The 56,312-nt window shown below is 57.5% G+C and carries 52 protein-coding genes, 1 tRNA gene and 3 pseudogenes (1 of these 56 running past the window's edge); 30 read left to right on the top strand and 26 right to left on the bottom strand.

Features of this window, described 5'->3' with window-relative positions; all coding sequences use genetic code 11:
• Positions 1–21 carry the end of a Uma2 family endonuclease gene (locus tag IQ265_RS05050; protein ID WP_194051239.1) on the top strand. Its footprint begins 609 nt before the window's first position, so the window shows 21 of its 630 coding nt (coding positions 610–630); its start codon lies off the left edge, out of view; it ends in the stop codon at positions 19–21.
• Between the two features lie 75 nt (positions 22–96).
• Here IQ265_RS05050 and IQ265_RS05045 read toward each other — a convergent pair whose 3' ends face one another.
• Both IQ265_RS05045 and IQ265_RS05040 read right to left on the bottom strand, forming a co-directional pair.
• Positions 97–1,590, bottom strand: coding sequence for a hypothetical protein (locus IQ265_RS05045; RefSeq protein WP_194051237.1), 1,494 nt, complete (start codon positions 1,588–1,590; stop codon positions 97–99).
• A 103-nt stretch (positions 1,591–1,693) separates the two neighbouring features.
• Positions 1,694–2,125 carry a DUF1622 domain-containing protein gene (locus IQ265_RS05040; RefSeq protein WP_194051235.1) on the bottom strand — a complete coding sequence of 144 codons (432 nt, stop codon included), beginning with the start codon at positions 2,123–2,125 and terminating at the stop codon, positions 1,694–1,696.
• Positions 2,126–2,250: 125 nt separating this feature from the next.
• Here IQ265_RS05040 and IQ265_RS05035 point away from each other — a divergent pair.
• Positions 2,251–3,684, top strand: a pseudogene (locus IQ265_RS05035) (cobyrinate a,c-diamide synthase).
• Between the two features lie 97 nt (positions 3,685–3,781).
• On the opposite strand, the gene IQ265_RS05030 reads toward IQ265_RS05035, so the two are convergent.
• Together IQ265_RS05030 and IQ265_RS05025 are read right to left on the bottom strand one after the other, a co-directional pair.
• Complete coding sequence (locus IQ265_RS05030) at positions 3,782–3,955, bottom strand: hypothetical protein (RefSeq protein WP_194051233.1); 174 nt, start codon at positions 3,953–3,955, stop codon at positions 3,782–3,784.
• 234 nt (positions 3,956–4,189) lie between these two features.
• On the bottom strand, positions 4,190–4,849 hold the full coding sequence (locus tag IQ265_RS05025; protein WP_194051231.1) for a hypothetical protein: 660 nt from the start codon (positions 4,847–4,849) through the stop codon (positions 4,190–4,192).
• Between the two features lie 764 nt (positions 4,850–5,613).
• Between IQ265_RS05025 and petG the strand changes: the two genes are divergently transcribed.
• Positions 5,614–5,727, top strand: a complete 114-nt coding sequence (petG, locus tag IQ265_RS05020) for a cytochrome b6-f complex subunit V (protein WP_071527173.1) — start codon at positions 5,614–5,616, stop codon at positions 5,725–5,727.
• Positions 5,728–5,779: 52 nt separating this feature from the next.
• Here the strand turns inward: petG and IQ265_RS05015 are convergent, their stop codons facing one another.
• From IQ265_RS05015 to IQ265_RS05005, 3 genes are all read right to left on the bottom strand, one after another.
• A complete protein-coding gene (locus IQ265_RS05015; protein ID WP_194051229.1) occupies positions 5,780–7,030 on the bottom strand; it encodes an FGGY-family carbohydrate kinase in 1,251 nt (416 codons plus the stop codon).
• A gap of 57 nt (positions 7,031–7,087) precedes the next feature.
• Complete coding sequence (gene apcB, locus IQ265_RS05010) at positions 7,088–7,597, bottom strand: allophycocyanin subunit beta (RefSeq protein ID WP_194051228.1); 510 nt, start codon at positions 7,595–7,597, stop codon at positions 7,088–7,090.
• A gap of 265 nt (positions 7,598–7,862) precedes the next feature.
• A complete protein-coding gene (locus IQ265_RS05005; protein ID WP_194051226.1) occupies positions 7,863–8,075 on the bottom strand; it encodes a hypothetical protein in 213 nt (70 codons plus the stop codon).
• Between IQ265_RS05005 and glnA the strand changes: the two genes are divergently transcribed.
• Positions 8,074–9,492: a type I glutamate--ammonia ligase gene (glnA, locus tag IQ265_RS05000; RefSeq protein WP_194051224.1), complete on the top strand. Its 1,419-nt coding sequence runs from the start codon at positions 8,074–8,076 to the stop codon at positions 9,490–9,492. The two genes, IQ265_RS05005 and glnA, sit on opposite strands and share 2 nt — an antisense overlap.
• Before the next feature lie 102 nt (positions 9,493–9,594).
• Positions 9,595–10,446 carry an arginase family protein gene (locus tag IQ265_RS04995; RefSeq protein WP_194051222.1) on the top strand — a complete coding sequence of 284 codons (852 nt, stop codon included), beginning with the start codon at positions 9,595–9,597 and terminating at the stop codon, positions 10,444–10,446.
• Positions 10,447–10,670: 224 nt separating this feature from the next.
• On the opposite strand, the gene IQ265_RS04990 is transcribed toward IQ265_RS04995, so the two are convergent.
• The 4 genes from IQ265_RS04990 to hetZ all read right to left on the bottom strand — a co-directional run bounded on the left by IQ265_RS04990 (position 10,671) and on the right by hetZ (position 16,653).
• Positions 10,671–11,867 carry an aspartate aminotransferase family protein gene (locus tag IQ265_RS04990; RefSeq protein WP_228037602.1) on the bottom strand — a complete coding sequence of 399 codons (1,197 nt, stop codon included), beginning with the start codon at positions 11,865–11,867 and terminating at the stop codon, positions 10,671–10,673.
• Between the two features lie 260 nt (positions 11,868–12,127).
• Positions 12,128–14,416, bottom strand: coding sequence for a DUF3488 and DUF4129 domain-containing transglutaminase family protein (locus tag IQ265_RS04985; protein ID WP_228037601.1), 2,289 nt, complete (start codon positions 14,414–14,416; stop codon positions 12,128–12,130).
• A gap of 67 nt (positions 14,417–14,483) precedes the next feature.
• Entirely contained in the window at positions 14,484–15,464 is a 981-nt protein-coding gene (locus IQ265_RS04980) for a hypothetical protein (RefSeq protein ID WP_194051218.1), read from the bottom strand.
• A gap of 40 nt (positions 15,465–15,504) precedes the next feature.
• Entirely contained in the window at positions 15,505–16,653 is a 1,149-nt protein-coding gene (hetZ, locus tag IQ265_RS04975; RefSeq protein WP_194051216.1) for a heterocyst differentiation protein HetZ, read from the bottom strand.
• Positions 16,654–16,981: 328 nt separating this feature from the next.
• Here hetZ and IQ265_RS04970 point away from each other — a divergent pair, with 328 nt between their 5' ends.
• Together IQ265_RS04970 and IQ265_RS04965 are read left to right on the top strand one after the other, a co-directional pair.
• Positions 16,982–17,455 carry a hypothetical protein gene (locus tag IQ265_RS04970; RefSeq protein WP_194051214.1) on the top strand — a complete coding sequence of 158 codons (474 nt, stop codon included), beginning with the start codon at positions 16,982–16,984 and terminating at the stop codon, positions 17,453–17,455.
• A gap of 56 nt (positions 17,456–17,511) precedes the next feature.
• Positions 17,512–17,583 (top strand) — tRNA-Val (locus IQ265_RS04965).
• 446 nt (positions 17,584–18,029) lie between these two features.
• Here IQ265_RS04965 and IQ265_RS04960 read toward each other — a convergent pair.
• The 3 genes from IQ265_RS04960 to IQ265_RS04950 form a co-directional block, all read right to left on the bottom strand.
• On the bottom strand, positions 18,030–19,247 hold the full coding sequence (locus tag IQ265_RS04960) for an FAD-binding oxidoreductase (protein ID WP_228037598.1): 1,218 nt from the start codon (positions 19,245–19,247) through the stop codon (positions 18,030–18,032).
• A gap of 278 nt (positions 19,248–19,525) precedes the next feature.
• Positions 19,526–20,005 carry a PsbP-related protein gene (locus IQ265_RS04955; RefSeq protein WP_194051210.1) on the bottom strand — a complete coding sequence of 160 codons (480 nt, stop codon included), beginning with the start codon at positions 20,003–20,005 and terminating at the stop codon, positions 19,526–19,528.
• A gap of 414 nt (positions 20,006–20,419) precedes the next feature.
• Positions 20,420–20,965, bottom strand: a complete 546-nt coding sequence (locus tag IQ265_RS04950; RefSeq protein WP_194051208.1) for a pyridoxamine 5'-phosphate oxidase family protein — start codon at positions 20,963–20,965, stop codon at positions 20,420–20,422.
• Between the two features lie 336 nt (positions 20,966–21,301).
• Here IQ265_RS04950 and IQ265_RS04945 point away from each other — a divergent pair, with 336 nt between their 5' ends.
• The 4 genes from IQ265_RS04945 (at position 21,302) to fni (ending at position 24,592) form a co-directional block, all read left to right on the top strand.
• A complete protein-coding gene (locus tag IQ265_RS04945; protein WP_194051206.1) occupies positions 21,302–21,727 on the top strand; it encodes a tellurite resistance TerB family protein in 426 nt (141 codons plus the stop codon).
• 307 nt (positions 21,728–22,034) lie between these two features.
• On the top strand, positions 22,035–22,538 hold the full coding sequence (gene infC, locus IQ265_RS04940; protein WP_347404924.1) for a translation initiation factor IF-3: 504 nt from the start codon (positions 22,035–22,037) through the stop codon (positions 22,536–22,538).
• A gap of 382 nt (positions 22,539–22,920) precedes the next feature.
• The gene (gene pyrR, locus IQ265_RS04935; protein WP_194051204.1) at positions 22,921–23,463 is read left to right on the top strand and encodes a bifunctional pyr operon transcriptional regulator/uracil phosphoribosyltransferase PyrR; all 543 of its coding nucleotides are present in this window, start codon (positions 22,921–22,923) and stop codon (positions 23,461–23,463) included.
• A gap of 73 nt (positions 23,464–23,536) precedes the next feature.
• The gene (gene fni / locus IQ265_RS04930; protein WP_194051944.1) at positions 23,537–24,592 is read left to right on the top strand and encodes a type 2 isopentenyl-diphosphate Delta-isomerase; all 1,056 of its coding nucleotides are present in this window, start codon (positions 23,537–23,539) and stop codon (positions 24,590–24,592) included.
• Positions 24,593–24,639: 47 nt separating this feature from the next.
• Here the strand turns inward: fni and IQ265_RS04925 are convergent, their stop codons facing one another.
• Positions 24,640–25,266: a glutathione S-transferase family protein gene (locus tag IQ265_RS04925; protein WP_194051201.1), complete on the bottom strand. Its 627-nt coding sequence runs from the start codon at positions 25,264–25,266 to the stop codon at positions 24,640–24,642.
• Positions 25,267–25,538: 272 nt separating this feature from the next.
• Here IQ265_RS04925 and IQ265_RS04920 point away from each other — a divergent pair, with 272 nt between their 5' ends.
• The gene (locus IQ265_RS04920) at positions 25,539–26,189 is read left to right on the top strand and encodes a hypothetical protein (protein ID WP_194051199.1); all 651 of its coding nucleotides are present in this window, start codon (positions 25,539–25,541) and stop codon (positions 26,187–26,189) included.
• A gap of 490 nt (positions 26,190–26,679) precedes the next feature.
• Here the strand turns inward: IQ265_RS04920 and IQ265_RS04915 are convergent, their stop codons facing one another.
• Positions 26,680–28,230: a GTP-binding protein gene (locus tag IQ265_RS04915; RefSeq protein WP_228037596.1), complete on the bottom strand. Its 1,551-nt coding sequence runs from the start codon at positions 28,228–28,230 to the stop codon at positions 26,680–26,682.
• A 273-nt stretch (positions 28,231–28,503) separates the two neighbouring features.
• Positions 28,504–29,193: a GAP family protein gene (locus IQ265_RS04910; RefSeq protein WP_194051196.1), complete on the bottom strand. Its 690-nt coding sequence runs from the start codon at positions 29,191–29,193 to the stop codon at positions 28,504–28,506.
• Positions 29,194–29,361: 168 nt separating this feature from the next.
• On the opposite strand from IQ265_RS04910, the gene IQ265_RS04905 reads away from it, so the two are divergent.
• Together IQ265_RS04905 and IQ265_RS04900 are read left to right on the top strand one after the other, a co-directional pair.
• Positions 29,362–29,793: a hypothetical protein gene (locus IQ265_RS04905; RefSeq protein WP_194051194.1), complete on the top strand. Its 432-nt coding sequence runs from the start codon at positions 29,362–29,364 to the stop codon at positions 29,791–29,793.
• A gap of 202 nt (positions 29,794–29,995) precedes the next feature.
• Positions 29,996–31,789, top strand: coding sequence for a mechanosensitive ion channel family protein (locus tag IQ265_RS04900; RefSeq protein ID WP_194051193.1), 1,794 nt, complete (start codon positions 29,996–29,998; stop codon positions 31,787–31,789).
• A gap of 124 nt (positions 31,790–31,913) precedes the next feature.
• Here IQ265_RS04900 and IQ265_RS29820 read toward each other — a convergent pair.
• Together IQ265_RS29820 and IQ265_RS04890 are read right to left on the bottom strand one after the other, a co-directional pair.
• Positions 31,914–32,877: pseudogene (locus tag IQ265_RS29820) on the bottom strand (3'(2'),5'-bisphosphate nucleotidase).
• 383 nt (positions 32,878–33,260) lie between these two features.
• Positions 33,261–34,142, bottom strand: a pseudogene (locus IQ265_RS04890) (PfkB family carbohydrate kinase).
• A 119-nt stretch (positions 34,143–34,261) separates the two neighbouring features.
• On the opposite strand from IQ265_RS04890, the gene IQ265_RS04885 reads away from it, so the two are divergent.
• Positions 34,262–34,510: a hypothetical protein gene (locus IQ265_RS04885; protein WP_228037594.1), complete on the top strand. Its 249-nt coding sequence runs from the start codon at positions 34,262–34,264 to the stop codon at positions 34,508–34,510.
• Complete coding sequence (locus tag IQ265_RS04880) at positions 34,510–35,754, top strand: MFS transporter (protein ID WP_194051938.1); 1,245 nt, start codon at positions 34,510–34,512, stop codon at positions 35,752–35,754. Before IQ265_RS04885 ends, IQ265_RS04880 begins: the two co-directional genes overlap by 1 nt.
• A gap of 275 nt (positions 35,755–36,029) precedes the next feature.
• Here the strand turns inward: IQ265_RS04880 and IQ265_RS04875 are convergent, their stop codons facing one another.
• Positions 36,030–36,476 carry a hypothetical protein gene (locus IQ265_RS04875; protein WP_194051191.1) on the bottom strand — a complete coding sequence of 149 codons (447 nt, stop codon included), beginning with the start codon at positions 36,474–36,476 and terminating at the stop codon, positions 36,030–36,032.
• Positions 36,477–37,546: 1,070 nt separating this feature from the next.
• Between IQ265_RS04875 and IQ265_RS04870 the strand changes: the two genes are divergently transcribed.
• The 3 genes from IQ265_RS04870 to IQ265_RS04860 all read left to right on the top strand — a co-directional run bounded on the left by IQ265_RS04870 (position 37,547) and on the right by IQ265_RS04860 (position 40,502).
• Positions 37,547–38,377 carry a hypothetical protein gene (locus IQ265_RS04870; RefSeq protein WP_194051189.1) on the top strand — a complete coding sequence of 277 codons (831 nt, stop codon included), beginning with the start codon at positions 37,547–37,549 and terminating at the stop codon, positions 38,375–38,377.
• A gap of 130 nt (positions 38,378–38,507) precedes the next feature.
• Entirely contained in the window at positions 38,508–39,248 is a 741-nt protein-coding gene (locus IQ265_RS04865; protein ID WP_194051187.1) for a general stress protein, read from the top strand.
• A 513-nt stretch (positions 39,249–39,761) separates the two neighbouring features.
• Complete coding sequence (locus tag IQ265_RS04860; protein ID WP_194051186.1) at positions 39,762–40,502, top strand: hypothetical protein; 741 nt, start codon at positions 39,762–39,764, stop codon at positions 40,500–40,502.
• A 170-nt stretch (positions 40,503–40,672) separates the two neighbouring features.
• Here the strand turns inward: IQ265_RS04860 and IQ265_RS04855 are convergent, their stop codons facing one another.
• From IQ265_RS04855 to IQ265_RS04840, 4 genes are all read right to left on the bottom strand, one after another.
• On the bottom strand, positions 40,673–42,553 hold the full coding sequence (locus IQ265_RS04855; RefSeq protein WP_347404915.1) for an acetate--CoA ligase family protein: 1,881 nt from the start codon (positions 42,551–42,553) through the stop codon (positions 40,673–40,675).
• Between the two features lie 118 nt (positions 42,554–42,671).
• Positions 42,672–44,126 (bottom strand): AAA family ATPase, encoded by a 1,455-nt coding sequence (locus IQ265_RS04850; RefSeq protein ID WP_194051182.1) that lies wholly within the window; start codon positions 44,124–44,126, stop codon positions 42,672–42,674.
• Entirely contained in the window at positions 44,113–44,547 is a 435-nt protein-coding gene (locus IQ265_RS04845) for a VOC family protein (protein ID WP_194051180.1), read from the bottom strand. Before IQ265_RS04845 ends, IQ265_RS04850 begins: the two co-directional genes overlap by 14 nt.
• Before the next feature lie 16 nt (positions 44,548–44,563).
• Entirely contained in the window at positions 44,564–45,076 is a 513-nt protein-coding gene (locus tag IQ265_RS04840) for a TIGR02652 family protein (protein WP_194051178.1), read from the bottom strand.
• 168 nt (positions 45,077–45,244) lie between these two features.
• Here IQ265_RS04840 and IQ265_RS04835 point away from each other — a divergent pair, with 168 nt between their 5' ends.
• The 8 genes from IQ265_RS04835 to IQ265_RS04800 all read left to right on the top strand — a co-directional run bounded on the left by IQ265_RS04835 (position 45,245) and on the right by IQ265_RS04800 (position 49,637).
• Positions 45,245–45,772, top strand: a complete 528-nt coding sequence (locus tag IQ265_RS04835) for a gamma carbonic anhydrase family protein (RefSeq protein WP_194051176.1) — start codon at positions 45,245–45,247, stop codon at positions 45,770–45,772.
• 76 nt (positions 45,773–45,848) lie between these two features.
• Entirely contained in the window at positions 45,849–46,151 is a 303-nt protein-coding gene (locus tag IQ265_RS04830) for a type II toxin-antitoxin system HigB family toxin (RefSeq protein ID WP_194051174.1), read from the top strand.
• A gap of 84 nt (positions 46,152–46,235) precedes the next feature.
• Entirely contained in the window at positions 46,236–46,643 is a 408-nt protein-coding gene (locus IQ265_RS04825) for a transcriptional regulator (RefSeq protein WP_194051172.1), read from the top strand.
• The gene (locus IQ265_RS04820) at positions 46,643–47,455 is read left to right on the top strand and encodes a tetratricopeptide repeat protein (protein ID WP_194051170.1); all 813 of its coding nucleotides are present in this window, start codon (positions 46,643–46,645) and stop codon (positions 47,453–47,455) included. Before IQ265_RS04825 ends, IQ265_RS04820 begins: the two co-directional genes overlap by 1 nt.
• 19 nt (positions 47,456–47,474) lie before the next feature.
• Positions 47,475–48,011, top strand: a complete 537-nt coding sequence (locus IQ265_RS04815; protein ID WP_228037590.1) for a type I restriction endonuclease subunit R — start codon at positions 47,475–47,477, stop codon at positions 48,009–48,011.
• A gap of 212 nt (positions 48,012–48,223) precedes the next feature.
• Positions 48,224–48,808: a TetR/AcrR family transcriptional regulator gene (locus tag IQ265_RS04810; protein ID WP_194051168.1), complete on the top strand. Its 585-nt coding sequence runs from the start codon at positions 48,224–48,226 to the stop codon at positions 48,806–48,808.
• Positions 48,805–49,005 carry a hypothetical protein gene (locus IQ265_RS04805; protein WP_194051166.1) on the top strand — a complete coding sequence of 67 codons (201 nt, stop codon included), beginning with the start codon at positions 48,805–48,807 and terminating at the stop codon, positions 49,003–49,005. Before IQ265_RS04810 ends, IQ265_RS04805 begins: the two co-directional genes overlap by 4 nt.
• Before the next feature lie 5 nt (positions 49,006–49,010).
• Positions 49,011–49,637: a GNAT family N-acetyltransferase gene (locus tag IQ265_RS04800; RefSeq protein ID WP_194051164.1), complete on the top strand. Its 627-nt coding sequence runs from the start codon at positions 49,011–49,013 to the stop codon at positions 49,635–49,637.
• Between the two features lie 93 nt (positions 49,638–49,730).
• Here IQ265_RS04800 and IQ265_RS04795 read toward each other — a convergent pair whose 3' ends face one another.
• Entirely contained in the window at positions 49,731–52,442 is a 2,712-nt protein-coding gene (locus IQ265_RS04795) for an HAD-IC family P-type ATPase (protein ID WP_194051936.1), read from the bottom strand.
• 263 nt (positions 52,443–52,705) lie between these two features.
• On the opposite strand from IQ265_RS04795, the gene mgtE reads away from it, so the two are divergent.
• The 3 genes from mgtE (at position 52,706) to IQ265_RS04780 (ending at position 55,903) form a co-directional block, all read left to right on the top strand.
• Positions 52,706–54,049 (top strand): magnesium transporter, encoded by a 1,344-nt coding sequence (mgtE, locus tag IQ265_RS04790; RefSeq protein WP_194051162.1) that lies wholly within the window; start codon positions 52,706–52,708, stop codon positions 54,047–54,049.
• A gap of 98 nt (positions 54,050–54,147) precedes the next feature.
• Positions 54,148–54,834 (top strand): 7-cyano-7-deazaguanine synthase QueC, encoded by a 687-nt coding sequence (queC, locus tag IQ265_RS04785; RefSeq protein ID WP_194051160.1) that lies wholly within the window; start codon positions 54,148–54,150, stop codon positions 54,832–54,834.
• Positions 54,835–55,030: 196 nt separating this feature from the next.
• Positions 55,031–55,903, top strand: a complete 873-nt coding sequence (locus IQ265_RS04780; RefSeq protein ID WP_194051159.1) for a phosphatidate cytidylyltransferase — start codon at positions 55,031–55,033, stop codon at positions 55,901–55,903.
• Here IQ265_RS04780 and IQ265_RS29270 read toward each other — a convergent pair.
• Entirely contained in the window at positions 55,900–56,031 is a 132-nt protein-coding gene (locus IQ265_RS29270; protein WP_255523480.1) for a hypothetical protein, read from the bottom strand. The genes IQ265_RS04780 and IQ265_RS29270 overlap by 4 nt on opposite strands.
• Between the last annotated feature and the right edge of the window lie 281 nt (positions 56,032–56,312).

Raw genomic sequence — 56,312 nt, 5'->3', positions numbered from 1 at the left:
TTTGAGCAAGCTTTGCCATAGCGCCAGACCCCAGGGTTCTTTTGAGGATAGCCGATGAACCCTGTCAATCTCAAAGGAGAACCTTGGGGTCTACGACTAAGGCAGCCACTGTCGCCTCAGGGCCACAAAGACGTCGCGGTGCTGGCGAAAAAGGGTGTAGCCGTAGACAGCGACGATCGCAAGCAGGCAGAGGTGAGCGATCGCGCTGTAGGTACCGATGATGTCCCCTGGCGTCCAACCGTGGACGTTGATCAGCTGATTCATGTCGCCGTGGTCGGCCTCACCCCACAGGCTACCAAAGGGAATCGAGGCTTTGCCCCTCGGCACCTGTTGCCACAGCCACACCTGGCCCCAAAAGCAAAAGGCCGCCCCCAGCACCACCGGAAAACGGTAGAAATCCCATCGAAAATACTGCGGTAGAGGGAAGTAGAAACCGACGATGAGTAGGGCCGACAGGTAGATTTCGCCGCCCACGCCCCCAAAAGAAAGCAGCATGTCAAAGGCATCGGCGGAGATCAGCCAGGTCATAAAAAACTGCACGATCGCCAGCACAACCGCCAAGACAACCGGCCAGCGCTTTTCTTCTCGTCGCCCGGCCTGGTAGAGCAGCACGAGCAGCAGCAGAATGCCGCAGTAGACAAACAGCGATCGCCTCGGGTCTACGCTCGTCCAGCCAATCGGTAGTGGAATGGCGCGTCGCCCCGCTAGCCAGGCTACGGTAGCGTGACCAAACTCATGGATCCAAATCTTGATTCCCCACAGCAAAATATTGACGATGGGTATGGCATTCATCAACATGCCCAGCAGCAGCAGTACTGGAAAAATCAGGCCGTTGCTGTAGCGGTTGTCAAAGTCCAGAATGTCGGTATCGTCTGGAATATAGGGTTGAGCGGGTCGGGGTTGGCCAGCTGCTATCGATCGCTGAGCCAAACCAACCCTTGAGACGGCAGCTGGCTCCTGCGCCGCCAGACCAGGGGCTGCTTCAACACTCGCCTGCTGTTCTAAATGGGTTTTGAGGGTGGTGAAGGCCCACTTGAGCGGCTCTAGGGCGGCGCGACCACCCTGGCGCAGCAGCGCTGCCCGGCGCTTAAAGTACGCTGCTTCTACCTGGGAGAGAGATGCGCCCACCTCTAGCCCCAGCTCCTGGTAAGCGCGGGCGATCGCTGCTGGCGGTACGTCATCTGGCGGTACGTTACCCAAGACCAGGGGCTCAAATACCGGAGGCTGCGACTCCGCATCGCATGGCGGCTGGCTGAAGTCTGACTCCGCCAAAACGTCGCCAGAGTCGTCTAGCGGTGCCGAAAGCAGGGCAACTTCCTCCGTCCACACCGGCTGCGCCCCCTGCGTTTGTTCGCCATAGACCTGCAAAATGCCAATGGCAGAGACCTGCAGCTTTTCTAGGGCGCGGCGGGCGTAGGCAACAGTTGCCGCCTGAGGCGGTGCCGGGTCGCCTGTGAACCAGAGCTGAAGGCAGTAGCTCTGGCGATCGCCCCGCACGGTAATGCCCTTGGGTTTCAAGGCGCTGGTAAGCAGGGCCGCGATCGCCGCCGCATCGCCATCCTGAGCCTGCTCCAGTAACGAAGGTGACATGATCAGCATCCTGGGCGTAACCTGCTCACCCAGGGTACCCAGACCAGACCCCAATGGTCGAGCGCTCGTCAGAGTGAACGGGTGACAATGAATTAGACGAAGTTCAAGAATTTGCGATCGCGGCTTCAGGGGCGGCTTCTTTGCCATTGGCGTCGATATCCAGTGGCCCATCAGCGATCGCCTGACTGGTGCGAATCGCCCGCTCCAGCAGCAGGTTCAGCGCGGTGCGCACGGCAATAATAATCACCAACCGGGCAATGTCTTCCCACTGGCTCGACAGCATGGTTTTTAGAATGCTGGCCCCGACTAGAAAACTCAGCCCCAACGAGAAGGAGTAGCCCATCGCCAGGCGGCTGCGCTGAAAGGCTGCGGTGGTTTGGGGTTTAAAGAGTGAAGAACGCAAGAAAATCAGCAGACCGCGAATAACGCCTACTGAAATTACAAAAATTGCCAACAGTTGGCAGGTGCTAATTAAAATTGCGCTTAAGGCCCGCACCAGGTCGGCCAGATGGGTGCTCAGTAGTTGAATATCCATAGCGCTAATTTTAAGGGCAATCTTTTCGGGAATTTACACCAGCGCCGAGCAATGCCCTGCTGGGGCCAGGATAAAATTGGTCTAGATCTATGAGCCTAATTTATCCACGCTTAGAAGGATTCCGGTTGAGTACAACTACTTTCCCCGGCGGCCTGGTGATCGCAGGCGAGCGCAGCGGCGTGGGCAAAACCACCGTCACCCTGGCCCTGCTAGCCGCCCTGGCGCAAAACTCCTCTCGCGTGCAGTCGTTTAAGGTGGGGCCAGACTACATCGACCCCATGTTTCACCGCCAGGCCACGGGGCGGCCCTGCTACAATCTCGACCCCATTCTCACCTCAGAAACCTATGTGCAGCAGTGCTTTGCCCACCGCTGTCAGAATGCTGAGTTCGCCCTGGTAGAGGGCGTCATGGGCCTGTTTGACGGTGCTTCGGGGCTTTCAGATGTGGCCAGCACTGCCCACGTTGCCCGCCTGCTCAACCTGCCCGTGCTGCTAGTGGTAGATTGTGGGCGACTGTCGCGATCGGTGCTGGCTATCATTCACGGCTACCGCACGCTAGATCCTTGTGTGCGACTGGCGGGGGTAGTGCTCAACCGGGTGGGCAGCGATCGCCACCTCGACCTGCTCAAAGAGGCGCTATCGAGTATTGACATCCCAATCCTGGGGGTACTGCGGCGGCAGGATGCGATCGCTCTCCCCGATCGCCACCTCGGCCTCGTTCCCACCGCCGAACTCCCCCAGCTCCCCAAAGTTCTGGATCGTCTCGCCACAATCGGCCACACCAGCTTCAACTGGGATGCTCTCATTCCCCTACTTACTGCTAACGCCACCCTCCAACCCCCCAACCCTTCCTACCCWYTYYCAMKCNMSMASMCKSCMWMCSWCMYMCTNMKMYSWCTCSTKSRCNCSSARAKSYSYRYAWTNMGANWSGCCCAGGATGCCGCGTTCAGCTTCTACTACCCCGACAACCTGGACATTCTCACGGCCCTGGGAGCCGACCTAATTCCGTGGAGCCCGCTTCGGGATGCCTGCCCGCCCGCCGATATCGATGGCATGTACTTCGGCGGTGGGTTCCCTGAAATGTTTGCAGCCGAACTGGCGGTCCAAGCAACCCTGCGAACCAGGCTAAAAATGCTCTTGCAGGAAGGACTACCGGCCTATGCTGAATGCGGCGGACTGATGTACTTGGCCACTACTTTGATCGACCTGGATGCCCAACTCTGGCCTATGGTGGGGCTGTTGCCGACCACCGTGCGCATGGAACCCCGGTTAACGCTGGGCTATCGTCAGGCAGCGGTTCAGCAGCCCAGCTTTCTACTGGCGCGGGGGCAAACGGTGTGGGGGCACGAGTTTCATCGCTCTCAACCTGCCACGGGGCCTGAGCATCCCGTTTATCAGCTCAAGCGCTACGGGGCTGAGCAGCCCCACGCCGCCGAAGGCTGGAGTTTGCACCAGGTACAGGCGTCGTACCTGCACCTGCACTGGGGCGGCTGCCCTGAGGTGGCCCAGGCTCTAGTAGCCGCCTGCATCCGCTACCGCCAGCGGGCTGTTGCCCAATAAAAAATTAGCCTCTTTCCCGCCCTGGGAAAGAGGCCGCTGGTTCGCATTTACCGATCGCCGCTCAGCGATCGCCATTGACTGTGCTCTAGCTGAAGACCTACAGATAGGCCCGGCTCAGCATGGCAGAAGCTTGAATGTGGCGCTGGGCTGTCCAGCGATCGCCGCTAACAGACTTGGTCGTTTGCGTACCGGGCATGTAGCCGCCGCTCAGGGCACGGCTCATCTGCACAAGCTGTTCGGAGTTCCAGGTGTTATTGGCTTGGTTTTTCATGATGCCTCCTTTTGAATACACATGCATAGTAACAAAACTGTATTTTCAAATACCAAACACAGCATTTATGCACAGCATGAGCAGGTCTAATAAATAGTCCTTCTTCAGGATGAGGCGGTCAATAGGTATTGACTCGATCGCGTCAACTCTTAGATCAAACAGCCCTCTTGGCCCTGGAGAAAGCGTCTGGATCGTTGCAGCCCGGCTTTCGCTTAGTTAGCCAGTAGAGCCGGCCTAATCGCCAAAGCCAGAAATCACGGTTTTGGCCGCTTCGATCGCCTCAGAGAGTAGGGTGGCGTGCTCGGTAAGAGCCGCACTACCTGCGGCCGGGTCGGCGGAGTCGAGGGTAGCGGTATCTCTTGAAAGCAGCGCGATCGCCCCTGAAACGTCTTCAAACGCCTTTTGCAGCTCATCAAATTTGGTGCCCAGCTGGGTATCAATGGCCTCTTTGAGCTGGGCAGGGGCGGCCTCCAGGGTGGACTTAAAGGTAGTCGTATCGGCAATCAGGGTGTCAAACGATGTGGAGGCCGTATCTAGCGCCGCTTTTGAGCTTTCAATTTTGGGATCGAGGGTGGTTGTGCCGACCGAGGTGGGGGCTGCAGCAGCTTTGCTGAGCTGCTTGGTCAAGTCTTTGGTAACTGACTTTAGCGGCTTGACTGCTTCAGAAAACGAGTCGTCTAGGGCATCTGAATAGTCGTCTAATACCGACTCCACAAACTCCTGGGCGGCTTCGGTCATTTTGAGATTCATGGTTTCGCTCAACGTGCCCTTGGGTGTCGCCAGGGCTTGAGACATTGTGCCAGGACCGCCCAAGAATACTAACGTTACAACCAAAACCCCAGCCGCCACAGCTTTAAATCCTCGGCTAGTGAGTTGATGCAGAAAAGTCAGCATGAAACTATTCCTAAATTCTAAAGAACCACGAAACTGAATGGCCTATTGCGTAACCCACTGAATCGCTCATTGAGTGGGCAAAGGCACTTGTTTGAACCGTAAAGTGACTGAAACGACCTCAAAGCAGTACGTCAATGTCGCCAATGGACCATTGACTCGGCTAATTGTCGCAGCCGTAACACAAAATTTGCCGGAGGGTAATGCCGCCTCCTCTTGTTAAGGAAGCGCGAGCGCTATCACTGTATACAATCCAGAAGCACTGTACACAATTGCCCCACCTTTTTCAATCGCTGCTGCAGAAATGAAAGACTCTCTAAAGGGTTTTGCGCCCCTCTGTTCGTAGGTTATCAACGGCGGCAGTGGCCTTAAAGCTTTTCAGGACAACCTTTTTGGTTCGCCACTCAAAGCTTAAAAAAGTTGAGCGATTGGCGCTTAGGGTATTGTTGCTCCTACCCTACAGAGCCGTGTTGTGATGCGATTAAGCTGACCACCAGGCCCTGATGCTTACGATCAACAAACTCCGTTTGAGGGAGATGGTGGCGATCGCGATCGCCTCTAAACACCAGAGTTCAACAGCAAAGTTGAATCTGCAAAAATATCGTCATTTCCTAACATTTAGTAGTCGAGGTGGAGCTTAGCTCTACCCTTCGCCCCGACAAGTCCCCTCTACCCCTGGAGCAACCTTGGGCTAAAAGCCCTGTGTCACACCCTGATTAGTGCTATGGTTAGAGCTATGTATTTTGTTGAAATCTAGGAGTCTCACTGTGGTTGAGCCGTTACTGAGTGGCATTGTTCTAGGGTTTATTCCTGTTACTCTGGCTGGCCTTTTTGTCGCCGCTTACATGCAGTACCGCCGGGGCAACGAACTGGGTCTGTAGGCCAGTTAGCCTAGAGCTCTGTAGGCCAGTTAGCCTAGGGCTCTGTAGCCAATTAGCCTAGGGCTAAATAAGCACTTCCTACCGCCGCCTCAACTGAGGCGGCGTTTTTAATGGGCACCGGCATCAGCCCTGCTCTCAGCTGTCGCCAGGTTTCATTCGCGGCCCCGCCTCCGGCGGTATAGATTTGCCGCAGTGGTGAGGCTCCTAGCTCAGCCAGCAGGGTGTAGCCTCGCTGCTCGATACGGGCCATACCCAGGAGCAGCCCGTGTAAAAATTCTGCATCGTTCTCTGGTTGGGGGCTAAGGCGAGGGGCTAACCCCGGATCGTTGATAGGAAACCGTTCCCCCGGTTGGACCAGGGGGTAATAGTCTAGGTCGGTGGGAGCCGCAGGGTCGATCCGCTGGCTCAGGGTAGCTAGGGCATCTCGATCAAAGAATTTTTCGAGCACGGCACCGCCGGTATTGGAAGCGCCACCCACCAGCCACAGCTGGCCCAAACGGTGGCTGTAAATGCCGTAGTCTGCCGCATCGATGCGGCGATCGCTGAGTAGCTTAATCACCAGGGTTGAGCCCAGCGAGGTAACGCCATCGCCGGGGGATTTGGCTCCACTGGCAAGAAATGCCGCAATGCTGTCGGTAGTGCCTGCAACCACCTGGCACTGGAGCGATAGGCCAAACCGCTGGGCGATCGCTGCTGTCACCGGCCCTACCACCTCCCCTGGGGCCAGCACCCGAGGCAGCAGGGCACTCCAGGGCTGCTCCAGCATCGCCAGCGGATAGCTTAGACTACCGACGTCGTAGCCCAGCTTGAGGCTGTTGTGGTAGTCGCTTAGCCCCCACTGGCCGTAGAGCTGAGCACCGAGCCAATCGGCCTGGTGCAGCAGGTAAACAGCCTGCTGCCAGGTGCCGGAGGGCAGGCTCTGGTGCCACCACACCAGCTTGGCCAGGCTAGAGGTGGCGCTGGCGGCAGGGCTGTGGGCGGGGGCCAGCGCTTTGACAGCCGCTAAAGATTCTTTGCAAGGGTGGTTATATAGAAGCGGGGAGGTGAGGGGTTCGCCAGCGCTGTCGCACAAAACCACGGTGCCTGAAGTGCCGTCGATGGCGATCTTACCGATCTGTGGGGCGATCGCCCCTGGCAGCGCCCCTAACAGCCCCCAGAGGGCCTGCCGCCAACCCTCTGGGGCGGGCAGGTCAGGGTAAGGCTGCCGGTGCTGCCAACAAAGATGCCGCTGCGGATTGACCACAGCGGCACGCACCCCCGAGGTGCCAAAGTCTAGGCCCAGCGCCAGGGGAAGATGGGTCACGCAGCAACCATGGCTAGGAGCAATCCTCGCGACCGAACCACGTTTCCCACAGCCCCGCTAGATGCTAATTTCGCTCAGGGAGCGGGTCATGTAGTCGAAGGGATAATCGACGACGGACGGGTTGGTAACGCCAGCCTCCTGGGCCTTGGCTTTGACAATATCCTTCATGATATTGATGCCAACTACCGTGGGGGCAATGGGTACACCCAGGGAATTGTAGGTTTCGCGCAGCCCCGTCAGCACGCGCTCGTCGAGCACGTCAGGGTTACCCGCCACCAGGGCGTAGCTGCCGTAGCGCAGGTAATAGTCCATATCGCGCAGGCAGGCGGCGTAGCGGCGAGTGGTGTAGGCGTTGCCGCCGGGGCGAATCAGCTCGGGTACTTGGGCAAACAGCGTTACCCCGGCCTCTTTGACAATGCCAGCGGCGTTAGCGCTGATCACTGCCGCTGCCTTGATGCGATCGAGGCCGCTGTCAAAGTAAGACTTGATAGAGTCGAGGGCGTTGCTATCGAGATAGCGCCCGGTGTTGTCGTAGGTCCTGATCAGCGTGGTGACAGCGTCCCGCATAGGTGGTTTCTCCCAACTCTCACTTGGCAAACAGCATTTTAATAAACGGTTGCAGGCGCGGTGCGCCCACCCCTAGCTAGAGGCTCTAACCTCTACAATGGCCAGGTTTTATTCTCGAAAGAGTTTACCACGGGGGCTTGGCCCCTGATGGAGAAGCGCTGCTAGAGCCTCGGCTTTATGAGTGAATTGTTACAAAACATCATGGTCTGTCATGGGGCTTTTGTTGGCTTTCCCTGACAAAAAGTATTAGCCGATACAAAATAGGCTAACCCCTCTCCCTAGGATGATTCAGATGAGCTGATGCCTGTGATACCAGCTGAGCCCATGTGCCCGGATCGATAAAGCGGTGCTGGTAATGGTCTATTGGCAAAATCTTGCCCGTAGCGGTGAGGTCGGTCAGGGCCAGGGCGTCATCCACGACGAGGTAAATCGGTTTTCCCGAAGTTTGAACGCTAAACGAGGCTAAGGAGTAGTTCATGGCAACCCCAGCAGACATCCTGAAATGGATTGAGGATGACGGCATTGAGTTAATTGACCTGAAATTTATTGACATGCCGGGCATCTGGCAGCACCTCACCGTGCACAAGAGCCAAATTGACGAGAGCAGCTTCAGCGATGGGGTCGCCTTCGACGGTTCCAGCATTCGGGGCTGGAAGGCCATCAACGAGTCAGACATGATGATGGTGCCCGATCCCAACACCGCCTGGATCGACCCCTTCATGTCTCACCCCACCCTGAGCATGATCTGCACCATTAAAGAGCCGCGCACGGGCGAGCTGTACTCCCGCTGCCCCCGTGCGATCGCCACCAAAGCGGTCGAGTACCTCAAGTCCACCGGCATTGGCGACACCGCCTTCTTTGGCCCCGAGGCTGAGTTCTTCATCTTCGATGACGTGCGCTTCGACCAAAACGAGCACTCGGCCTATTACTACGTCGATAGCGTCGAGGGCCGCTGGAACACGGGCCGCGAAGAAGTCGGCGGCAACCTGGGCTACAAGCCCCGCTACAAAGAGGGCTACTTCCCCGTCGCCCCCACCGACACCTCCCAGGACATGCGCAGCGAAATGCTGCTCGAAATGGCCAAACTGGGCGTACCTATCGAGAAGCACCACCACGAAGTCGCCACTGGCGGTCAGTGTGAGCTAGGCATTCGCTTTGGTCGGCTCATCGAAGCTGCCGACTGGCTGATGATCTACAAGTACTGCATTAAGAACGTCGCCAAGCGGTGGGGCAAGACCGTCACCTTCATGCCCAAGCCTCTGTTTAACGACAACGGCTCTGGTATGCACACCCACCAGTCGATCTGGAACAACGGTGAGCCTCTGTTTGCGGGCGATCGCTACGCCGGGCTGAGCCAAATGGCCCTGTGGTACATCGGCGGCATTCTCAAGCACGCCCCCGCCCTGCTGGCGCTGACCAACCCCACCACCAACTCCTACAAGCGTCTGGTGCCCGGCTTCGAAGCGCCCGTAAACCTGGCCTACTCCCAGGGCAACCGCTCCGCCTCGGTGCGCATTCCCCTCTCCGGCGACAACCCCAAGGCCAAGCGCCTGGAGTTCCGCTGCCCCGATGCCACCTCGAACCCCTACCTGGCCTTTGCGGCTATGCTCTGTGCCGGTATCGACGGCATCAAAAACCAGATCGACCCCGGTGACCCGCTGGATGTCGACATCTACGACCTCAGCCCCGAAGAGCTGGCGAAGATTCCCTCGACCCCCGGCTCGCTGCTCGATGCCCTCAAGGCCCTGGAAGCCGACCACAGCTTCCTGACCAGCACTGGCGTCTTCACCGAAGACTTCATCAGCAACTGGATTGAGTACAAGCTCGACAACGAAGTCAACCCCATGCGTCTACGCCCCCACCCCTACGAGTTAGCTCTCTACTACGATTGCTAGAGTGGATGACCTAGTCCGTCGTTTTTAAGGGCATGAACAAAAGAGGTCAGGGCTTAAGGCCCTGGCCTCTTTTGCTTAATTCAATGTTGGAGTGAGTTATTGATGCCAAAATCCTCAAACAAAACCCTCAACCTTTTTTTCCCGCAGTGGCAGGGCTCAGCAAGACTCGAACTTTATGAAGGGGCTAAGCTGCTTTACGATGTTCTACATCATAAAATCCCTTTTGAGCAAGTTCCTGTTTCTCTAACGTATTCACTCACCTCGGACGAAAATATTCTTGGGTACAACCAAATTTCTTCTCAGCTCTTAGATGCTTGTAGGGTCATTCAAGCCCATAGTCCAGAGCGTATTTTAACCATTGGAGGAGACTGCGGCGTTGAAATTGCTCCAATTTCTTTTCTCAACGCAAGGCATGACCAATCTCTAAGTGTTATTTGGTTAGATGCTCACAGCGACTTAAATACACCTAGTTCATCGCCTAGCGCTCATTTTCATGGAATGCCCTTACGTGTTTTGCTGGGTCATGGCGACACCAGGATTGTAAATTGCGCGTTCTCAACCTTACGGCCAGAGCAAGTATTCTTGGTTGGAACGAGGGAGTTTGACCTGGCCGAAAAAGATTTGATTCAACAAGAAAAATTAACTATTTTTTCTGCCGAAGACATAAACCTTGAGAACTTTAGCAATGTGTTTTCAGCCCTGAGTAAGTCAGACTCTGGCAAAATTTACATTCATCTTGATTTAGATGTGATTGATCCTAAAGAATTTCCCCATGTCGCCTGTTCAACACCGGACGGAATACACATAGATAAGCTTAAAAATTTTTTGGTGTTCTTAAGGCAAAACTTCAATGTTGTGGGTTGTAGTGTGCTGGAATTTTTGCCCACTTGTTCCAAGCAATCAGCAGCTTTAGAGATTGCTCACCTGCTCGAAAGTGCTGAGTTGACCTTCTGAAAACCCTTCATTCAGCTAAATTACACGGGCTTTCCGGGATTATGTTATTGCCTAATTAGAATTCTGAAAGCTGAATCAAAATAAGTATGCCGTAGGGGCAAACGGCTATTTGACCTTGTCGATCGATAGTCGGCGGCTGAACAGAGGCGCAGCCACCGGCTATTTCAGAGTTAGATCGCGTTAAGTAGGGTGTCTCAAAGACCTACCGATAGACTCACACGTTATTAAGCATTCTCCCGCTTAACCAGCATCGCCACAGCCTTTTCTACCGCCATAAGTGCCTGATGCACTTCATCGGCACTGACGTTCAGCGGTGGCACAAAGCGCACTACCTGCGGCCCGGCGGGCACCAGCAGCAAGCCTTCATCCATCGCCGCTTTGACAATATCTATCGACGTAATGGTGGAGTCAGCCTGTAGCACTAGACCGTTAATCAAGCCCCAGCCGCGCACCTGATCAAGCAGGGTCGGGTACTGCTGAACGAGGCGTTGCAGGCCAAAACGCAGCTGTTCGCCGCGCAGCTTGACGTTGCCCAGCAGGTTCTCAGACTCCAGGGTCTCGCACACCGTAAGGCCCACTTTGCAGGCAAAAGGATTGCCCCCAAAGGTACTGGCGTGATCGCCCGGCTCAAACACCGCACAGAAGGCCTTACACAGTAGTGCTCCGATCGGAATACCTCCGCCCAGCCCCTTGGCGGAGGTGAAGATATCGGGCTCAATACCCAGGTTTTCGAACCCCCAGAGGGTGCCGGTACGCCCCATGCCTACCTGCACCTCGTCAAGAATCAGCAGAATGCCCTTTTCGTCGCAGAGCTGGCGAATGCGCTGGAAGTAGGCGGCTTCGCCAGGGCACACCCCCCCCTCCCCTTGCAGGGCTTCGAGCATAATAGCGGCCACCTGAGGGGTTTCGGCATCGAGTTCTGCGACTAGCGACTCTAGGGCCGCGATGTCGTTGTAGGGTACGTAGGCAAACCCCGGCATCAGCGGGTCGAAGTTCTTTTGGTACTTAGGCTGGCCCGTGGCGGTGATGGTAGCTAGGGTACGCCCGTGGAAGCTGGCTTTGGCCGTGATAATCAAAGGATTGTTGATGCCTCGCTGGGTGTGGGCGTACTTGCGGGCCAGCTTGATCGCCCCCTCGTTGGCCTCGGCCCCAGAGTTGCAGAAAAAGGCGCGATCGCAGCAGGAATGCTCAACCAGCCAGTGGGCCAGCGCCCCCTGTTCTGGAATGTAGTAGAGGTTAGAAACGTGGTGCAGGGTTTGAATTTGCTTACTCACGGCCTCAACCATCGCCGGGTGGGCGTGGCCCAGGGTGCAGGTGGCAATACCTGCCACAAAGTCGAGGTAGCGACGGCCCTGATCATCCCAAACAAAGCTGCCTCGCCCCTTGGTCAGCGCGATCGGGAAGCGCCCGTAGGTGGTCATCACGTCGGTGTCAAACTGGGCCGGCGTGAAGGCGGCATCGCTGGTCGAGGTGCTGAACGACTTGANNGMRTWKYGGANNARSSTYWKGARRATCAMGGNYKGSSSWGWGNSGWKKRWSGRCGAGTKRRCNAGYKGGYGGGNANYCRGMYRMKYTGCCGNRTANYMWYCWATNTKKYWACNCTAWSTNANCTCACTTACTCCATAGCAATGGATCGAGCATAGCGGAAACCTCAGGAAAATCAAGGATTGCCCTGAGCCGATTAACGACGAGTTAACAGCTGGCGGGACCGGCTGCTCTGCCGAATAGTCTTCAATTTTTTACCTAAGTAATCGAGGTTTTGGGGTTCGCCACCGTAGCGCCAGCGCACGTAGGCGTGGGTGATTTCGTTGGCGGCCTGGGCGCTCTGGGTCTTGGTCTGCTGATAGAGGCGCTGACCGTACTCGATGGGGGTTTCGGCGGGGGTTTTGCCGAGGCCCTGGTGGGCAAACCAGGTCAGCATTTGTTGATATAGCCGCTCGGTGGGAGGAAGCTGGCGCAGTTGTCGGTAGCGCCAGCCTCGGCGCAGGCCCAAAAACACCAGCCAGGCCACAAACCCCAGGGCAGTGGCCAGGGCAATGCCCAGCATAATGCCAATCCAGCCTAGATTTAACAGCGCGTTGAAGCTGCGCACCAGGGAGGCGATGCCGTCGCTAAGCAGCGTAATTAGGCCGTCGACCAGGCCGACCAGCGGCGAGGGCAGCCAGCCCGCTAGCCAATTCCAGAATCGTCGCACCAGGCTAAAGGCCTCGTTCTCTTTCAGGCTGGGCGGAATCAGCTCATGGCCAGGGATTGGGTCGAAGCCAAACCAGCCGTGCTGGGGAAAGTACACTTCGGTAATGGCGTAGGCGTCGGTGTTGCGCACCACGTAGAACCCGGTGAAGGGGTTGAAGTCGCCTTCGCCAAACCCCGCGACCAGCCGGGCCGGAATGTCGATCGATCGCAGCATGATGGTCAGCACCGTAGAGAAGTGGTCGGGGTAACCGCCTTCGGTGCCAAACAAGAAGCTTTCTACTAGGTCCTGGTCGGGGTTAAAAAAGGGCAGCTCGGGCTGAATGGTGTAGCGCTGCTTGAGGGCCTGGGTCAGATAGAGGGCCTTTTCGTAGTTGTCGGTGAGGGGGGTAGGGGAGGTAGCCAGCAGTTCTTCAGTTTTGGCCCGCACCGGCTCTAAAATTTCCTCCGGCACCTGCAAATAATGGGATCGAATGCCGGGGGGATACTTGGTACCGGCGGCACGCAGCTGGGTGCGATCGCGGTAGGGCACCCGCGACACCGCCGAGTAGGTCATGCCCTCCTGCAAAATAACTGGCGACCTGAGACTGCCCTCGGCATCAATGGCCACCTCGCGGGTGGGAAAGTACAGCTCTTTGGCCTGATACATAACCGGAATCAGGTTGGGCAGCTCGCTGACCAGGGTGTAGGTCTGCACGACCTCCCGATGGCGAGCCAGGGTGGGATCGATGGGCAAAAAGGTCTGGGCCGAGAACCGCGATCGCTGCAATGTCTGAGTATCGTCATTGCGGGAAATATCCCAGCCCTGGCCAGTGTAGGTGTCGAAGGCCAGTACGCGCCAAAAGCCCGGAGCCTGCGACCTGACCCGCATGACCACCTGGGGCGTCATGGTGCCGCGCAGGTTCTGGTTCATGCGCTGGTTAAAGCCGTAGTAAGAAACGGTATCGACCACGCCGGGGCCAGTGGCCTTGCCCTGGCTCTGAATAGTGCCTGCCCCCTCGCCAAACCCCTCGCCGTCGTCGCCCTGATTGTTGCGGTAGGCCGAGTTGAGAATGTCTTCTCCAGAAAAGTCCCCCGGCGTGTCGATCACCGAGCTAACCGGAAAACTCTGAATCTGGTATCCCGGCAGGCGGGGCAAAAACAGGAAAATGAGCAGCCCCAGGCCCACCACCAGTGCCAATAGCGCCGCCAGTCGCCCCAGGGTAGGCCGCAACTTCCCCCCGGCCCAGGTCGTCGACCCCAGCCCCAGCCGCGACTGATAGTCGAGCCCCAGCACCGGAATCGCCACCGCCAGAAACAGCACCAGCAGCGGCGCAAAGGCCAGAGTTTGGCTGATAGTGGCGGCGACCCCAAGCAAAATCAGGCCAATCATCATTGAGTAGCCCAGGTCTTTGCGGCGGGGCAAGTCAAAGCTGTGCAGCACCTGCAGCTGCACCAAAAGCTCCGCCAGCACAATGCGCGTATCGCCTGGCTCTTCAACCAGGCGGGCAAAGAAAGCGGCCAGGGCCATCAGCATGCCAATGGCGATGAAAAACTTGATTGCAATGTTGCGATCGCGGCGACGCTGCCAGCTAAAGACAGCCCCCACCGCACTGAGAGGGATAGCCAGCAGGTTCCACCACGAGGCGGCCGTTACCCCTGCGGCGGCCACCACCACCGAGCAAATGCCCAGCGTGACTAGCCCCTGCACCAGCCCCCGCAGCAGCCGCGAGTCTTCAATTTCGTCAGGGGGAATGGGCCTGGCTAAAGGAGAAGAGGCCAGCCAGCGCGAAGCGACCATAGACATAACCGCAGTAGAGTCGCCTCCATGCTAACCGCTGGGCCAGCCCCTGCCCAGAGCCCCTTAGCTACTCAGCAATCATCACCTGGAAGCTCAGAGGCAACCCCTGGGACTGCTCCAAACTAACGTCGAGCCGATGCAGTGCGCCGGGGTGAGTCGCTAACCGCAGCACCAGTTCGCCAGGGGTAGACCGCTCAGAGCCAGCGGTCTCATCCACACTTGTCAAAACCACGCTGCCGCCCGTTGGCAGCACAGCCCTAACCTCCAGCTGAGAATTGCTGTAGGTAGCCCGCACAGTCAGAAGGCCAGACGTCGTCAACCACGGTTGCTCTTGGGTGGGGTTGGCCTCAGATACCGTCAGCGATAGGGCTTCAAAGATGCCCTGGGCCGCCAGCATCGCCAGCGCCACCTGCTGCTGGGTTGAGGCGCTAGCGTAGTCAATCTGGGCCAGGGTCTGGGTTTGGGCTGATCGATAGGCCGGCCGCGCCACTAGACCTGCAATATATTCCAGGGTTTGAGGCTGGTCAGGAAACAGTGACTCTACAGCAGCTACGAGCCGTCGGCCGGTCTGGCGCAGGTCGTTGGTGACCTGCTGGCACTGGTTGAGTAGGTTAGCCAGTACATCTTCTGGCACCTCGCCGGGAACCGAAAGGTTTTTGAGATGGTCTAACCAAATAGAGGCGACACCAGACTGTAGGGCATCGGGGTAGTCCTGTAGACCCTTCTCCCACGGAAATAGGGGCGGACGGTGGGCAATCTCTTGCCGCAGGCGGCGCTTCAAAAGGGCTTCAAAATGAGGTTGCACAGTGGATAGGTCTCCAGAGTCAAAGACAGGGTTATAGGTGGCGTTGCTCGCGTTATCAGTTGAAGCCGCTGGGGTAGATTCGTAACCAGGGTAGAGCGGTGGAGCAGGTAAGCTCTCGGGCTCAACCGACTCAGCGTTATCAGCTGAGGAAAAGCGAGTTCCTGATGGTGAGTCGTCCGCCGCAAGTGGCTCCAGCAAAAGCTTTAGCAAGAGGTCTTCGGGGATATCTGAATCTCTATTCATGGCCTGCTGTCGTCTGTCCGGATGGATGTTTGGGAGGTGACTAAACGTTACGAATCTCCCAGGCGTGCTCTAGCAGCTTAGTCCACTGCTTTTGAAACTGGGTGGTGGTCATGCCCAAAATTTTAGCCGCTTCGCCGTCGGCTACGCCCTGCTGTTTGAGGTTCAACAGCTTGCTCTGTTTGGCGTTTAGGCTGTCCTGCAGCCGCTGCCACTGCTGGGCCGTTAGCCCCAGATTAGTCTCCAGGCCAGCCTCTAGCCACTCGTGCACCAGTTCCCAATGGTGGGAGAGAGCGAAGCGCAGCAGGTGGTACTTAAACCGCTGCTGCAGATAATCGCGCTGGCGCGGCGTGAGGTTGAGCAGCGACTCAATCTCCTGGGTGGGCAGGTCGAGCAGCCGCAGGGTAAAGTAGTCGGCGCACTCGTCCTGGTTGCGCTCTTTGAGGTAGGCCAGCAGCTCTTCGACCACCCGCCCCCGCAGCGAGTTTTCGGGCAGGTCGTCGGCCTGGGCGATCATTTCCTCGCGCACCCGCTGGTGGGAGGCCGCCGGGCGCACGTCGTCGCCCTCGCCGCCGTAGTCGGTGGCCTGCTCGATATCGATCGCCACTTCGGGGGGCTGTTGCCTGGAGAAGGTCTGAGCCCGCAAGATAATCAGCTGCTGGCTGCGCCGACCTGGCAACGGAATGCGCCGCTTGCCGTAGCGCTCCGAAAAAGCCATGAACTCAGCTAGCTCTAGCAGCGTGCGGGGCTGGTAGCGATCGCCCAGCTGGTTCTCACGCCGAAAGGCATTCAGCGCCTCAACATAGAAGCCTTGCAAAAAATCTTCGATCAGCGCTAGCCGGGCTTGGTAGCTGGTTTGCACCTGGGGCGGCGTGATGTAGCGGTAGACAATGGCGCTGAGGGTGCTGTGCAGCTCCACTCTGCCCTGCCGCGACCCCAGCGCGTAGTATTTAATACACTGGTCTAGCCGATGCTTGCCCAGCGACCGGGCCCAGGCTTCGACATCGCCTGATGCCTGAATGCGATCGCTCTCATTGCAAATGCGCTGCACTTCCTCGGCCAGACGCTGGGCCATAGCCCGGCACGCGGCCTCGGGGGCACCAGTCCCCGTCTTTAATTCTTGGCAGAAAAGCTGACTAAGCGAATCCACACTCAATGCACAGATACCCTGACTCAATCTGGCTATCCTCAAAAAGCTACACAAATCCGTGAAGCGATATTCAGGTATTTACTGACATGGTGGATGCGCCCGCTGCAACCCTGAAATGGGCGATCGCCCTTAGCTGGCCCAAACATAGAGACTTAACTCTGCTCAAAAAGTTCGGACTGGGTAGATTGATGGCCTAGGGTTGCAAGTTACCCAGCAGTTTAGCATCTGTCCGTAATTTTATGGATGCAGGGCCACACACCCCCCTGCGCTAAAGTGATGCTAGAGCGGGCGTAACGGCAGGCTATTGCCCGTAGACCCAGCCCCCGGGTTCAGCTCAAGGCTAGCCCCCCAAAATCACTCGGTACCTCCTATGGATCTTGACGCCCAAATTGCCTCCCTCCAGCAAAGCGCCCCCAACGACGGGGTTACAGCCAACGCTATTACCACCCTTGCACCGACCCTGAAGGCGATCGCAGGCCAGCTCAAGCACGAGCAGTACTACGTGCTGCAAACCCTAGAGCAAGGCTGGATGATGACCACCCTCAGCAACCGCAACCAGCCCAACACCCAAAAAAACATTGTTTACGCCTACCCCACCCTGCAAGATGCCGCCACCGGCCAAGCAACCATCAAAGACCCTCAGGTGATGGCTCTGCCGGTGCCCGTGGTGCACATTCTGTTTCAGCTGCTGGCCATGCAGCCCATCGACAGCCTGATCTTTTTTGAAACCCCCGGTCAAATCGGTCAGGGTGTAGAAATTCGCCGCCAGGATATGCAGGCCCTAATTCAGGCTCAGCTTCAGCAGGCCCAACCGAGCAGTGCTGTTCCCCCCGACATGGCCTGATCGCAAAAATTTTGCGTCGATATTACCCAGGAGATGTGCTATGTTAGGAACCCCAAGGGCGATTAGCACAGTGGTAGCGCGCTTCCTTCACACGGAAGAGGTCACTGGTTCGAAACCAGTATCGCCCATATCAGTAAAAGCACTGATGCGTAAGATTCCTAGCCCTTGCGCATCAGTGCTTTTGGGAATCTAAAGTTTTCTGCATCCTCCGTCAGGTGCCAAGGTACTCGCCAAGAGACCTAATAAGATACGACTCGTCTGTTGAAACGACCAGACGGCCCAGTTCGGCACCTCACAATAGCGCTGAAACTAAGGCTTCTCAGCTAACTCTATCGCCTGCAATATTTGGCTCATTGTGCGTTTCCCTGGGGCTAACAGTGCTCCCATTGCCAGCTTCGGTGACTAAGGCCGGCGATGGAAAAACAGGGGCGAAAACGCTGTTGTCATCGCCATAACTTCCATCGCAGCAAGATCCTCGGACTCTCCTCTGAGTTCTGCGTGCTGTTTCGCTTTTTGCGCCAAGTGGATGAAGTCGAGCTACATGACATGACCTACAGTTTGTCTGGAGAGACTGCTAGCCCAGCCAGAATCGCTCCGGCCGAAATGGTTTGGGGATGATAGTTTGGGCTGAACCTGCAATCCGTTCAGCGATCGCCCTCCCTGCGGCGATGGCTACAGGCATTCCATGCCCTGTGTACCCGGCTGAGATGTACTCCCCTGGTCGGCCCGGCAGTTCTCCAACGATAGGATTTTCATCGGCAGTAAAGCCCATAATGCCTGTCCACTCGTACTCAATAGCTACATCTCTGAGCGGTGGAAACGTATTTCGCAGAAAGGTTTTGAGACCCTCGCTTACTAAAGGTTCCAACCTAGAGTCGTCCTCAATGTCAATTTCTTTGGTTGGCGACTTCCACCGCATCCCACCAAAGATAATTCGTCCATCCTGACGCTGGATAGCGTATTCATAGCCACTGTTTACGCCCCAGTCGAAGTCGAATAGCTGGGCTGTTGGAGCTGTGGCAATCACCTGACCCCGCACAGGCACGATGACACCCTTAAGGGTCGGGAGCAGATGATAGGTCAGGGCGTTGGTGGCATAAACTACGGCCTCTGCCTGGATCTGGCCCTGGTTGGTGGTGATGGTAAACCCTTCTGCCTGCCGGGTGACCGCCTGAACCTCTACACGCGTTTGAATATGGGCGTGTAGATGCTGAGCGGCCTTAGCAAGCCCCACAACCAGTTTGGCAGGCCATAGTTGGGCATGATGGGGTTCTATAGCTGCCGCTAAAAAGCTTGAACACTGAGTATTTTGTTCAACCCTTTCCCGATCCCAATACTCCGCAGCCAAACCGTGAGACATCATGAGTTCACAGCTTTCCTGAACCGCCTGGGCCTGCGCGGGAGTAATGGCGAAGGAAGCCAGTCGGTTAAAGCGAAGATCACAGTCGATGTTGTGCTGGTCGGTTAACTCGCGCAAAAGTTGAGCGCTCTGCTCTGTAAAGTTCCAGAGAGCAAGGGTGTCAGCTAAACCATGATCCTCTAAAGAATCCCTAAAGCTTTGGTTGGTGCCAAAGACAAAATGCCCGCCGTTACGACCTGTTGCTCCGCAAGCAAGCTCTCCACGCTCTAATACAACAGGAGTTAGCCCCAGGTGACTCAGCCAGTAGGCTGTACTCATTCCTGTGATGCCACCGCCGATAACGACTACATCAGCGCGATCGGGCAGTGCCTGCTCAGACCGAAAGCAGAGTTCTTGAGGGTTGAGCCAAAAGGAGACAGCACGACTCGTCATAGTGAGTGACCGGGAGAGCAGCGTTCTATTCTTTCTACCCCACCATCAACAAGTCAACCCCTGCTGTGGCTACCCGATAGCTTGCATCGGGGGCTTTTGGTAATGCATCACCTGGTTTGGGTCGTGAAGTGTAGCTACGAATAGCCTGCTTCAGAGAATACAAGTCATGTCCTAACCGTTCTGGCGATGGCTACCTCTACCGATTGCTCAGCAACAGTCTTACGGCATTACAGGCCTGGGCTGGACCCAAAAGTTAACTTCCGCTGCTGGGCTTGTACTCAATCGAGGACTCTCAGCGTGTTGTGCATCTGAATGATGGCATCTTCTGCGGCCTGATTTTCGGAGCTATAGAAGCTGACGATATAGGCAATTTCACGATCGCCGATAGGAACATAGGTAATGAGAGTATTCGGAAAGTCCCACCCCTCACTTTCTTCCCAAACCCTTAATCCGGGCTGTCCATTGATCTCTACTAGCTCAATTCGCTGGATATCTTCTGGCTCATTACCGATGCCCAAAATAGCGTCTCGAAGCGAGTGGGGCTGGATGGCTATGTCGGTCTTGATTAAGTAAGGTGATGTTCCATTTGCCGTAGCCACACCGGAAGAGCGCTGATTGTAGATAATGATGTAGTCATTGTAATTTTGAGTAACGATCCAGTGGTCTGGATAGTCCACAGAAAACCGTTGAGAGGTGACAGTTTCCTTCGTTCTAAAGTCGATGCTCTCTCCCTTTGTTGGTTGCGCGATCGCTTGCATAGCACAGGTTGGTATGACCATCAGCGACACGCAGAGTGCAAGACATATTCGACCTAACATAAGTAACTTCTCAACTAGTGCTCAAATGCTGGAAACATCTATTTTATTCAAGGGGTTAGGCACCTCATCCGGGTTCTTAAACTTGTCTGTGCAGACGCGACGGCGCTACCGCTGAAGGACACAGCTTCGATAGAGCCTACCGCGATCGCATCTACAGCAACAGGTGGCGGCTGCCCAACGATATCTACCCCAGAGCGCTGGTGGATCTTAAAGCCTGGGCAGTGAAAGAGTTCTCCGGCCCCAACCTGCCTCTAAGTCTTCCGGGATAACATCAGCCTGACAGCGGCCTATGGCTGGGCAAGCTAAGGGCTGTCCTCACCTACGGGGGTGCATTGAGACTGCGAGGGCTAATAGTTAAGGCCTGGCGATCAGGCTGGCTAGGTTTAGCTGGATTTTGGTGTCGATCAAGACAGTCTCACTCAGGGCGATGCGCCCTCCCGTGATCCAGACCATCTGAGGTTGAAAACGATAGAGCCGCCGGGGAGATGGAGTAAGGTAGTCGGCAGGCGATCGCTGTTGGCCTTTAGCCGCTCGCTTCAGCAGCAGAGGAATAACTCGCTCTACGTTCTCTGGCTCTACTTCCCCTGCTGTGCCAGAGAGATAGAGCCCCTGGCCTTGGCCCTCTTCTCGATCTGTGCTGTAGATGGCGATCGCGGCCCGGCCCTGGTTGTCGTACAAATTCTGGGAATGCTGGGCAACCACCGTGGAAGACCAATACAGGTTCCAGTTAGAGTCGTAGGTGAAGAAGATGGGGGAGGCCCAGGGCACACCACTGCGGGAGCTGGTGGAAAGGGTGCCGTAAATATTGCCCTCAAGAATTTGGCGTGCCTTAGCAATGACCGCTGGGTTTTGGCCCTCAGCAGTATTGACCCAGCCGTTCTCAGCCGTGGCGATAGACATAGTTCGCGACCCTCTGCCAAAAGCTTTGTTTAAGACGTTTTGTCGGGCAAAAAAAACCGACAGACCCGGCTGGGTATGTCGGTTGGTTGTGTGTTCCCTGTAGATGACTCGGCTAAAGTTGAGTCAACCTTAGTATCACTGGAAGGTTCCCGAAAACCTAGCCAATTTGTCACACACAACTGTGAGATTGATCACAGAGTTAGGCAATTTGACGGATGCCAGGCCTGCAGCGGGTTTGCTAGCTGTAAAGACTTCTCGCGGGTAGATTGCGCCGAAGCGGCTTTGGGGCAAGAATAAGTTGCACCGGGGCTATGCCAACGTGAGGGAGAAACAGCCATGACCAACGTATCTACGGGCCTAGCCGCAATGGGTCCGGCAGAAGCTCTGGCCAGCATTGCTCTGGTAGCGATCGCCGCCGATGGCTACCTAGCCGAGCGGGAGGGACAGGACATGACGATGCTGCTCTCGCGTATGGCGCTGTTTAGCAGCTACTCTAGCGAAGCCCTGCACCGCCTGTTTGACGCTTTGCTAATCCGCCTGAAGCAGGAGGGGCCAGGAACTTTGGTGAACCAGGCTAAGGGAGTGTTGCCCCCAGACCTGCGAGAGACCGCCTTTGCGATCGCCACCGATCTAGTGCTCTCCGATCGCACGGTTACGCCCCAGGAGCAGTCTTTTCTAGAAGATCTCTACGTCATTCTAGAGATTCCTAAAGCGATGGCCCAGCAAATTGTGCAGGTGATGACGATCAAAAATCGCGGCTAGCTATTCTCAAGCGCCCAGTCAAGCACCTGATCTCAAGCGGCTCGACAAAAAAACAGGACCGGGTGCCCCCAGCCCTGTAGTGCAGGAACATCCTTTAGTTATGGCAACCCTAGTATCCCCAGACGGCTGCAAAGACAAACACCGCAGGCCCCGAGTGTGGAGCCTTGGAGTTGGCTGCCGCAGGGCTTTGCTCTTGTCTTCCCGCAGTCTGTGAGCTGGAGCTTCAGGTGACCTATCAGCCGAAAGAGGCAGCGGCTGCGGGGACAGGTTATCCTGGGAATGAATTTCGTATTTGTAGAGTTCGGAGATTTGCCTTATCGCTAAGAAGCAGAAAGCCATTGTCAACCGCGACATTAGAGACCCCGAGGTTTTGCTGATCACGCAGACGGGTGAAAACCTGGGCGTTATCGACACCAGAGATGCCCTCAAGATGGCCAAAGAGAGCAAGCTCGACCTGGTAGTTGTCTCCCCCAGTGAAGAAGGCCCCCCAGTGGCCAAAATCATGGATTACGGCAAGCTCCAGTATCAGCAAAATAAGCGCCAGAAGCAGACCTCGCGTCCCTCCGTAAAAGAGGTTAAGTTTCGCCCCAACATCGGCGAATCTGACTACGAACTGCGCATTAAGCGGGCCGCCCAATGGTTAGACAAGGGAGATTCTGTTAAGTTTTTGGTCAGGCTGCGGGGGCGTGAGCATCAGCACCGCGATCGCGCCACCGATCTGCTGAACCGGGTTGTGCAAGACCTGAATGAGGCCGGCAAGGTTCAATCCTTAGATAGCCGTGCTCTTACCCTTTTCCTCTCGCCTTCGTAAGCAGCTTTATCAGTAAGCCCGCTGCACGACCGCTGTTGTAGTTGAAAGACCTCTGGCATCAGGGGTCTTTCTTTGGTTTATACCAATCGTCCATGCCGCTAGCGCGGCACCCCCAACGATAAAAATAGCCATAGCCGGTCCCTGAGCGAAGTCGTTGGTGTTCGCAAAGCGAGTGCTGGGCACTCAGCCGCCCCAAAGGGGCTAGGGACGGCTATTTATAGAGCGAATCCGAGTCACACAACCCCGATGCGAAACCGATACCTCGTAGGAAGCATTGCACTGCAATGCCCCTACAAACCAGGGATATACAGACAGGATTTAGTAATATACCCATTCCAGGGTCCGCTATAGTGAGTCTTTACCGCTGTCAGGAGAGCTGTCGATGGGTGCCAGCAGCACGGTCGTTGAAATTTTGTCGGTCGAAGAAATGCGCCGTACCCTAAACCGGCTGGCGTCGGAGGTGGTGGAGCGGGGGGGTGATCTAAGCCGCCTGGTGCTGCTGGGCATTCATACACGGGGGGTGCCGCTGGCCCACCTGCTGGCGCAGCAGATTCAGCGGCTGGAGGGGGTTGAGCTGCCGGTGGGGGCGATCGACATCACCCTCTACCGCGATGACCTGGACAAAATTAGCACCCGCACCCCGGCCCGCACCGAGATTCTTTTTGACATTACCGACCGGGTGGTGGTGCTGGTGGATGATGTGATCTTTAGCGGTCGCACCATTCGCGCCGCCCTGAATGCGGTGATTGACTATGGGCGGCCCAGCGCCATTCGCCTGGCGGTGCTGATCGATCGCGGCCACCGGGAGCTGCCCATTCACCCCGACTTTGTGGGCAAGGCGCTGCCCACGGCCAAGGATGAGTCGGTAAAGGTGTTTTTGCAGGCCGTGGACGGCCGCGATGGTGTGGAGCTGGTGAAGGGGTAGAGTTATTACGTTGGGTGAGCGATCGCAGCCAACTTCGCCATTCTTGCCTAGGATAGGGGGCGTTGATTTAGCCATACGCGCTGTGACTGTATTGCCTGTTGCCCACGAAACCCAGGCCCGCAAGGCCGACCATTTGCGCATTTGTTTAGAAGGGCCGGTGCAGTGCGCCCAAATTACCACGGGGCTAGAGCGCTATCGGTTTACCCACTGCTGTCTGCCCGAGCTCGACTACCAGGATATCGACATTAGCACGACGTTTTTGGGTCACCCCCTGGGGGCACCGCTGCTGATCTCGTCGATGACGGGGGGCACCGAGGCGGCCCACCAGATCAACCGGCGGCTGGCGGTGGTGGCCCAGCGCTTTGGCCTGGCGATGGGGGTGGGCTCCCAACGGGTGGGGGTGGAGAACCCAGAGCTAATGGAGACGTTTGCCGTCAGAACGCTGGCCCCAGATATGCTGCTGCTGGCTAACCTGGGGGCGGTGCAGCTCAACTATGGCTACGGCCTCGACCAGTGCCGCCGCGTGGTAGAAAAGCTAGAGGCTAACGCGCTAATTTTGCACCTCAACCCGCTGCAGGAGGCGGTGCAAACTGGAGGCGACACCAACTTTAAGGGGCTGCTGAGCAAAATTGAGCAGCTCTGCGCCGCGCTGCCGGTGCCGGTGATTGCCAAGGAGGTGGGAAACGGCATTGCGGCTCCGATGGTGCGGCAATTGATAGAGGCCGGAGTCGCTGCAGTGGATGTGGCCGGGGCCGGGGGTACCTCCTGGGCGCGGGTGGAAAGCGAGCGGGCGCTAGATACCCACCAACGACGGCTGGGCCAAACCTTTGGCGAGTGGGGCTTGCCAACGGCGGATTGCATTGTGCAGGCGCGGCAGGTGGCCCCCACCCTACCGTTGATTGCGTCGGGGGGGCTGCGCCACGGGCTGGATGTGGCCAAGGCGATCGCCCTGGGGGCCGACCTGGCGGGGCTAGCCATGCCGTTTTTGCAGGCGGCCAGCGACTCGGAGGAAGCCGTGGCGGCCCTAGCGGAGGTGCTGATCGCCGAGATCAAAACGGTATTGTTTTGCACCGGGCAGGCCAATCTAGCGGGGCTGCGGGAATCGGGGGTGCTCGCCGAATGTCGCTAACCCTTAGGTAAGCAATGCCCCACACTACCGCTGGGCAGGGCGATCGCCTAGGCGATTACATCCAAAAAGCTGGGCCGATTGCTGACTAATGCCCACCAGTCGTTGAGCTTGGGGGTTTGGCTGGTAGCGGCGTCCAGTTCTGGGGTTTTAGACAGGTAGAGCATGACCGGCATCAGGTAGAAGTCGGCCAGGGTAATAGCTTCGCCCAGCAGGTAGGGGTTGCAGGTGGCGATCGCCTCGATCGCTTCTAGGGCCGTTTTGACTTCGGGCACGGCAGCAGCCACAGCGGCGGCATCGGTTTGGCCGCCCTGGCTGGGCACAATCAACCGCTGAATGGTGATGGTGCCAATTGCCGGGGCGTAGAGGTAGCTGTCTACGATCGCCATAATCTGACGCATGCGGGCCTGGAGCAGGGCATTTGCGGGGGTAAAGACGCGATCGCCCACCACCGTATCGAGATATTCAACAATGGCGCTGGTTTCGTAAAGCGTTTCCCCGTCTATATCCAGGGTGGGCACTTTGCCGAAGGGATTTTTGGCCAGGTACTCGGGGGTGCGATCGCTAAAGATATCAACTGTTTTTAAGTCGTAGGGCGTGTTAGTTTCTGCTAAAACCATCCGCACAGTGCGAACGTAGGTGCTGATGGTGGGGCCGTAAAGCGTAAATTGGGTCATTGGTGTCAATCAGTAAGTATCCGGGCTGGGGCAGCCCCTACAACTTACCGCGAGATCCTGCGATCGCAAGATCTTTCCCTGGGTAGGGGCGGTCAGGGTCGGGCGCTGGCTCTAAGCAACCAATCCATAACGTCAAATACTCCCCCGGCGATGCGAGTTTATACCACAGGGACGATAAGGTACCTGTGTGCTCTTGATAGGTTGTAACTGAGTTCTGCTGCGCTGACGTTTTTCTACAGCGCCAACCCATAGCGCTGAAGGCGGTAAATTTTATGAAACCTAACGTTTTAACCTATGCAGGTGGTCTTGGTTTGATCGCTGGTGCCCTCCTGTGGTCCAGCCCTAGTCAGGCCCAGGGGTATTGCTATTTAGTTAACTCAGAGGGTGAGGTGGTCAACCTCGACGATCTCTGTCAGAGCAACAGTACTCCCCAACCGGTGCAGTCACAAACAGGGACCTCTGGGGTTGGCGAGGCCGTCACTGAAACCCAGGATGGCACCTCCCCCAGGGTCAGAAACTACACCATCACAGGGCCTGCTGCCGTCCCCGGTTCTAGCACCACCCCGGCGGGTTCCCCCACGGGTCAGCCAGGCGCTGCCAACACCTCACCGGAGGCCACCCCAGGAACCGCCCCAGGAGCTGCCTCCGGAGCCACCACCGATCCTGCGGATGTTGACGACGTGAACACCGAGCCTAGAGTTGAAGAGAACCGCCTCGATATTCCAGTCAGAGAAATCGAAGCGCCTCGGATACCCACCCCCCAGACCCAACCGCCCCGAGTTACGAGTCCTGAGGCCCAAGATCCTACGGTTGATACCCCTACGGGCAATACCACAGACACCCGCAGCCGGCCCGCTAACGGCAACGTGATTAGAGGAACCGAGCGCATCGTCGTTCCATCCAACCAGGGAACTGACAATTAGAGGCCTCAAAGGGAGGTTGGTCAACGCCTGGGCGTTGCTGAGTTGAGATATGAATTTGAATTAAGGGCATAGGCGCAGCGAAGCTAAAGGCTTTATGGCTGTTTGCCCCTGCCAAGACGTTAAGTTCTTGATTCATACCTGTGTTCAGCAACCCCAGCGGCTGAGTTAAGGCATAACTCCAGTACTGCCCTGGTGTGCTTAGCATTAGTCGTACTTATACCAATCGTCCATGCCGCTAGCGCGGCACCCCCAACGATAAAAACAGCCATAGCCGGTCCCTGAGCGAAGTCGAAGGGATGGCTATTTATAGAGCAAATCTTGTCTGTATACCCCTGATTTGTAGGGGCATTGCAGTGCAATGCTCCCTACGAGGTACCGATTACGAATCGGGGTCGTGTGACTCGGATTTGGTATTAGTCCCTCTGACTTTTCTCCAACACACGAACCTCGTTGCTTCTACGACGATGTTTTCTTGCTTCAGGACGACTCCCTAAGGCGAGATTTTAGCTCGCAGTTCGGTTTTAATGCGGTTCAAGATGGAGTCTTCGTCGAGGCCGTCGAGAATTTCGGCGATCACGGCTCTTGGCCCCTCTGGCCCCCAGGTTGCGCCGTTGGTGAGGTAGGTTTTGGTAATTTGGCCGATGCCATAGGTAGCTAGACCCGCCACCCCGCCCTGGGCCAGAGCCACGGGCACGTAGGGGGCCAAAGACAGGCCGCCCGTGGCGATCGCAGACACCCCCAGCACCCCCTTCAGCGAGCTGAGGCCGAGGGTAATCACCAGCTCGCTAATGGTAATGCCGCCCAGGCCCAGGGCAATCTGCTGGAGCAGTTTGAGGGCGGCGGGGCGGGTCATCGGCAGGCCGTAGAGCCGCGACAGGTTGAGAATGAGCATGACATCAACCACGGTGCCGCCCACCAGGTCGGCCACGGTGACGGGGTTGAGAGCGACGGCGACGGCTTTGATCAGGGTGGCATTCCAGATCGTGTCGTCGGCAATGCGATCGCAGATCTGCTTTTTGCGCTCCAAAATTTCGGCGCTTACCCCTTCGGCGTACATCAGCGTGTTGAGGGCGACCAGGGCCTTGCCCTCGCGGTGCAAGATATCGAGAATTTTGAGCTTGAGATCGTTTACCTGGGGCTGGGCGCGCACGGTTTGGTAGGTGACGGTGCCATCGGGCTGGGGGGTGGCCTGCATCGCCAGGGGTGAGGCGGCCGCCATGACAATCTCATCGGGGGAGATCAGGTCTTGCAGGCGGCGATCGCGCAAGGTTTCGTAGAGAACCTGGCGATCGGCCTCGGGGTACTGGTCAATTTTGTTGAACACCAGCAGCATGGGCTTGCTGGCCTGGCGCAGGGCTTGCAGCGCCTCGTACTCAACCCGAGTAATGTCGCCCGCAATCACAAACAAAATCAGATCGACCTGCTCAGCAATGCGGCAGGCCAGGGCAGCGCGCTCTTCGCCATCCACTTCGTCAAGGCCGGGGGTGTCGATTAGCTCAATGCGCGACTGGCCTAGGCTCTTGAGCGAAACCCGCAGCAGGTCGGGGGTGTCCTCCCCTAGAGAATCTTGGCTGACCTGCCAGCGGCTGCCCTCTACCATCTGAGTCACGCCGTGGGTGGGGCCAGTGGTAAACACCTCCTGACCCAGCAGCGCGTTGAGCAGCGATGACTTGCCCCGCCCCACCAGGCCAAAGGCAGCAATGTGCACCACGGTATTCTCCAGCTTGTCGACCAGGCCCCGCAGGTTTTGCAGGGCGTCTTCAACCCCGGCCTGCTCGCGGGGGGTGAGGTTGAGCCGCTGCACCAGACTACCCAGGGCCGCCTGAGCGCGGCGGTAGTTGAGGTCATCCTGCAGGTCGTGAAAGTCGAGCACTAGGTCGCCCAGCTCGGTTTCGACTTCTTCCCAGGTGACAGGGTCGGCAGCGGGCAGAGCGAGGGGCGTACCCTGCACCGTGGCAACGAGTTCACCCAATTCGGCTTCAACCTCTTCCCAGGTGGTGTCAGGGGAAGGGGTGAGGGGGGTGGGGTCGGGAGCGGGCATGGGGGAGGGGAGTGGGTGGATGGGTACGAGGGTGGATGGGTGGGAGGGTAGGTGGGTGGAAGTTCCTAAGCGAAGTTAAGGGGCGGTCCCTGAGCGAAGTCGAAGGGCAGTTCCTAAGCGAAGTTAAGGGGCGGTCCCTGAGCGAAGTCGAAGGGCAGTTCCTAAGCGGAGTCGAGGGGTGGTCCCTGAGCGAAGTCGAAGGGGGTCCCTGAGCGAAGTCGAAGGGAGGATATTTTAAGGATAGCGAAGGGGTGCGCAGGTGAGAGGGTGGGTTTACCGGGGTAGGGATTGAAGACCGCTGAGGCCGGACTGCAGGAACAGGAGGCCAAACACCAGGGATACTGCGATCACGATCGGGCGGTTGTAGGTGGTTAGCCAGGCAGAGGCGCGATCCAAAATGGCTTTGGACTGTTGGGGGATGGCCAGACGCAGGGCCAGGGGCAGCAGCAGCAGCGACTGGGCCAGCAAAATAAAGAGGAGGTAGGCGATCGCGCCCGCTTGCAGCCCCAGCTGGGCGGTGGCGATGGTGGATAGGGCACTGAGGGTAAACACCCAGAGCTTGACGGCAATCAGGGGCAGGGTGAGGCCAATGCCCAGGGCTTGCAGGGGGGTGGCGCTATCGATCGCGGTCAGCCACTTTGGGGGCGGCTCGTCGGGGTCGGGCTGTTTGCGCCACTTCTTGTAGGCGGTGACCAGCAGCAGCAGGCCGAGCACCAGCAGCAGGGTAGCCACCACTGGCCCTTTGCCGCCGTTGCCCGCTGAGGCAGCGACAGATTCGCCCAGAAATAGCCCAAAGGCGACGCCCTGGAGCAGGCGGGTGAGGGTCATGCCGCCGACGTAGGCGATGCCCTTGAGCAGTCCCTGGTCGGGGCTTTGCAGGAGCAGCAGCCCGATGATGATTTGCAGGGGCACCAGGGCACTGCCGAGAATGTAGGGCAACAGCGAAACGATGACGCTTTCCATAGGTCAGGCCGCTCCGGGTTGGGGAATGTGGAATCGTCTGCGGTAGAGGTCGCGATCGCAGCCGATCTCGCTCTGCGATCGCTTAATGTTGAGACACACTATCCTATGCCGGGGCGTCAGGCACTACAAGATCTGTGTAGAGGATGTATCAATAGGAATTCTTCCATCATGACTCCGCTGCCCCCCAGTCAGGATATTGAGCGGCTGAAGGTGTTGGCCATGCTGCACTACGTGGTGGCGGGGCTGGTGCTGGCCTTGGCGCTGCTGCCGCTGGTATTTGTGGCGATCGGTGGGGTGGTGCTGCTGGCCCCAGAGAGCATGACCAGTGGCGACAGTGAGCTGCCGCCCCTTGCCGCTGGGCTGATTTTTTTGGCGATCGGGCTGGCGCTGTTTGTCTATGGTCTGGTGCTGGCGATCGCGCTGGTTGTCTCGGGCGGCTGTTTACGGCGGCACAAACACTACTGGTTTAGCGTCGTAGTGGCCTGCGGAGCGCTGACCTTTACGCCCCTGGGTACTGTGCTAGGGGTAGCGACGCTGGCGGTGCTGGTGCAGGAGTCGGTGCGGGAGCTGTACGGGGTTGCCTCTAACTGCCGCCCTTAACTATTCAAAGTTTGAAGCGACGGCGATCGCGCCTGGGATTATTGACCTCTTTTCAACGGCAAAAACTGGGACAGCATTTGGCGTATGGCCATCGCTGCAAGGGATACCAGTCATGTCCTAACCGTTCTGGCGATAGCTGTAACTTGACACTTTGAGTTTGAGGGTTAACTTGTGTTAGGAAGCTTGCGAAAATTCCCATCTCATGCTCAAACTTCCTCTTCGGATCCAAACTCGACTGGTACGCCAGATTGTTGTGGCGGGTCTGACCCTGCTTCTGGTGGTTTTAACCAGCCCAGTGCTCCCCTCAACCAGCGCCCTGGCCCAGTTTTTGCCCATCCCCTCCTCCAGTGGCAGCAGCGAGCCATTACCCCTCAACGTCGAGCGCAGCGGCAAGCTAGAGTCGGCAGAGGTGCAGCTCGATGGCCAAGCCCTGTTTCGGATCGCGTCACCCACCGTGTTTAACCGGACTGAGGTGGGCAACCAACTGCCGGTGGAAGTGAGGGCAAGGCAGATTGAAGCCAACCTGCAGCGCCTGTTTCCGAATGCTCAGTCGAGCGCTGCACCGCTCAACCCTGAAACCCTGGAGGTGGTTGTTAAAGATATCGACAACTACCCAGTTCTGTTTGCTCAAGATGCCAGCATGGCCGAGCCCAGGGTGCTGCTGACGGTAACCGATAGCGATGCGGAGTTCCATGCGGCCGCCAGTAAGCAGGCGCTGGCCGAACAGTGGCAGGGCATTTTAAGCCAGGAACTACGCCAGGCGGTGGCCCAGCGGCAGCCGGAGGCTCTGCGGCAGCAGGGTATCGTAGTGGCCAAAGTGATGGCGGCTGTGCTGGTGCTAAGCCTGCTTTTGTTGGTTCTTCGAGTTTGGCTAGGGCGTTACGAGCATCGGCTGCACCAGCGCCGAACAGCCGAGTCGGCGCTGATTGAGGCCCAGCTGCACCAGGCCCCAGAGGCTGCTCACCCGCCCCACGGCCATCAAGATCCGCAGCTGCGCCATGGGCTATACCAGCACCTCAAGCTCGAACACCAGCTCCAGGCGGTGCGACTGGGGCGATGGCTGTTGTTTTGGGGCGTGGCGTTGCTGTGGGCGCTCAGCATGGCCTACAGCTTTAACCTGTTTCCTCAGACCCGCCAGTTTGCCCAAAAAATGGTGCTGGCCCCGGTGGTGATTTTGCTTACCTGGTTTGTGGTGGGGCTGAGCGATCGCCTGATCAACCTGGCGGTCGATCGCTTCATTCAAAAGTTTGCCAAGGGGCAGCCAATGACCTCGACCAACCTGCAGCGCATCCACACCATCGCGCAGGTGATCAAGGGCGTCAAGACCGTCGTGGTCTATATCATCGGCCTGATCTGGGTGCTGCAATGGCTGAGCCTGGTGCCGGGGTCGGTGCTGGCCCTGGGAACGCTGGTGGCGTTGGTGCTGTCGTTTGCAGCCCAAAACCTGGTCAAAGATCTGGTCAACGGCTTTTTGATTCTGCTGGAGGATCAGTTTCGCATTGGCGACGTGATTAGGGTGGGCGACATCGACGGCTTTGTCGAAAACCTCAACCTGCGGGTGACCCAGCTGCGCAACCCGGCTGGCGAGCTAATTACCCTGCCCAACAGCTCGATTGGCCACGTTCGCAATATGACCCGCCACTGGTCGCGGGCCACCATTGATGTGGAGGTGGCCTACACCACCGACGTCAACCACGCCCTGGCGGTGGTGCGCGAAACGGCCGATAACCTGGCCGCCGACCCGGAGTGGGGCCAGCAGATTTTAGACACCCACGAGTTCTTGGGCGTGCAGGACATTTCCCACAGCGGCATTCTGATTCGGATCTGGATCAAGACCATTCCGCTGAAGCAGTGGTTGGTGGGGATGGAGTTTCGGCGGCGGCTGAAGATGGCCTTTGACCACCACCACATCCGCATTGGCTCGCCCCGCCAGGTGTGGCTGCACGAGGATGCCGTCGGCCAGGACTCGTCTCGACCGCTGTACAGCCTCGATTAGGTTTGGCTATTGCAAATGTCTACTGAATTAGGACAGGTTCGGCGCAGGGGCATTGCAGTGCAATGCTCCTACCGGAGGATTTCGCCCCCTTTAGAGTGTCCTACTAAATCGACTGCTGATATCACTACTCCGCCAGGGCCTTTAGCACTGCATCGTGGATGGTACCGTTGCTGGCGACGATGCCGGGGTTGTTGGGGAATCGGGCGGCGCTGGCGAAGTCTAGGGGTTTGCCGTGCATGTCGGTAACCTTACCGCCGGCTTCTTCAACCACCAGTACTCCGGCGGCGTGGTCCCAAATTTTTTCGCGGTAGTCGGGGGTTWTGGGGGAGGGCAGGCGCAGGTAAAGCACGGCCTGCCCGGCGGCGACGGCGGCGTACTTGGCCTGGCTATCCATGCGTAGGGAGGGGGTGGTAATGCCGACGGCCTTGGCCACCTGCCCCTGCTGGCCAAGGTCGCCGTGGCCCGACTCGACGCTCTCAACCAGGCGAAAACGATCGCGATCCTCAGCTGCCGCCACCCGCAGCGGCTGGGGATTGCCCCCGGCCAGGGGCATCATTGTGGTGCCCTCGCCGCGCACGGCGACAAACAGCAGCCCAGTCTCGTCGCCAAAGCTGAGGAAGGGGCAGCCCAGCACCCCCACTTTAATATCGCCACCGACGACCAGGGCTAGGGCGATCGCGTACTGGTCGCCGCGCAAAAAGCCCTTGGTGCCGTCGATGGGGTCGAGGGTCCAGTAGCGGGGGGCGACGCTGCCGWYGMMGNTRGWMGNTSYAGMTNKMGRRKGTYGNCNKATCRNTGGCGCTGGGCACTAGCTGCTGCACCTGCTCGGTAACCGCGGCCAGTACCGGGGCGGCGTCTGGCTGGCGCAGGTCGGTGGTATCTTCTTCACCCACTACCGGGTCGCCCGGAAAGGCGGCGGATAAAGCCTTGCAGATAATCGCCTGGGCTCCGTAGTCAGCGATGGTAACGGGGCTTTTGTCGTTTTTTTCGATCGCCTGGGGCACCAACCCCTGGCGCACCCGTTCGCAGAGTTGGGCGGCCTGAATAACGGCGGCGATCGCGGTTTGCTTTTCCTGTTCGTAGGGCATGGTTTGGAAGGTGGATGGGTGGGCGGGTGGGCGGGTGGGCGGGTGGATGAGTGGCGTTCCCTGAGCGAAGTCGTTCGCGCTAGCGTCTCCCATAGGGAGAAAGGGGTAGCGTAAATGGGTAGCGTTCCCTGAGCGGAGTCGAAGGGGGAGCGTCTCCCGTAGGGAGAAAGGGGGGCGTGGATGAGGGAGGTAGGGGTGATCTCAGAGAGCACTATAGCGGTTGGGGGGGCGGCGCGATCGCTGGGTGGCCAGAAACGGGGTTTTCCCTGCTCTCATCTCATACGGGATTCTGCCTTCGTACCGTCGGGTGGGGGGCATTGCAGTGCAATGCCCCTACGGGATCTCTGTTTTGAATCGGGGTTCCTCTCCGTGCTCACCTCGGTTCAGCAACGACCTCCTTTAGAAACCCGGTTTCTCGATCTCCTTGATCCAGGTACGGGGGCCGAAGTGGCGGCAGCTCTGGGCGKYKAMCYRSRYKGMSRKWGASMSGGTWKMGWCNWAGSSRRMYTGCMSSYRRYMGTNSCRRAARGMWCSGNTNGKWMKAYSTCTCCGGCCCCGAGGGTGTCTTGAACGGCGACCTGGGGTACGGGCAAGGTGCCTGCTGTGCTGCGGTGGCGGTAGTGAATGGGGCGGGGGCCGTGGGTGACGGCGACTTCGGGAATACCCAGATCGCTGAGGGCTGCCGGGGTATCGGCTTGGTGGGGCAGGCGAAATTTGGCGGCGGCAATGACGCTGGTAGCAAGGGGCAGCAGATCCTCAAAACCAGGCTTCCAGCTGCCGGCATCGATGACGATGGGGATGTTTTGAGCTTGGGCCTGACGGGCGATCGCGGTACTTGCAGCCATCTGGTGACCGTCAATCAGCACGATATCTATAGCTTTGAGGAGGGGTTCGAGGTCGACGGGTGGGGTGGCCTGGCGACCCACGGCATTGCGCGAGACAACGGCGCGATCGCCCGTAGCGGCGGTAACCAGAATGGTAGACAACGGTGGCGGCGCGGTGAGCTGGGGGGTTAGATCGACTACCTCAATGGCATAGGTAGCCAGCTCGGCGCGAATCAGCTCGGCTAGGGGGTGCTGCCCCAGGGCACCGACCAGGGTGGCGCGGTTGCCCAAAGCGGCAAAGGCGATCGCGGCGTTGGTGGCTGGCCCCCCGGCCACCAGCAGGTTGTCTTCGGCGACGATCTTTTCGTCGCTGCTGGGGACATGGCTCACCCGGTAGATGCAGTCGAGGGTGACTAACCCCACAAAAAGTCCAGCGGCCACGGCGGTATTTCTCTCGACAGATTCTAATTGACAGACTAGAGCGATAGTCTCAACAACAGACGGCTGGCCCTGGGTGTAAGGTGGGTAAGGCGCAGGCGTTTTGGCCAGGTTAGCGCCGGTTGAAGGGGCGATCGCCCGCTCTACCGCCTTTTCGTGAATTTTTTGTCTATCGCTTTGTCAGTATGGCCGACACGTTGCCCCTTGCCTATATTCCTCTATTTTTGCATTGCGTGATCGGCCTGGTGGCGGCTCAGGTGGCCCACCGCAAGGGCTACGACCTGGGACTGTGGCTAGTGTGGGGTATGGTCGGCGGCACCGTGGCTCTGCTCGATGCCTGGCGGCGACCGCGACAGCTACCGCTGCCATGATGTCGTCTTTAACGCAATGGCTCAGCAAGTTGCTGCCCGCCCTAGACCACCGGGTGTGGATTTTGGCGGCGGGGCGACTGCTCTCGCAGGTGGGCATTGGCTTTACGCTGTTCTACGCGCCGATTTTTTTTACTGCCCAGGTGGGGCTGTCGGCCACTCAGGTGGGGCTAGGCATTGGCTTGGGCTCAGTGGCGGGCATGGCGGGCCGATTTTTGGGCGGGTCGCTGGTCGACTCACCCACGGCGGGGCGGCGACCGACGCTGCTGGCCTCGGCCCTGGTATCGGCGGTGGCCGATGGGGCTTTGATTCTGGCCAACACGTTTCCCATCTTTGTGCTGGGTAACCTGCTGATGGGGTTTGGGGTGGGCCTGTACTGGCCCGCCGCCGAGTCGGTGGCAGCCGATATTACTACCCCCCAGCAGCGCAACGAAGCCTACGCTCTGGTGCGGCTGGCCGACAACATTGGTCTGGGGGTGGGGGTAGTGGCCGGGGGGGCGCTGATTTCGCTGACCGGAGCCTACCGGGCGTTGTTTGCCATCGACGGCATCACGTTTTTGCTGTTTTTTGGCATTATCTATAGCGCCATTGCCGAAACTCGCCCGGCTGACAACCCGGATCGATCGCTGCTGCAGGGCTGGGGCCATGCTCTGCGAGACACCAACCTGATGGTGTACGCCCTGGTGAACGTGATGTTTACGGGCTACCTGGCTCAAATTCAAAGTACGCTGCCCCTCTACCTCAGTCGCTTTGGCGGGGGTGGCGAAGCGGTGAGCGAGGGCACCCTGAGCCTGCTGTTTACCGGGCACGTGGTGCTGGCGGCGATCGCGCAATTACCTGTAGCTCGCTGGCTCAACCGCTACAGCCGCGCCCAGGGGCTGATGGTATCGGCGCTGCTGTGGGGTTTGGGGTTTGGGCTGGTGTGGCGATCGGGCACGGGCAGCTTTCCGCTGGCCTGGGGCGGGCTGGCCCTGGGGGTTATGGCCCTGGCCATGGTGGCCTACACGCCCATTGGCTCGGCCCTGGTGGCGGCGATCGCTCCGGAGGCGCTGCGGGGGGTCTATCTTTCAGTTAATTCAATGTGCTGGGCGGTGGGCTACCTAATTGGCCCACCGCTAGGAGGCTGGGCGATCGACCAGGGGGCTGCCGTCGCCCACGGTTTCTGGCTAGGGCTGGTGGCAACGGTGGCTCCAGCCCTAGCCATACTGGTCTGGCTCGATCGCCGACTGCGCCGCCGAGGATTTTAGAGAGAGTGGGCGGTTAACGCCAGCCTAGGGGGGGTAGATTTGTCTCACACGACGTTGAGCCCAGCAGGCAGCACGTTGTCAATCCCCTTGATCTACCCTCCAGAAAGCCTTTCGCAGGTGGCAGATAAAACTGTAATCACCACCGCCTCTGCCGAAGAATTGTCGCGGCTTACACGGAATTCGCCTTGAGAAACCCTGGATCAGAATAGAAATTTTTTAGGGGCATTACAGTGCAATGCCCCTAAAGACCGGGTGTAACCCAATAGGATGCGGAATTAATCGCTGAAGGCATCCTTGATGTTGTCGACCGCACGCTCAACAGCATTCATAGATTTTTCTGCGGCCCTCTCAGTCCGATCGGCATCTTCCGATGCTCTTTGCTCAATCCGATTCCGGTCTCTTTTAGCTTTGCGCTCAACAAAACTTCCTTCGTCGTCAGCCTGATCGACTTTAGACGCATTTTGGTTAGCGGCACTCTTAACGCTGTCCTCAGCACTGCGAATAATATTCTTGGAGCCTTTAGCAACGTCATCGGCGGCACCTTTAACCTGGTCGCCCGCATCCGCCGCTGCAATCAAGGTTCCAGTTGGGGCTGCCAGTGCCGAGGTGTTGGCAAAAAACGTGCCCTGCCAAACGAATGCGATCGCAGACAAAAGGAACAGGGATGTGGCCATCCAGCGGCCCACAGTCGAAAGCCCTTTTGTAAAATGGCTTGACTTCATAAAAATCAATCTCCGTAAGAGTTAGCCCTCTAGTCTTACTGCATTCAAGTCGTGGATCAAACCATTCCTAAGACAGAGCTTTATCTCCTCTGCCGGGCTTAAAACGGGCGGTCCCGGCGGGTTGGGTGAGTCATTGCTGCTCCAAACTCCTGAGAAAATATCAAAAATCTTCCTTCTGGTAGATACTTCGAATTGCTAGGAGTATGTTGTTCCGCTGTTTAGGATGGAGCTGACAAAGGAAAGGTTTAGAACTTCACCTAGAGCTTTATGTTGATTGATCTTTTGGTTTGCCCTACAGAATAAATGTCCTACTCATTTACAAGACGGCCGAAGCGACACCTATGAGCCAGCGTTAACTTTGGCAGGGCTATACACAACGCAGCTGTGCACAACGTACCCTGCAAAACCTTAAAAAAACGATCTAAAGCAGCAGCCAAAGACTTGAAAATATCTTTTTCCCAAGAAAAATCTGGCTAAGAAGCTTTTTATCAAGCTGCCAACAAGACATCTATGGGCAATATTTAGATCACTCTATAAGCGTCACACACGCCAAACATACAAAACTATATAAAATTGCCAATCATTCTATTGTTTAGGGCTAAAACTTTAACTTTTGATAGAGATGCAAACTCTAGATTAGTTTTACTATGTAAATAACGCTGGCTGGCGTATTTTATTGCTGCCGCGCAGTATTGTGATTAAGCTTGGCGCTGCTAAGCAATCTTTCTCAATCCTACTGCAGATCCGCTTGCAAAAGAGTTGAGCATCAAGCTGAAAAAGTTTTGATCATCGAGAGTAGCTACCGCACTTACTTTCTTAAACTTTTTCTAAGCTTTACGGCAAAGTACCACGCTAGCAAGATGTTAAGGGCTATCCCTGTCTTCATACTCAAGATGCAGCAGGAAGTGTTTGGATCGTGTTTAGATCACTGTCTGCAAAGGCAGTACTTACAGGCACTTTAGCAGTCAGAAACAAGAGGCAGAGATTTGCCCCATCGTTACTGCCTTTATAGCCATTGCGCAGAAATGAGCAGAAATGAATAGATACAAAATTAAGGAGGAGCTGAAGCTATGAAAAGTCTTCACAATAATCAAAAATTAGCCCGAGGTCGAAAGGGCTGGGTAGGTGCGATCGCCCTGGGGCTAACGCTTTCGCTGGTTTCGGCCTGCAATACAACCGCTCCAGGTAATCAAGCTGAGCAGGAAAATGTAACCTCTGACCAGGTCACCGAAGTAGAACCAGGCGAAGCTATTGTTGGTGAACTGGTGACCGTTAGAAGTGGAATCACTGAAGTAATCGATGACAACAGCTTTGTTGTGGAATCAAACAACGGCGATTCTATTCTGGTTCTCAACCCTGCCGGTGCTGCGTTCACTCCCCCTGAAGAAAATATTCCTGTTCAGGTCACTGGACAGCTAGAAATTTTTGATGCGGCATCGGCCGATCAGTACGGGGTAGAAGGTTTAGACCCCGCTCTTTACGAGGAGTATGATCAGCAGCCCGTTATTGTTGCCCAAAACGTTGCCCTAGCACCCAGACCCCAAGACCTGTGGAATGCGCCCGATGAATACTTTGACGAAACTATCGCCATTGAAGGCGACCTCAGACCGTTAGACGGAGCCGATAACGGATTTGCTCTGTTTGAGGAAGGCTGGACCAGCGACACTGGCGTGCTAGTGGTTGGAGTCGATCAAGCTGTTGATATCGCTGATCTTGAAGAGGGTGAAAACGTGGTCGTAACCGGGCAGGCCCGACCTGCCGATGCAGCTTCACTACAAGAGGCAGGCTTTGGCTGGGATGACGATCAAATTCAAGAGTTTTTGTCGAGGTATGAAAATCGACCTGTAATTTTCGTTGAGGAAGTCTACCCATCGGCTGTACCTCCTCACCCCAGTGTCTAATAGGCTGATTCAGCCCAGGACCAATTGCAGAAGTTTTTCTCAGGCCTGCCTGAGGAGTATGAAGGGAGCGAGTTAAACCTCCGATTTAACTCGCCCAAAGTTCGAATCAAATGATGCACAAGAGGAAATCATGGTAAACACACAAAACAACATCAACCAAACTCAGTACAAGCGAGTCGTAGGTGTTTTTAAGCGTCGCGAAGATCTCGAAAGCGCGCTGCGCGCCCTCAGCGATGCCGGTATTAACAAAGAGAGAATTTCTCTACTGGCTAAGCACGTAGAAAATGTTGAAGGTGCTGAAGAACTAACCGATCACCAGGGCAATGAAGCTGCAGAAGGGGCTGGCATTGGTGCCACCACCGGAACCGTACTCGGCGGCATTGGTGGCTTTCTAGTCGGCGCGGGCGTGCTGGCGATTCCTGGTGTAGGCCCTGTGCTTGCTGCAGGGGTCGGCATCTCTGAAATTGCGGCTACCCTGGCTGGCGCTGGTATTGGTGCTGCGGCTGGTGGTCTGGTGGGCGCTCTAGTCGGGGCCGGTATTCCTGAAGAACGCGCCAAAGGCTACGAGAAGCGCATCAAGGCTGGTGACTATCTGCTGATGGTAGATGGCACTGTCGACGAGGTTCACAATGTTGAATCTATTCTGCGCGATCGCCGCATTGAAGACATGGGCACCTACGATGCTCCTGAGGCCGCTAACCGCTCTGCCGCTACCTCAACTGCTACTTCAGGCAATGCAGCTATGGGCAGCCGCAACACGGCCCCTGGAGCCGGGAAAACTGCTGTCACGGGCACCCGCGACATCGACAACGACGGCCAACCCGAGGTCATTGTTGTAGACAATCGTTCCCAAGCAAATCGGCGCAGCTAGGCGCGACGCCAAAAACGCTGGTCGTTAAACACGGCTATTGACTCAATTTTGAGAGCGGAGGTTTTTACAAAACCTCCGCTTTTTTTTCGTTAGGTGCAATGAGGTGCTTTGCTTAATTGGTAGGGTCTTGGTGGCGATCGCCCTTTGTAGATAAGTTTTGGCTAGGGCAGCCTGATCTGAATAACGCAGGTGTTATCAACCTGTGTTGAGGTCAGTGAAGCCTCAAGGTGCTTACCCCGCTGCTTTGAGCAAGGCTATAGCTCTACCCATTGTTAACCAGAGTAAGGGGGAGACACTATCAAATAACACTCGTTATTTATACGATTAAAATTAGCTCAGTTGGGCAATCACCAAATTTTGACCACCGTGTTGCAGAAAAGTTACAACTGCTTTTAGAACAACTCGCCTTGCCTGATAATGTAGCTGATTTCAGTCAAACGTTTTAATTGCAGCACTAACTGCATTAACCAAACAATGTTCAATCAAAAAAACAGATTCTTCCCCTCAATCACATTGAGCGTCTTGGGCTTGCCCTTGCTGCTGGTACAGCCTAGCGTAGCCCAACAGCCCACCACAGGAATTATTCGAAGCTTAACTGTGGGCGATCGCGCCTGCTATGTCGAAGTGGTAAATGACCAGGGAGGACAGTTCACAGAGTTTGCCAACTTTGAGATCTGTGAGCAAAATCTTGTTGGCCAGCGGGTGCAGCTTACCTACGAATCGGGCAACATTCAGGCCGCGTCGTGCCAGGGTAACCCCGACTGTGCTGACACAGAAACCGTGATGCTTATTACGCAAGCCCAGGCTCTCCCAGCGCCCACTGCCACCCCACAGCCAGCCTCAAGCCGAGTGCAAAATTTGCCCGACGGCAACTACCGCTATTGGAGCGGTACCCCCAGCGGTGGCGTTGTCTCCGACGATGCGCTAATGGCGAATGGCGGCGTTACCTTTACTTTCACAAAGCAGGGCAATACCATCACGGGGATTTTTGGCTACGTAGATGGAGAAGCGATTTGTGTGCAGGGGCAGGTCAGCGGCAACACGGTCGCAGGTATGGCGGTGCAAACTCTACAGGGTGCCAGCGTGATTAGCGCTGGAGAAACATTTCAAAATTTTGGCCCCAGCGGCTACTTGCAACTGCGTAGGGGGCGTCAGGCCAGCCCTACGGTAGTGCGCTATGGCAGCGCCCTGCTTAACCTCAACGGTCTCAACCGCATCAATGCAGGTAGTCGAGTACCACCAAGGGGCTGCTAAAAGTATCAGCTAACCCGTCCAGTCGGCGGCGGTTGGATGGGTTGCCAGGGGAGCTAGCAATGGTCTTTTGTCGCTAAAAACAGCTCTTAAAATTGGTCATTGTTGGAAAATAATTTGCCCAGCTTAGGTTCCCTGGCGTTTTACCTATCCATATTTTCACTACAAAGCGGCTAGGACAGAATGGTGCCGATCTCTTTGAGATAGACGCGGCTAAAGGGTTCTGAGCCGCCCAAACGGTACTGCTCAATTAGCCCCTGACGGCGAATAGAGATATTATCGCCCTCTCGTACCACCACGGTTGAGTCGGGAAAAACATCGCGGGTGAGAAGGGTTTCCGTTTCGGTGGGGTTGTCCAAAACCACCATGTCGCTACCGGAGTAGAACATGCCGTCTTGATCAAAAATATCGCCCCGATATTCTGCAATCAGCATATCGAGTTTGGGGTTGCGCAGCAGGTTACGCACATTGACGTTGTAGTTTGGGCTCAAGACCTTTTCAGAACGGTTGATCAACATGCCCTCTCGACACACTGCACCAATTACCCAATTGGGGTGCTGCAGCAACACGTGGTCGATCAGCTCCTGCAAATTGCTCATTGAAACCCGATTAAACGTCATGATCGGAATCCGAGCGCTGGTTTCGACGGGAAAGAACGTTTCTAAAATTGGGGAGGTGACATCGACGCGATCGCCCACCGACGGGTTGAGGTGCATCGAAATGCCGGGGGCCGAGTTGATTTCAAGAATGCCAAAACTACTGTTTTTCCAAGACCTCGATAGATCACGGGCAATCACATCAATGCCCAGGCAAGTCAACCGAAAATGTTGAGCAATATCCTGCGCCAAAATCACATTGTCAGGGTGAATGGTGGGAGTCGCATCGATGCTGACCCCACCAGCGGACAGGTTGGCCACCTTGCGCAGGTAGACGGTGCGGTTTGCCTCTAAAACGCTGTCCAGGGTAAATCCCTGCGCAGCGAGGTAAAGTTCCATGGCGTCATCGGTTTTGATCTTGCCCAGGGGCGAGGTTGGGGTGTCGCTGCGAGCGGCGGCCCGGTTGGCGTCGTGAATTAGCTCGCTGACTGTCGATTGCCCGTCGCCGGTAACCGAAGCGGGTTTGCGCTCCATAGCCGCCACAAATCGACCATTGACGCACAAAATCCGAAAATCGGAGCCAGTGATGCTCTTCTCCACAATCACCCGCACCGGCTCATCGGCAGGAATGGACTCGATCGCGCGATCGAAGGCGGCTTCAAGTTCTTCATCGTCGCCCACGTCTGCCGTTACCCCTTCGCCCTTGTGCCCCGACACCGGCTTTACGGCAATGGGGTAGCCAACTCGGTCGGCAGCGGCCAGGGCTTCACTACGGGTGGCAACAATTTCGCCCTTTGGCACCGGAAAACCCAGGGTGCTGAGAAAGGCTTTGCAGTCGTCTTTGCGGGTTGTAAAGTCTGAGTCTAGGTGACTGTCGGTATCAAAGGTGGTCGCTACGCCGCGCACCAGCTTTTTGCCGTAGCCGTACTGCATCAACCCCTCATCCCACAGATAAAACGTGGGGATACTCTTTTCGTGGGCGGTTCGCAGTAGCGCGTAAACGGTGGGGCCACCATACACCGACTGCCGAAACAGTCTTTGAAAAATTTCAACCTGGTCTTCAATATAAAAGTGTTGGTCTTGGGTAATCGCCTCAAACCAGTCCCACACGGCAAAGACAACCGATCGCGTCGAGCGCCCGTGCAGGGCCTCAACAGCAATGCGGCAGCGGTCGCCGCGATGGGTAACGCTCCACTGGTGTAGATGCAGCCCAATGTCGAGCTGATTGACCTCGGCGGCTACCTGGGCAAAGAGATGGGCGTAGGAGTCGTAGGTGCGCTCTTTGAGGTGAGGATAGCGATCGCTCACCACATCAACATAGGCCTCGATCGGCAGTGGATCGCTGTTTCCGGTAAGGGCAAAGTCAAATACGAAGGCGGCCGTATTTAAGTAAGGATTGCTGCCCTCACAAAACCGACTGTTGTAGATATCGAACGCATCAGTTTTGCGAGCGTTCACGCGGGATACCGGAAGTTGATCGAGAACCACCTGCTTCTCCAAAGCAAATACTCCTCATCCTAAACAGAGATTTTTGCACCCCGCATGTACCGCAAGCATGAGAAGCCCCTGTGCTAAATCAACTTTTCTTGGGTTGCGATCGCTTGGGGCGCGATGGTTTGAGCAGCTTCAGGTCGGGGTGGTGCAGGGCCAGGGCCTGGTGCAAACAATCCAGCGTTAGCGTTGGCGGCTCGTGCTGCTGGGCCAGGGCGACGGCGGTTTGGGCCAGGGTAACGATCTCGCCGCCGCTCAGGGCGAGCTGCAGGGCCACGTGGGGCCAGCGCAGATTGCGGTCTTTTTTGGTGCCCTGGGGAATGGCCCGCTTCCACAGCAGCTCGCGGGCGGCGGCATCGGGCAGAGGGAACTCCACTACCCCGGTCATGGCCTGCCGCCAGGAGGGTTTGATGCTTTGCAGGTAGGGGCTGGCCAGCAGAGTCAACCCCGGCTGGCGGCGGCGCTGAATCACCCACGACTGCACCAGGGCGGCTTCGGCGGTGGGGGTGCGGCCAAACCACTGGGGCGCGTTTTTAAGCAGCAGCACGCAGGGGGGCAGGTTGGCCAGGTCGTCGAGTTCGGGAATAGTGCCGTCGTCGTCGGGGGCGATGGTGGCTAAGTCGATGATTACCAACAGCAGCTCTAGCTCGGCGGCCAGTACCTGGGCGGCCAGGGTTTTGCCGGTGCCGCTGGGGCCTGCCAGCAGCACCATAGTGCCGTCGGTGGCGCGAACGGCGGCGGCTACGGTTTTGAGCTGAGCCAGCTGGGGGTCGGGCAGCACCAGGCTATTCCAGCTCGCCGCTGGAATTTCAGAGGATTCTCCCGCCTCGGCCACGGGGGCCAAGGCCCAGGTATCGATGCTGGTGGGGTCGGGGTCTTCGGAGAGCAGGTAGGTGGCGAGGTCTTCGGTGAGTCGCAGGTGGCGACTGAGCAGGGTGGTGTCGTCGGCATTCAGCCACTCCACCAGGCCCAGGCTAGCCAGGCGACTGTTGGGGGCAATCAGGGGGCGCGATCGCCGCCATTCCTGGTCGTTGCGGCAGAGCAGCCGCAGGCACAGATCGACGGTGGGCAAATCCCAGTCGGACTCGTCGTGCTGGTAGTGAAGGTAGCTGTAGAGCCGCCCAAACCGCTGGTTGACCTCGGGGGCCAGGGCCAGCAGCAGCACGTTTTTTTCAAACAGGGTGAGCTGCAGGCGATCGCGCAGCTGCGGCAGGGCCAGCACCACCCCCTGGCGCTGGCTGGCGACAATGCGGGCCTCTAGCTGCTGGGCATAGTTGCCGCCCGTGCGTGGGGCCTTGGGCGGACGGGCATGGTCGTAGTTGGGCTGCCCGGTGAGGTGAATAATGCCCTTCCACCAGTGGCGGGTGACCCGGTCCTGGTCGGAGAGGGCAAAGTCGTCTAGCTCCTGCAGCTCGCGCTTTTGCCGCGATACGGCCACCATCAGCAGGCGATCGAGCCAGGCCAGCTCGGTCTTCAAGTAGGCCCAGTTGTCGGTAAAGGGGGCCATTTTTTCAGGGATAGGGACCTCAGGATTGGACATGGCCCAGCACTCGAATAAACTCCAAAGGCAGCCCGTCGGCGTCGGCTAAAAAGGCGACCTCGTAGACGCGATCGCCAATAATCTGCTGCTGCGGCTCCAGCAAAACCTTCAGGCCGCCCGCGCTAGAATCCTCGACAAACCGCTGGCGCAGGTCCGTCAGCCAGGCGGGCAGGCTGGGGGTTGCCTCGGTCAGATCAAAGGATAGGTGATAGTAGCCGGTGTAGTGCTCATCGCCAAAGGCATCGGCGGCGGGGCGCGGCTCAGGTATCTGAATCAACTCAATGCGACCCCCCAGCCCCTCCATCCAGCAGGCCAGGGTAATGCCAGCGGTAAAGCGCTCGTGGACGGTAAACCCCAGGGCTTCGTAAAATGCGATCGCGCGGTGAATATCCTGGGTGCGAATTGATGCGTGGTGGAGCATCGGGCGGGCGGCTTGGCTATTCAAAGAGACGAAAATAAGGATAGCGCACCGGCACACCCGGCTCTTTTTCAAGGCTAAAGTTAATCACCGCCCAGCGGGGATCGACCTCGGCAGAGGGGCTAAACTCTACCGGCAGGCCGTAGAGCTTGGGGGCGGTCGAGGTTTCTACCTGCCCACGCCAGGGCGAGTTGCGTTCCAGGTAGGCGTTGACCAACTCCTGGTAGCGCTCGGCGATGATTACCCGCGTAGCTCGGTAGCCCTGAGTGTAGAGGCGATCGAGCGCCTCGTGAATTTCAAAGCGAATGCCGTCGGGGTGAGTGTGCTGGCGATACCATTCGCCATCCCACTGTCGCCAGTGCCGCCCCGACTGCAAATGCACCAGCTCTTTCGAGTCAGGGTTGGCCTCAAAGGCTCCGTGGCGCGTGCACAGGTATGTGTCGGTCAGTGTCAGAGCCGGAATGGTCTGACGACAGTGAGGGCACTGGATTTCTGGGCCATAGATGGGATACTGCAAGGCGGAGTTGACCATTGGGCTGAAACCAGACGTGTCCTCAAGAGGCGGGCAGTGGAACGGGCAGTTTGCGCTATATCCGTAGCCGTATTATACCTTTGGGAACTCGGCTCTCCCCGCAGCTGGGGCATCCCATTGGTGGAATCCGCTAATTTTTTTCGGAACTTTATCGGAGAATTGACTTGTATGGATGCTGCGTCTACCTCGCTCTGGCCCCGACCCAACCTGTCCCAGGCCGCTTTCGTCGCCCCTACCGCCACCGTCATGGGCCAAATTACGCTCCGTGAGGGCTGCAGCATCTGGTACGGGGCCGTGCTGCGCGGCGATGTGGAATCAATTGAAGTAGGAGCCTACAGCAACGTGCAGGATGGGGCTATTCTCCACGGCGACCCCGGCCAGCCCACGATACTCGAAGACTACGTCACCGTCGGCCACCGGGCCGTCATCCACAGCGCTCACGTCGAGCGGGGCTGCCTGATTGGCATTGGGGCAATCGTGCTCAACGGGGTGCGGGTGGGCACAGGCAGCATTGTCGGGGCTGGGGCGGTGGTAACTAAAGATGTGCCGCCGCGATCGCTGGTCACGGGTGTACCGGGCAAAGTTGTGCGCGATGTTTCCGACCAGCAGGTACTAGAACTGCTGGAGCACGCCCAAAAGTACCATCAACTCGCCCTGGCCCACGCCGGACACAGCAATGATCTGGGGTTTGTCTGAACATGACACATTTAGGCTACTGGGCCAGCGGCAAACTTCGCAATTTGCTAAGATTTAGAGTGACTTACCCAGGCTTATGCACATCATTACTCGCGCTCGTCTGGCAGCGTTTTGGGAAAAACACCCTGACTCAAAAACCAGCTTACTACTTTGGTATAAGCTGACATTGATAGCCAGATGGCAAAATTTAGCTGATGTGCGTCGAGTGTTTCCGACCGCCGACCCAGTTGGTAAGCTGACCGTCTTTAATATAGGCGGCAACAAGTATCGCCTAATCACGTTAATTGACTATACCTATCAAAAAGTGTTTATCCGCAACGTGCTGACCCACGCTGAGTATGACAAAAACAATTGGAAAAAAGACAATTGGTATGAGTGATTTGATAGGCAAGCTTCAGATATGACCGGGTTAAAGAAAAACGTATTGGGTAATTAGCGATCGAAAACAGCAGAGGACTTTGCCATGTTTGCCACTGAGCCAGAAGGCTATCTTCAGCTTCTGCAAAAGTTTCCGCCTCGACCGATCAAAACCGAGGAGCAGCTTTTAGCTGTGCAAAATGTCATTGATAGCTTGATAGATGCTGAAGAACTAACCTCAGAAAAACAAGACTATCTCAATCTTTTAGGCATGCTTGTCCATGACTACGAAGATCAGCATGTTTCCATTCCAGACTTAAGCGGCATCGACCTACTTCGCGCCCTAATGGATGAGTTCAGGCTCAAACAAAAAGACCTGGTTCCCATCTTTAAAACCGAGTCTATTGTTTCGGCTATTCTCAATGGCCAGCGCAATTTCACCGTTGAGCACATTGAAAAGCTGGCTAAGTTTTTCCATATTTCCCCCGCCGCATTCTTTCCTCGAACATCGTGATGAACTTATTTCGGCCTCTAGTGATAGCTCTACTCTGCCTGCTGTGTGTCACGGGTTGGAGCCTACCGGCATGGGCACAATCTGCTGCACCAGACCTATCGCTCCAGGTGGTGCAAGACATCTCTGAGCTGCGCCAAAAAGCCTTTACTGCCTCCCAAAAGGGTCAGTTTACCGAGGCCGAAACCTACTGGAGCCAGCTGATTGACTACCTGCCCGACGAAGCCGCCCTGTGGAGCAACCGGGGCAACGTGCGCGTTAGCCAAAACAAGCTGGAGGAGGCGCTGGCAGATTACAACAGGGCGATCGCCCTAGCCCCCGAGCAGCCCGACCCCTACCTCAACCGGGGGGCAGCCCTAGAAGGCTTGGGGCGGTGGGAGGATGCGATCGCCGACTACAGCCAGGTGCTCGCCCTCAACCCCGACGATGCCGCCGCCTACAACAACCGAGGCAACGCCCAGGCGGGCCTGGGCCACTGGGAAACCGCCCTGGCCGATTACCAAAAAGCCGCTGATCTCGACCCCAAATTTGCCTTTGCCCGCGTCAATGCCGCCCTGGCCGAGTATCAGCTCGGCAACGCTGACGAAGCGATTCGCCAGTTTCGCAGCCTCACCCGCCGCTACCCCAATTTTGCCGACGCCCGCGCTGCCCTCACCGCCGCCCTCTGGGGCCAGGGCCAGAGTGGCGAAGCCGAAAGCAACTGGGTTGCGGTGATGGGTCTCGATCGCCGCTACCGCGACCTCGCCTGGGTCAGCACCGTGCGTCGCTGGCCCCCCGCTATGGTCACCGCCCTGGAAAAGTTTTTGAACCTATAGTGGGTTCATTGGGGGGACTATGGCTAAAGTTATCGCCATTACCGAAGCATTTAAGACCCTGGCAGAGGTAGAGACCCGCCTGGGTTTGAGCCGCAACGAAGATGCAGCCTTCTTCCCAAAGTGGCGAGCACCCCTACCCGGCCTTAGCGGCGTAGAAACCGATCGCCTGGAGGTAATGCAGCAGCGGCTGCTGTATCACAGGGCCGACGGAGATTTACTAGAGGGTTCTGTCATGCTGCTGGTGGCATCCCCGCTGCTAGAGCTAGCCGGGTTTTACGACCCGCCCTTCAGGCTGAAGGCCGAAGCCGCAGTTGAGGTCGTTGTAGACGATGGCGAAGAGGTGCTGCGGGGGCGCATTGATGCGCTGATTTTGCAGCAAAGTGGGCAGCAAAACTTCTGGGTGCTGGTGCTGGAAGCAAGGAAAACGACAATTTCTACCCGTTCTGCCCTGCCTCAGGCTTTAGCCTACATGATGGCCAATACCCAGCTCGACAAACCTACCTTTGGCCTACTAACCAACGGCGATGATGTTCTGTTTGTAAAGCTGAGCCATTAGCCTGCGAAGCAATATAGTTTGTCGCGGGTTTTCTCGCTGTATACCCTACCTGAAGAACTACAAGCCGTCCTGCAAATTCTCAAGGGCATCGGCAGGGCGATCGCTCCCACAAGCTCTAATTAAGCTCGCCAATCAGCCTATCTGCCAAGCAGCGTTGACGCGCAAAAAAACTGTGCTACTCTTAAAAATAACGAGCGCTCGGTTAAAAATAAATGCCCAAGGTTGTCGACCACGACCAGTACCGCAAAGCGCTGCTGGAGCAATGCTTTGACCTGTTTGCCGAGCACGGTTACGCCAGCCTGACTACCCGGCAGATTGCCAAGGCGCTAGGCGTTTCTACCGGCACGCTGTACTACTACTTCCCCAGCAAGGAGGATCTGTTTATGCAGCTGATTGAAGAACTGACCACTCAGGATTTGCTGCAGGCCAGTGCCAAGATCAAAGGGTTGAGCAGTCTGCGGGAGCGCATTCTGGCCCTGGGCGACTTTCTAGAAGCCAACGAAGACTATTTCATTAAACAAACCTTGCTGATGATGGATTTTTACCAGCAGGCGGGGGTGGGGCCGTCGCGGGTGAATGAGGCAGTGCAGCGGGTCAGTATGCGATCGCGCGACGAAATTATGGTCGCCCTGCGCCTCGACAATCCCCTGATTGCCACCCACGTCCTCTGCCTGATTGACGGACTGATTTCTGAGCGCATGGTCAATCCGGCGCTGGTGTCATACCGGCAACAGGCCGAGCTTTTGGCCGATTTGCTCACCGCCTACCTGGAGAAATTTCCGGGAGGACAGCTATGACATTGCGTTCGCTCTGGATCTGGCTGCGCTACGGGCGTCGCCAGATCTATCCCTGGACAACTTTAGCTATAGCCGGGTGGCAGTGGGTAGTGTTGTGCGGTTTAGAACGAGACCGCGCCGCCATTCGCTGGATGGCTACCCTGGTCAAAATCGACGGCGCTAAATTGACGGCCTTTCTCAACGACTTACTCTGGTGAACCCGATGGAAACGCTATCGTCGCTAACCGTTCTGCACCCGACCCAGTTTGATGCCGCCACTGAGCTGCTCTGCGCCGCCTTTGCCGACGACCCGCTATTCAACTACCTGGTGCCCACCGATGTGAGCGATCGCCCTCAGGTAATGACCTACATTTTTCGCATGCTGCTGCTCTGCGGCGGCGACCACGGCTACTGCCTTGCCGATACCGATAGTCAAACCCTCAAAGGCATCGCCATTTGGCTGCCGCCGGGGCAGTCGGTGGGTCTGGTAGACATGCTGCGAGCCGGGCTGTACGAGCTGCCCTTTTGCCTGCCCTGGCACTACCTGAGCCGTTGGCAGGCCGCCCTCGCCCTCGACCACTACCACCAACAGGCCATGCCCATGCCCCACTGGTATCTGATGCTGTTGGCCGTTGGCCCTCGCTACCAGCGGCAGGGGGTCGGCCACCAGCTCATGCAGCCGGGGCTGGAGGGCAGTGATACCGGCGGGCAGCCCTGCTATGTCGAAACCTCGACCGCAGACGCCGTGCGTTTTTACCGGCGCCACGGCTTTGACATTGTCAAAACCGGCCCCTTTGCCGAGCAGGCCCCAGCCTTTTGGACCCTGCAGCGGCTGGGCCGGGTGGCATGAAGGAGGGGCAGACGCAGAGCTGGTTCTACCGAGCAGAGGTGTTGGGCGATCGCCTTAGCCCTGGGGCATGGCCGAGGGCGAGGCAGCCTGCTCTTAGTTTTGCGGGTTGAGGCGGTTGGCGAGCAGGGCAACAAAAAACATCGGTAGCGACACGCCGATGCAGATTAGCCACTGACTCAGGCTCAGGGGCGCGGTGGCAAATAGGAAGTTCATCACGCCCACCTGGCTGAAGATGACTTGCAGCACTACAGCCGCCGCAATTCCGTAACCGATCGCCGACACGTCGCCTAGGGGCACCTTCAGGCCGCGCATTTTAGCCGTCACCGAGGCCCAAAACTGGCTGATGCTGAGCAGGTATATAATTCGCCCCGCCACCAGGGCCTGAATCGCCATCGTGCGGGCCAGGGGAATGTCGCCTGTGGTGCGGCGAATCCATTCAAAGACGCCGAAGATCAAAATCCAGTTGAATACCGAGATCAGGGCGATGCGCTTGAGCAGATCCCGCGACAGCAGGGGCTCGCTGGGGTTGCGAGGCGGACGGTTCATTAGGTTGTGCGACTTGGGCTCAAAGGCCAGGGGCACGGTCATGGCGATGGAATTGACCATGTTGAGCCACAGCACCTGGAGCGACAGAATCGGCAGCACGTCGCCGCGCCCGATGAGCACGCTGAGCAGAATGGTCATCGACTCGCCGCCGTTGACGGGCAGAATGAACGCGATCGCCTTCATCAAATTCCTGAACACGTTGCGTCCCTCTTCCACCGCCGCCTCAATCGAGGCAAAGTTGTCGTTGGTGAGAATCATGTCGGCGGCTTCTTTGGCCACCTCGGTGCCGGCGTTACCCATGGCGATACCAATATCGGCCTGCTTGAGGGCGGGGGCATCGTTGACGCCGTCGCCGGTCATCGCCACAATGTGGCCCTTCGCCTGCAGGGCTTCCACCAGGCGCAGCTTTTGCTCGGGGGCAACGCGGGCAAACACCGCCCCATTCTGCACGGCGTTGGTGAGGTCAGACGATTCAAATTTGGCCAGATCTTTGCCCGTGTAGGCGATTACCTCCTCGGTAGAGCTGAGATTCATGCGCTCGGCGATCGCCGCCGCCGTCACCTTATGGTCACCCGTGATCATCTTTACCTCAATGCCCGCTGTTTTACAGGCTTCGACCGCCTGAATAGCCTCAGCGCGGGGCGGGTCGATCATACCCTGGAGGCCGAGGAATACCATGCCTTGCTTGAGGTCGTCGTGGTCGATGTGGTGGCCGTTGAAGGTTTTGGCGGCAAAGCACAGCACTCGCAGCCCCCGCGAGGCCATGCGCTCGGCCTGGAGCAGAATGCGATCGCGGTCTGCATCATCAATGGGTTGGGCTTGGCTGTCACTGTCGAGCAGGCCATTGCAGCGGGGCACCAGCGTCTCTACCGAGCCCTTGGCCAGCAACCACTGCCCGGCGGTATCCTGCTGGTGCAGGGTGGCCATGTATTGAAACTCCGACTCAAACGGAATGCTGTCGATGCGCGGGTAGCTGTGGTTAAGCTCCGAGCGGTCGAGGCCAGCCTTGCGGGCCGCCACCAGCAGTGCCCCCTCGGTGGGGTCGCCCACCACGCTCCAGGCACTGCCCTGGTGCTCCAGCTCCGAGTCATTGCAGAGCATACCCACGAGCAGGCACTGGCACAGGGGGGCGGGCATAGCGTCGAGGGGCACCGGGTTGTCTTCGCCATCGCGCAGTTCGCCGTGGGGGTTATAGCCCTCGCCGGTCAGGTCGTAGTGGTGCCCTCCGGCATAGATGCTCTGCACCGTCATCTGGTTTTCGGTCAGGGTGCCGGTTTTATCAGAGCAGATTACCGTGGCGCTGCCCAGGGTTTCGACGGCGGGCAGCTTGCGCACAATGGCGCTGCGGCGGGCCATGCGCGATACCCCAATCGCTAGAGTAATGGTGACCACGGCGGGCAATCCCTCAGGAATGGCACTCACCGCCAGGGCCACGGCGGCCTCAAACATTTCAATCGGGGAGTTGCCCCAGGCCATACCTACCGCAAAGGTCAAGGCAGCCACCGCCAAAATGGCCTTGAGCAGGGTCTTGCTAAAGCGGTCAAACTTGCGGGTTAGGGGCGTCACCAGGGTGGTGCTCTCGTCCATTAGCTTGGAGATTCGCCCGGTCTCGGTATTGAGGCCGGTCTCGACCACAATGCCTTCGCCCTGGCCGAAGGTGACAAAGCTGCCCGCATAGGCCATGTTGTGGCGCTCGGCCAGGGGCGTCTCGGCGGGCAGCGTTTCCAGGGAGGGCTGCTTTTCAACGGCTACTGACTCCCCCGTCAGGCTCGACTCGTTAATTTGCAGGGTGCGGCCCCGCAGCAGGCGCAGGTCGGCGGGCACCTTGTCGCCCGAGGTGAGCAGCACAATGTCGCCGGGCACCAGGTCGCGCGACGACACCTGCACCTGCTGCCCATCGCGACGCACCATGGCGTCGGTGGTGACGGAGGAGGCTAAAGCCGCGATCGCATTCTCAGCCTTAGACTCTTGCACAAAGCCAATGATGGCGTTGATTACCGTTACGCCCCAGATCACCCCGGCATTTACCCAGGAGCCCAGCAGCGCCTTGATTACCCCCGCAATTAACAAAATGTAGAGCAGTGGCTGATTGAACTGCAGCAAAAATAGAACAACAGGATGCTTCCCAGCCTTACCCTTCAGCTCGTTGGCCCCATAGCGCCCTAGCCGCGCCTTCGCCTCCTGGGCAGACAACCCAGTTTCGGGGTCAACCTCCAGATGCTGGGTGATCTTGTGGCCCTCAGCCTGGTGCCAGGTCAGAGTCGTTTGGTCTTGGGGCTTAGGTGCCGAACGCCGTTGGGTCACAGCTATATCCTCCGTCGGTAGGCAGGGTGGGGCAGTGTCTTTCTGTCCTCACGTTAGGAGATAGAGGCGTGGCCCAGGCTTTGTTCTACACCACAATTAATCATTACCGACCCCGATACGGCCCCTAACGCCCCTCAGGGATGGCCAAAATTGAGCTATTCTACAACCGGGCAACGGGCTTGCAGTGGCCATGCCGTGAAGTAGAGGGGGAAGCCGTAATGACTGAGGCCGCCCAAGAACAATTGCAGATTTTGCTAGACGCCGGGCGCTTTGATGCAGCCCAAGCCTTGCTGACTCCCATGCAGTCAGCGGATGTGGCCGACGCTATTGACGAGCTGCCGGAAACTTTGCAGGCGGTAGCCTTTCGCCTGCTGCCAAAGGATGAGGCGATCGAGGTCTACGAGTATTTACCGGGGCGGGTGCAGCAGTCGCTGCTCGAAGACTTTAAGAATCCTGAGGTGCTGGAGATTATCGATCGCATGTCGCCCGACGATCGCGCCCGCCTGTTTGACGAGCTGCCCGCTAAGGTGGTGCGGCGGCTTACCCTGCAGCTCAGCCCAGCCGAGCGCGAGGCCACCGCCCGACTGCTAGGCTATCCCCCCAACAGCGCCGGGCGAATTATGACCTCCGAGTTTGTCGCCCTGCGCGAAACCCTCACCGTAGAGCAGGCCCTCGATCGCATTCGTCACCTGGCCGAAACCTCAGAGACCATTTACACCCTGTACGTGCTCGACAACGCTCGCCACTTAATTGGTGCGCTCTCGCTGCGCGACCTGGTGGTGGCCCAACCCGAGCGCACCCTGCAAGATTTGATGCAGCGAGAGATGGTTTACGTTCACACCGACACCGACCAGGAGGAAGCCGCTCGCCTGATTCAGCGTTACGACTTTTTGGCTTTGCCGGTGGTAGACCGCGAGCAGCGCCTGGTGGGCATTGTCACCATTGACGACCTGATGGATGTGCTGGAGGAAGAGGTCACCGAAGACATTTATACCGCTGGGGGTGTACAGAGCGTCGGCGACAGCTACTTTCAGACCAATCTGTTTGCGGTCGCCCGCAAGCGGGTGGTGTGGCTGTTTATTTTGCTGATCACCAACACTGGCACCAGTGCGGTGATTAAGGGGCAAGAGGAACTGCTAGAGCAAGTGGTAATTTTGGCGGCGTTTATTCCGCTGCTAATCGATGCGGGGGGCAACGTGGGGGCACAGTCCTCAACGGTGGTAATTCGCGGCTTGAATACCGACGAGGTCAGGTCGTCGCAGATGGGCCGCATTGTCTGGCGCGAAACCCTGGCTGGGGCCATGCTGGGAGTGCTGCTGGGCATCGCCGTCACGGTGTGGGCCTACTTTCTCCAGGGTGACTGGGGAGTGGCGCTGGCGGTGGGGCTGAGCCTGGTTGCCATTTCGGTGTTGGCCTCCTTTGCTGGGTCAGCCCTGCCCTTTTTGTTTAAGGCGCTCAAGTTTGACCCGGCGCTGATGTCGGCCCCCTTCATTACCACGGCGGTCGATGTGCTGGGGGTGCTGATTTATCTCAACATAGCCAGGGCAATTTTGGGGATTTAGAGTCAGGGTGACGGGTGCCAGGTGCTCGGTGTAAGGTGCCAGGTGTAAGGTAACAGCCCGAAACCCAAAACCCAAAACCCAAAATCCAAAATCCCCCCATGCCCCACCCAACCGCGATTGTGTTACTTTCTGGTGGCCTCGACTCGGCTACCGCTGCCGCCCAGGCGATCGCAGACGGCTACGACCTGGTGGCGCTCTCATTTAATTACGGCCAGCGGCACCAGCGAGAATTGGAGGCTGCAAAGGCGGTGGCGGAGCATTTTGCGATCGCAGACCACCACTTCATCGATGTCAACCTGGCCCAGTGGGGTGCGTCTTCCCTCACCGACCTGGCCCAGCCGCTGCCCCAGGACGGCCCTCAAGATGGCATTAGAGCGGGCATTCCTTCCACCTACGTGCCGGGGCGCAACACGGTGTTCATTGCCCTCGCCCTCGCCCTGGCCGAAGCTAAGGGGGCCGCAGCGGTGTACCTGGGCATCAATGCGGTCGATTATTCTGGCTATCCCGACTGTCGGCCTGAGTATCTGGCGGCCTTTCAGCAGCTGGCTCAGCTCTCATCAAAGGCGGGGCTAGAGGGCCACGCGCCCAAGCTGGTTGCACCTCTGGTGATGGACTCTAAGGTGGATATTGTGCGTCGTGCGGTGGCGCTGGGGGTGCCGATCGCCGCTACCTGGTCGTGCTACCAGGGCGGTGACGTTCCCTGTGGGCGGTGCGACTCTTGCCGAATCCGCGATCGCGCCCTGGTTGAGGCAGGCTACCCTGAGTTGGCCACCCTAAAGAGTTAGCAGGCGGCCCTGTACGGAGCAGATCTAAGCCAGTTCACCCGCCCAGGCTTTACAGCACAAGTCATTCGGCTTAGGTTTCTGCGGTGCTCGCGAGGTAATGTGGCACAGTGATAGTAGATAGCAGGCTTTGCTATTGACCACAGCTCGGGGGTAACGCCCCAACTCAACCCCCAGTCAATCCTTTTTTCCCTCGCCTATGCCCTGGCCTCGAATTATTAGTGGACTCGTTGCGATCGTGGTGGCTTTAGCCATGATTGGGCTCGGGGGGTGGTACTTTACCCTGGGTTTTGGCGTTCTGATCTTTTTGGGCCAGCTCGAAATCTTTGCCCTGGTAAAAGCTAAGGGCATTTTGCCCGCGGCCAAGACGACACTGGTGGTGAGCCAGCTTTTGCTGATTATGGCCCACGTCTCCCCCACGCTGGCCGATGCCCTGCTGCCTCTGAGCGGCACTTTTATTTGTTTCTACCTGTTGTTTCAGCCCCAGGTGGCCACTATTGCCGATGTAGCGGCCTCAATCTTGGGCTTGTTCTATGGCGGCTACCTGCCCAGCTTCTGGGTGCGACTGCGCGACCTGGGCGACACCTCAACCTCCTTACCCCTGGGCGGCTTCTGGCCTGAGACCTGGCCCCCGGCCCTAGAGACGTTGCCCTACGGACTGGTAGTGACGCTGCTGGCCTTCGCCTGCATTTGGGCCGCCGACATTGGGGCCTACACTGCCGGAAAAATGGTTGGCCGCACCCCGCTCTCCAATATCAGCCCTAAGAAAACCGTTGAAGGAGCTGCCTTTGGCATGTTGGGCAGTATGGTGGTAGCCCTGGTGGGTAGCTACTGGCTGCAATGGCCGCTTTGGCCAGCCACCGGAGCCGCTCTGGGCCTGATGGTCGGTATCTCCAGCCTGCTGGGTGACCTGACCGAATCACTCATGAAACGAGACGCCGGGGTCAAAGACTCTGGAGCCCTCATCCCCGGCCACGGCGGCATTTTAGACCGCACCGACAGCTATGTGTTTACGGGCGCGCTGGTGTACTTCTTCGTCACCCTGCTGCTGCCCCTGCTACCGACGAGTTAGCGACCTCGCATTTCCCAAAAGTTCAGCTCTTGACGAATGCGATCGCGCTCCTGAGGCGATGCAAACCGCAGCTGGTGGCGCAGCTCACCAATCACCTGACGCCGCTCACTGGCAGACTTGTTCTCCATACCAATTTCCTTGAAAAACTGTAGCAATAACTACAGTTTAGTGAATTGAGTTTCCGAAACTACCTCCCCTTACAATTCTTTGAATGGAATCAGGTCATCCTCAGCCACATTTATCCGTAATGAGCAGGAACCCAAGCAATTATCCTAATTATTTGTAGCGATTATCTTGATTGTCAAGCTCACCCTGCTATGTAGTAGCTGCCATGAGGGTGGCAGCTGGCGGCAATGAGCAAGCTGGAGCCTGCCAGAGGGTGTCATGGCTCACCATGGCATTGAGGATG

It is taken from the genome of Nodosilinea sp. LEGE 06152 (assembly GCF_015207525.1).
In the GTDB taxonomy this organism is placed as follows: Bacteria; Cyanobacteriota; Cyanobacteriia; order Phormidesmidales; family Phormidesmidaceae; genus Nodosilinea.
The sequence above is the reverse complement of the archived record's forward strand: the minus strand, read 5'-3'. Positions and strand labels throughout refer to the sequence as shown.

Excerpts from the sequence above, each read along its gene's own strand:
- IQ265_RS05045 (WP_194051237.1), bottom strand. The coding sequence starts at position 1,590 with ATGTCACCTTCGTTACTGGAGCAGGCTCAGGATGGCGATGCGGCGGCG.
- IQ265_RS05040 (WP_194051235.1), bottom strand. The coding sequence starts at position 2,125 with ATGGATATTCAACTACTGAGCACCCATCTGGCCGACCTGGTGCGGGCC.
- IQ265_RS05030 (WP_194051233.1), bottom strand. The coding sequence starts at position 3,955 with ATGAAAAACCAAGCCAATAACACCTGGAACTCCGAACAGCTTGTGCAG.
- IQ265_RS05025 (WP_194051231.1), bottom strand. The coding sequence starts at position 4,849 with ATGCTGACTTTTCTGCATCAACTCACTAGCCGAGGATTTAAAGCTGTG.
- apcB (WP_194051228.1), bottom strand. The coding sequence starts at position 7,597 with ATGCGGGACGCTGTCACCACGCTGATCAGGACCTACGACAACACCGGG.
- glnA (WP_194051224.1), top strand. The coding sequence starts at position 8,074 with ATGGCAACCCCAGCAGACATCCTGAAATGGATTGAGGATGACGGCATT.
- IQ265_RS05005 (WP_194051226.1), bottom strand. The coding sequence starts at position 8,075 with ATGAACTACTCCTTAGCCTCGTTTAGCGTTCAAACTTCGGGAAAACCG.
- IQ265_RS04995 (WP_194051222.1), top strand. The coding sequence starts at position 9,595 with ATGCCAAAATCCTCAAACAAAACCCTCAACCTTTTTTTCCCGCAGTGG.
- IQ265_RS04990 (WP_228037602.1), bottom strand. The coding sequence starts at position 11,867 with ATGACCACCTACGGGCGCTTCCCGATCGCGCTGACCAAGGGGCGAGGC.
- IQ265_RS04985 (WP_228037601.1), bottom strand. The coding sequence starts at position 14,416 with ATGGTCGCTTCGCGCTGGCTGGCCTCTTCTCCTTTAGCCAGGCCCATT.
- IQ265_RS04980 (WP_194051218.1), bottom strand. The coding sequence starts at position 15,464 with ATGAATAGAGATTCAGATATCCCCGAAGACCTCTTGCTAAAGCTTTTG.
- IQ265_RS04970 (WP_194051214.1), top strand. The coding sequence starts at position 16,982 with ATGGATCTTGACGCCCAAATTGCCTCCCTCCAGCAAAGCGCCCCCAAC.
- IQ265_RS04960 (WP_228037598.1), bottom strand. The coding sequence starts at position 19,247 with ATGACGAGTCGTGCTGTCTCCTTTTGGCTCAACCCTCAAGAACTCTGC.
- IQ265_RS04955 (WP_194051210.1), bottom strand. The coding sequence starts at position 20,005 with ATGCAAGCGATCGCGCAACCAACAAAGGGAGAGAGCATCGACTTTAGA.
- IQ265_RS04950 (WP_194051208.1), bottom strand. The coding sequence starts at position 20,965 with ATGTCTATCGCCACGGCTGAGAACGGCTGGGTCAATACTGCTGAGGGC.
- IQ265_RS04945 (WP_194051206.1), top strand. The coding sequence starts at position 21,302 with ATGACCAACGTATCTACGGGCCTAGCCGCAATGGGTCCGGCAGAAGCT.
- pyrR (WP_194051204.1), top strand. The coding sequence starts at position 22,921 with ATGGGTGCCAGCAGCACGGTCGTTGAAATTTTGTCGGTCGAAGAAATG.
- IQ265_RS04925 (WP_194051201.1), bottom strand. The coding sequence starts at position 25,266 with ATGACCCAATTTACGCTTTACGGCCCCACCATCAGCACCTACGTTCGC.
- IQ265_RS04920 (WP_194051199.1), top strand. The coding sequence starts at position 25,539 with ATGAAACCTAACGTTTTAACCTATGCAGGTGGTCTTGGTTTGATCGCT.
- IQ265_RS04915 (WP_228037596.1), bottom strand. The coding sequence starts at position 28,230 with ATGCCCGCTCCCGACCCCACCCCCCTCACCCCTTCCCCTGACACCACC.
- IQ265_RS04910 (WP_194051196.1), bottom strand. The coding sequence starts at position 29,193 with ATGGAAAGCGTCATCGTTTCGCTGTTGCCCTACATTCTCGGCAGTGCC.
- IQ265_RS04905 (WP_194051194.1), top strand. The coding sequence starts at position 29,362 with ATGACTCCGCTGCCCCCCAGTCAGGATATTGAGCGGCTGAAGGTGTTG.
- IQ265_RS04900 (WP_194051193.1), top strand. The coding sequence starts at position 29,996 with ATGCTCAAACTTCCTCTTCGGATCCAAACTCGACTGGTACGCCAGATT.
- IQ265_RS04880 (WP_194051938.1), top strand. The coding sequence starts at position 34,510 with ATGTCGTCTTTAACGCAATGGCTCAGCAAGTTGCTGCCCGCCCTAGAC.
- IQ265_RS04875 (WP_194051191.1), bottom strand. The coding sequence starts at position 36,476 with ATGAAGTCAAGCCATTTTACAAAAGGGCTTTCGACTGTGGGCCGCTGG.
- IQ265_RS04870 (WP_194051189.1), top strand. The coding sequence starts at position 37,547 with ATGAAAAGTCTTCACAATAATCAAAAATTAGCCCGAGGTCGAAAGGGC.
- IQ265_RS04865 (WP_194051187.1), top strand. The coding sequence starts at position 38,508 with ATGGTAAACACACAAAACAACATCAACCAAACTCAGTACAAGCGAGTC.
- IQ265_RS04850 (WP_194051182.1), bottom strand. The coding sequence starts at position 44,126 with ATGTCCAATCCTGAGGTCCCTATCCCTGAAAAAATGGCCCCCTTTACC.
- IQ265_RS04845 (WP_194051180.1), bottom strand. The coding sequence starts at position 44,547 with ATGCTCCACCACGCATCAATTCGCACCCAGGATATTCACCGCGCGATC.
- IQ265_RS04840 (WP_194051178.1), bottom strand. The coding sequence starts at position 45,076 with ATGGTCAACTCCGCCTTGCAGTATCCCATCTATGGCCCAGAAATCCAG.
- IQ265_RS04835 (WP_194051176.1), top strand. The coding sequence starts at position 45,245 with ATGGATGCTGCGTCTACCTCGCTCTGGCCCCGACCCAACCTGTCCCAG.
- IQ265_RS04830 (WP_194051174.1), top strand. The coding sequence starts at position 45,849 with ATGCACATCATTACTCGCGCTCGTCTGGCAGCGTTTTGGGAAAAACAC.
- IQ265_RS04825 (WP_194051172.1), top strand. The coding sequence starts at position 46,236 with ATGTTTGCCACTGAGCCAGAAGGCTATCTTCAGCTTCTGCAAAAGTTT.
- IQ265_RS04820 (WP_194051170.1), top strand. The coding sequence starts at position 46,643 with ATGAACTTATTTCGGCCTCTAGTGATAGCTCTACTCTGCCTGCTGTGT.
- IQ265_RS04815 (WP_228037590.1), top strand. The coding sequence starts at position 47,475 with ATGGCTAAAGTTATCGCCATTACCGAAGCATTTAAGACCCTGGCAGAG.
- IQ265_RS04810 (WP_194051168.1), top strand. The coding sequence starts at position 48,224 with ATGCCCAAGGTTGTCGACCACGACCAGTACCGCAAAGCGCTGCTGGAG.
- IQ265_RS04805 (WP_194051166.1), top strand. The coding sequence starts at position 48,805 with ATGACATTGCGTTCGCTCTGGATCTGGCTGCGCTACGGGCGTCGCCAG.
- IQ265_RS04800 (WP_194051164.1), top strand. The coding sequence starts at position 49,011 with ATGGAAACGCTATCGTCGCTAACCGTTCTGCACCCGACCCAGTTTGAT.
- mgtE (WP_194051162.1), top strand. The coding sequence starts at position 52,706 with ATGACTGAGGCCGCCCAAGAACAATTGCAGATTTTGCTAGACGCCGGG.
- queC (WP_194051160.1), top strand. The coding sequence starts at position 54,148 with ATGCCCCACCCAACCGCGATTGTGTTACTTTCTGGTGGCCTCGACTCG.
- IQ265_RS04780 (WP_194051159.1), top strand. The coding sequence starts at position 55,031 with ATGCCCTGGCCTCGAATTATTAGTGGACTCGTTGCGATCGTGGTGGCT.
- IQ265_RS29270 (WP_255523480.1), bottom strand. The coding sequence starts at position 56,031 with ATGGAGAACAAGTCTGCCAGTGAGCGGCGTCAGGTGATTGGTGAGCTG.